This window comes from Bacillus sp. CCB-MMP212, from assembly GCF_022748145.1.
GTDB lineage: Bacteria > Bacillota > Bacilli > Bacillales > Bacillaceae_G > Bacillus_A > Bacillus_A cereus.
In genome coordinates, this window is sequence record NZ_JALDQE010000012.1 from 115,343 (window position 1) to 173,013 (window position 57,671).

Sequence of the window (57,671 nt, forward strand, 5' to 3'; positions counted from 1 at the left end):
CGGAGTTGCCAGTTCAGTCTTCTTACTTTCAGGCAGAAGTAGAAATAGACGGAAAACAATATCCGATGAAGTGGGACGATAAGAGGCATGTGTTTTATTACGAAACTAAGCTTGGTAAAGGGTTAGTACGCGGGAAAGTTCATATGAATATAAAGGGGTTTTATAGACAGACGAAAGAATTTAAAATTGAAACAGCTGAGAAACCAAAATTATCACTTCAAACTGTTACAAAAGATTATGAAGAAAAAGTGACAAATTTAGAGAATAGTAAACCATTTGTTTTGCAGCCACAGTTAGATGGTAAGCCGATGACAGAAGAAGCTGTAAAAAAACTATTAAAATCTACTGGTATCACATCTAAACAATCAATCAATTATGAAATAAAGCAACATGGAAATCAGATCTATGTTTATCCTCGTCCCTATTACTCCGACACATTTAATTTTACAGATACCGGCACCGTAGAAGCTACCATCGTAATGCAGGATTCAAAATTACAAGAAGTAAAGAAAAACATAACATTCCATATTCAAGATGCTCCGTTTTATGAAAAATATGCGCTTATTTTTAAGTTTGTCATTCCTATCACTTTATTACTACTAGTAGTAGGAATCATTGTTTTAGGATGGATTGTTCGGCCAAGATTTCACCGGAAAGCACTACTGTATTATGAATGGGATCAAGAGGTAGCGAAAGATTGGCTATATCAATCTGAACCAGAATTACTTCGAAATAAATGGTGGAACCATTATTTTGGTATCCCATTTAGAGCAGAAAGAAAAACAGTGCAATCCGTTACGTTTATAGCGAAGAAAGGTTCGAAATCTGTCTTTGTAGCGAAAGAATCACAAGTAGTTGGAATGATTATTGATGGGATGTTTATAACAGAGGATGAAGTAGGAATGGAACATAAGACACTATATCCAAATGAACTTTTACTAATTGATAGAGGATATGGTAAGGAGATTTACAAGTACGAATGTGAATAGTAGATAGGGAAAAGAAGGGGATGGAGTATTGATTCTCTTTCCCTTTTTTCAAACAAGCAAGAATAGGAAGGTGGTTCACATGACATTACAAGTTCCAACAATATTAATTGGTTTAGGTGGAATCGGTAGTACTGTGACGCATCAAATATATGAAAAATTGCCTGAAGAGCGCCGGAAAAAGGTAGCAATGCACGTATTTGATACAGATGTGAATACATTAAGTAAATTTGATCATATTCGAAAGTTTAAGACACAAACAAGTTCTAGTAAAACGCCTAGGGAGTATATTGCGGGAGATCCAACGATCCCAGAGTGGTTTCCGATGGATCCGACTATACTTGATAAGCCATTAACAGAAGGAGCAGGACAGTTACGCGTCATTTCACGTTTAGCGTTACGTGCTGCGATGAAAGAAGATAAATTAACGTCCTTTTGGCAAGAAATTGAGAAAATTTTTCCGGTTACAAGTGATCAAACGGAATATGGTGTGCGTGTCATTATAGTAACATCACTAGCAGGCGGAACAGGTTCGGGGATGTTTCTGCAAATTGCATTATATTTACGTGAAATGCTTCGGAAGAAATTGCAGCATCATAACATTTTAATACGCGGTGCGTTTTTAATGCCGGATGTTTTAGTAAAGACGAGAACAGTTAGTGCGAAAGAGTTTGAAACGGTGCAAGCGAACGGCTATGCATCGTTAAAAGAATTACATGCTATTACACTCGGTTCTACTGGAGAATTATCAAAACGCGGCGGTGTAACAATTGAATTAGAGTATCGCCCTGATCAAGTAGATGAAGACGGAAGAACAAATCATACAATTAAACAACATCATTTACCGTACAATTATTGTTTCTTATACGATTATGAAAACCTACATGGACACCATTTACACAATTTATCAGATTATATGGAACAGATGGCAAATACAATTTATTTACAGTTATTTAGCCCGATGTCCACAAGTCATTTTGCACAAGAAGACAATCAAATTCAGCAATTAGCAGAATCAAGCGGAAAAGGACGATATTGCGGGGCAGGAACGGCAAAACTCATTTATCCGTATGAGCATGTGTTAAAATATTGTGCTTTAAAATGGGCTGTGCAAGGTTTAGATGAATCGTGGCTTCATTTAGATCAACTGTTTCAAGAGAAGAAGCAAAGATATGACCAAGATGTAAAACGTGGGATGCAGCGCGAAAAGCCGGAGAGAGGTAAAAGTTATTTAGAGGACTTGGAACATCTTGCTACCCGTCCAGAGCAAGCTCATATTTTCTATAGACAAATGTACAATGAAACACGTGAAGGAGCAGAGGGTGGTAAGCTCGGAGTTGCGAAATCAAAACTGTTTTTAGAAGCTGTAGAAAGTTATGTACAACGCACGGTGCAAAAAGATGAGGAATTAAATCGTCTGCAACATGAGTGTAAAATTTCAGCTGCGAAACTGAAAATGATGGAACAAATGAAAGGTGAAGTAGCAAGAGTGGATCACGCGGTTCGCTTATATGCATATGCGATTCCGAGCCGTGTACATGAACATGTAACGACACTTTTATATGACATGATTGAATCAGACCGCTTTTCACCAAGTGGTTCTGAAGGGCAGTCCTATCAATTAAATACATGGTTTTTAAAGAAAACAGATCCAGTTCACCCAGTAGCAGCACGTTTTATGTTATATGAAATTCGAAAACAGTTAGTAGAAAAAATGAATCGACTACATGAAAATAATGAACAAAAGCGTAATGTAATTCAAAACTACGATAAAAAATTTAATGTAGGTAATATCGATGGCACGGTAACGGCTGTACGCCGAGTAGAAATTGCTCAACAACAAGGCTGGTTCGGAAAAATGATTAATAATCAGCAACGTTTATTCAAAAGAGAATTTGAAGACATCGTAACGCAATATGTACACAAATTAAATGAATATCGAAAAGAAATGCTATTAGAACTTGTGTATCAATCGCTATATCAGGCAGTTAATAAAATGATTCAATATTGGGAAAGATTTTTTGATAATTTACATGAAACACGTGAAAATTTATTGTTTGAAATCCAAAAGCGCAGTAAGGAATTTGAAGGGAAAACAAACCCGACGAATGTTTATGTATTAGCAGAGGAACAGCTGCAAGAAAAGATATGGCAAGATATGCAGCAACATTTAAATTTAGGTGTACTACCGAAAGATATATCAGCGGAAATTTATATGAGTTTGTATGGGGAATATTGTCGTGATGCGAAAACAGAAGAGATTCAGTCGAAAAAGGTAGAGGATTTCTATCGCGAACATATACTGAGCTATTGTTATGACGAACTGCAAGTACGCTATCGTGATAAATTAGAATTGAATATTATTGAAGCGTTGCGAAAAGAAGCAGATTATAAGAAACGTGATCGCGATGAATACGTGCGTGAAAAAATTGAAGACCTGTTCCATTTAGCAAGTCCATTCATTCCGAAAGTTGCTCATCATAGGGAATTACAATATTGGGGTATACATCCTTCTTTAAAGAAAGAGCTACAAGAGGAATTGATTCAAGAAATGTTTAAAGAAAAAGATACAGTACACGAAGCCTTTTCGCCATTTGAAGTGATCTGTTATCGAGCACATTATGGCTTATCGCTGCAAGATTTTCCTAAATTATCATCAGGACATATTTCAAACGGATTTATGAATGATAAAGGGGACTATTTCCAATCGTATTATCGCCGTGTAAACAAATTAAATAGTAAAAAATCTAGTTTAACGCCGCATTTAGATAAGTATTGGCACTTACCAGCCTTTATGCCAGATTTGAATGCGACTCAAACAAAATTAGATTATGATAAATGTAATCGTGCCTTACTATACGCATATATGTATCGCTGGATTAGTTTAGTTGCTGTTGATGGACAGTTTGTGTATCAATATAACGGTGTGGGACGTAGCTTTTTAATTCAGTCGATGGGGAAAAATATTTCAAGCGAAAGTTATAAATTACACAGAGCATTGCTTCATAATCCGTTTATTTATGAAAACATCTTGTCACGATTTGAAGAAGAGCAAGAAAAGGCGATGATACAAGGTGGACATTTATATACACATCCGTTCGTATTAGGAGCCCAAGATGTAAGATGGCTTAGAAAAGAACATGTCCACAATCTTTTAGACATGATTTTAATGTATGACCGTGAAGCGAAGTATGATCCGACGTTAGAAGAAACATCAGATGAATTATTAAGACTATTCCTTGATGAAATCGAGTTGTATTTCCAGAACTATTACGGTACAGGTGCTGATATGGTTGCAAAGAAAGAGAAAGAAATGTTTATTAAACAATTGTGGGATCGCTCGCATGCGAAAGGATATGTAGATCCAAATAGCGCTCCGTATAAAAAATGGCAAAATTTATTAAGTATTCAAGATGAAGAAGAAACGCCAAAAACGAATGTATAATGAATGAAAAGGGAATCCTTAAAAGTGGCAATACAACTTTAGAAAAGAGGGATTCTGATGCCGTTTTTAGGAAGTGTATATCAAATATTTGGGTTATATCCGGAACTTTATTATGGGATGATTTCAGCAGAGTTGCAAGAGGAAGCTCAGAAGGAGCATCTTGAAAATAGTAGTGCAGAAGCTGAAGTGGAAGAATAAAAAAAGTGCAGATGAAAATCTGCACTTTTTTGTTAGTATTAAAATGGTGAAATAACCTCAAATGAATTATTATTTTTAAATAATAATTCATTTTCATTACATACAATTTTCATTACATTGTATGTAATGAAAATTGTATGAAAATCAATGTAATAAAATACATATGAATATTAAGGTGGAAAACAACAATGTTTTTAAGAAAATAATTATGTATAAAAATAACATTTGATACATAATCAACCGATTATTTTTGAGTGATTTATTATTGACAATATAATTAATTGTATGATAAATTCAATCAGCATTCTTAATGGTTTTTTGGTATGATTAATATTTTGAAAATTCAATACGGTATAAGGAGATTGAATTTTCTGTTTTTATGAGTTGGGTTACTAAGTCTATAGGGGAAGTGAACTATGTATATTTTTATTTTTAAAATAGAACAGTAATAAAGAATGTAACAAGTAAGAGATAAACTTGAAAAAGAGGTTTCAAAGAATGAGTCTTTTCATAAAGAAAGCAATGGATGAAGAAAAGAAAAAAGTATTGAATCAAACTTTAGGAGCGATTGATTTAACTCTTTTAGGTATTGGAGCAATTATTGGTACAGGTATTTTCGTATTAACTGGTATTGTAGCAGCGAAACATGCTGGTCCAGCGATTGTATTATCTTTTGTATTAGCGGCAATTATATGTGCATGTGTAGCTTTCTGTTATGCTGAATTTGCATCTACAGTTCCAGTTTCGGGAAGTGTATATTCATATACATATATGACACTAGGTGAGATTTTTGCATTTATAGTTGGCTGGTGTGTTATGCTGGAGTATTTATTAGCGACTTCTGCGGTTGCAGCAGGCTGGTCAGCATATTTTCAGTCATTGCTACTAGGTTTTAATATTCACATTCCTACGGTTTTTGCTTCGGCACCAGGAATGGGGAAGGGTGGAATCATTGATTTACCAGCAGTTCTTATTATTTTAGTTGTTACATTTTTATTAAGCCGTGGTGCAAAAGAAAGTGCACGAATTAATAATATAATGGTTATTATTAAACTGGCTGTTATTGTAGGATTTATTGTTGTAGGGACACAATATGTAAGACCAGAGAATTGGCAACCATTTCTACCGTTTGGTTTTCACGGTGTGGTAGGGGGCGCTGCTACTGTATTTTTTGCTTTTTTAGGATTTGATGCAGTTGCAACAGCCGCAGAGGAAGTGAAGCGTCCACAACGTAACGTGCCAATTGGGCTACTTGTTTCCTTGTTCATTTGTACCGTTCTATATGTAGGTGTTTCATTCGTGCTAACTGGAATGGTTCCGTTTACGGAATTAAATGTTGCTGATCCGGTTGCATATGCGTTGCGCACTGTAGGAGAAGATAGAATTGCTGGGTTGTTATCGGTGGGAGCGATAGCGGGGCTAACAACAGTTCTGTTAGTAGCTATGTTTGCATTTGTTCGTGTATCTTACTCGATGAGTCGAGATGGACTGTTACCAAAAAGACTTTCAAGTGTCCATAAACGTTTACAAACTCCATTTTTTAATACGTGGATTACAGGTATACTAGCAGCTTTATTAGCGGGATTAGTGGATTTGAATTTATTAGCTAATTTAGTGAATATGGGAACGATAACAGCATTTGTGTTTGTATCTATAGCTGTCATTGTATTAAGAAAGACGCATCCTGATATGAAGAGGCCATTCCGTGCCCCTCTAGTACCTTTTTTACCTATCGTTTCAATAGTAAGTTGTATATATTTGGCTTTGAACCTTTCTAAGCTTACTTTAATTAGTTTTGTGGCATGGATTATAATAGGCGTTTTCATATATTTTGTATATGCTAAAAAACATAGTAATGTTAGAAATGGAAATAGAGTATAGTCCATTGAAATAATACTTGTAATGGAAATGAAAACACGCTACTTATTCATATAAGAACAAGTAGCGTGTTTTTTCTATTTAATAATCCCATTTTCTAAAATTTTAATAGTTGGTGCCACTTTCACATTAGCTTTTGAAAAGGCACTTGGCCAATCATCTTCAACTTGTTTCCATTCTTTATATTGAAACGCTCTCGCATAATCACCAAATCCGAATGGATCAAGTTGCTGTTTTTGAATTTTGTGGATTAAATCGTTTAAATCATTGTTTAGTTGTTTTGTAATAAGAGAAGTTAATTTTTTTCTATCATTTTCTATATCCATGTTGAATGTAAGTTCAGATACGGCAATTTTTAAATCCATTTTAATATTAAATTTGAAGCGGTTATCGCTATAGTCTGTACCGATATCATGATTCATACTAAGAACATTTATTGTTATAAAATCGTCGCCTTTTGTATCTTTTAGATGGCTATTACTTTCAACTAAATTAGAGGGGATTTTCATTGTAAGTGAAACGGGGATATTAGCTTTCTTTTGCACCATAAGAAGAAGGGCACTTTCGTAGCGATTTAAAGACATCTTATAAGTTCCACGAGAGGTTAATAGTGCCGAACCGGTAACAATAACATCTTTCTTCCCTTTTTTTATTTCTGAAATAGCAGGAGTTACGCCTTTATTAAAAGTTTGTCTATGAAATTCATGGAATGTCGTAAACACGGTCCGATTGTATAGTTTGTTCGTATTAATTAAATCTGTTAAATATTCAGGAAGAGCAGGCTTATCTTTGAAATTATTATATATAACAGAAGAAATGGGGCCATCTACTGCAACCATGCGCATATTCCCTGTATTTTTAGGGTCGCGATACCAAACATCCAGATAAGGCATAGCTCCTTCTTGTTTTAAAAAATTCGTGCTAAACAATATAAGCTGTAACTTTTCTGTGGACACTAAACCGCTGCTTGAACTGTTAAACGTATCTTTTGCTTCTCGGGGTGTATGTACTTTCGCTTCATGAATTTCGTACTTTTTCTCTACATCTTCATTGAAAATAGGATTTACGTGATACACAATTAATTTTCCTTTTGCTTTTGCGTCAAAACCGTAAATTAATGAGATGGATTGTTTTTCTAAATCAAGCCGATCTTCACAACCTGCTAAAAAAATTATGAGAAAACAAAATATAATAAAATGAATAAAGCGCCTCATTTAAACTTTTCTCCTTTTCCAATGCTGATAAAGTGTCATGTATAAGAGAAATACAACTGGGAATAGAAAAACGATAAAATAACTAGCAGTTCCCCAAAATTCCCGCAACGAACTTATCTGATAAGAAGAAGGGATATAAAAGAATAAGATGAAAATACACCCGAATAATAAAAAATAAATAGGTAATGAACTGCCTTTTTTGTTAAGTAATTGATTAATACCATCTGAAGCAGTAAAAATATAAGGAATACAGGAATCAAAAATAATAAAGAGATAAAATGACAAAAAGATAATTTCAAATCGCTCAAGAAATGAGAAGTGAAACGGTGTAACAAGAGAAAGAGTCGGCCATAAAAACTTTGTTATACCATCTGGACTAAAATAAATAAAAGAAACGAACGTGATTTGAAGATAAATAAATAACGTAATCAAATTTGCAATAACAATTCCTTTTTTTGCAGATGCTTTGTTAGTTAAATAAGGATAAAGGACAAACGCAAACTCGAATCCGAGAAACGCAATGATAGTTGATTTTACGGTGTTTATAATTGGTAGCCATCCTTCCTTGATAAGAGGAAGAAGATATATATAATGCCCATCTTTAAGAGGAATAAATAATAATAATGGCATCCAAAGTGTAAAGATGACAGTGAAAACAGCAAAACGACTAATAATAAGTGCTCCTTTACATGCAAGCATAAGCATTGGAATAGATAGCAAAATCATAATTAAAGACATAGGAGATCTAGGTAAAATCCAAATATGAATAACGTATAAGAGGGAAAAAATTAAGGAAACAGCTGCGAGTACAGCATATAAAATCCAAAAAATCATTACTACTCTTCCTAGCCATTTTCCAAGATAGCGTATCAGCACATCAAGTAAAGTATATCCTGGATGTTTTTCCATGATTTTTACAATACATAGACTGACTAAAGTAGTAATGACACATCCGATAATAATAGACATCCAGCCATCTGTATTCGCTCCTTGTGCAACTTCACGCGGAAGTGTAAGTACGCCGAATCCGACTTGAACACCACTAATCGTTAAAATGTATTGAAATAAAGTGATCTCCCTCTTTGCACGTTTTGTCACTAATTCTCCTCCTTTTCTTCAACATCTCTTTGCCGGTTATCTTGTTTTAATTGTAGAGATAGTGGCCGTTTCTTCATAATTTTCCATGGGAAACGTATAAGGGTATCTTTTAAATCCGAAGCATATGACGGAGAAAAAGGACTACCATATGGTACACCAAGTGATTCCATAGAAAGAATATGGATGATAATGATTGCCATTCCAACCATAATTCCAATGACGCCAAATAAAGAGGCGGCTATCATCATTGGGAATCGAAGAAGCCGAATTCCTGCTGACATTTCTAAGTTAGGAATAATGAAGGAGGCAACCGCAGTAATTGATACGACGATAACCATAACGTTACTCACAATCCCAGCTTGAACCGCAGCTTGTCCAATTACAATTCCTCCTACGACGCCGATTGTTTGTCCAACAGGCCCAGGAAGCCGAATCGCTGCTTCTCGGAGCATTTCGAGAACTAATTCCATTAATAAAGCTTCTAATATGGGAGGAAAAGGAATTTTGGCTCGAGATTCTCCAATCGTTAACAACAATTTGAGCGGAATCACTTCATAATGGAAGGAAATCATAGCAATATAAAGAGCAGGAGCGAATATTGCAATAAATAGCCCAGTGAAACGAAGGAGTCGTATAAAAGATGGAATCATAGGTCTGAAGCTGTAATCATCTATCGTCTGAAAGAAGGATGAAAAGGTCATAGGTCCTATTAATACGCCTGGTGAGCGATCTACAACAACAGCAATTCGCCCATTTAAAATATGATGTGCCGTTGTGTCAGGACGTTCAGTGATAGACAATTGTGGGAAGAGAGTATAGGAATTATCTTCAACAAATCCTTCTAATTCACCGGTAGTAAGAATAGCATCTACTTTGATTGATTCAATGCGGCATGCCATATCTTGTACAACATCTTCGTTTGTAACATCTGCAAGATAAAGTAAAAAAACTTTAGAGGTTGCTCGTTCGCCAACAGTGAATTCTTTCACTTTTAATTCGCGATTTGGAATATAGCGACGAATAAGTGCGATACTATCACTTGCCACTTCATTAAATCCTTCGTGTGAGCTTTTTATGGAAGTCTCTGTTGTAGGTTCTTCAATACTCCTTTTTGGCGCCGCTTGCGTATCTAGTTCTAAAGCTGATAATTGCCCGTTTATAAATAAAATACTTTTGCCATGTAAGAGAGATTGCTCAATGTCTATCCACTTCTGAACTTTTTTAATATTCCCTATAGAAACAGAAGATTCCCAAAAATCATCTTCATTCCATTCTTTAAATAAGAGAGGACGAAGAATATCTACATTAATAACAGTTTTATCTACAAGTCCTTCCATATATATAAGAGCAGCTTCTTTTCCGTTTTTTAACGGGAAAGTGCGTGTAATTAATTCTGGAATACCACTAAATAATTTGGATAAGTGTTTAAGATTAAGCGGCATGGAGGAAGAAATTTCTTTATTTAATACAGTTTCAGATTGCTCATGTGTAGAGAAAGATTTTTCGCCCCTTATCCATTTTCGAAAAGATCCCATATATTCACCTTATTCCTCGTTGAACTTTATATGGGTTATTATGGATATTTACATACAGACATATGCGCAGTTTAAAATTTATATTGTATATTTGTACATTTAACGCTATAATTATAGTGTTAAAGATGGAATCGTGATATGACCTGTTATGAATCTATCGTTTTATTTATGAATAAATGGATTGGTATTTTAGCAAGATGTGCTAATAAACTACTCCACCATGATGATAGCGTGCCCAAAATGTGGTGCGTATATTTTCGTGGTGGAGTTTTTTTATTCTCAAAAAGGGGGAAAGACCATGAATGACAACATGGTTCATATTACAATTGACGGAAAAAAGTATACAGCGGAGCCTGGTTCAACGATATTGGGTGTTATTAATGAGAACGGGATTGAACATCCGCAAATTTGTTACGTGCCAGAAGTAGATCCTATTCAAACATGTGACACTTGTATTGTAGAAGTTGACGGAAAGTTAATGCGTTCTTGTTCGACGATAGCAACGGAAGGTATGGACATTGAACGTGCCTCTGTTCGTGCAAAAGAAGCACAAACAGAGGCGATGGATCGGTTACTAGAAAATCATTTATTATACTGTACAGTATGTGACAACAACAATGGGAACTGTAAACTGCATAATACAGCAGAATTAATGGAAATTGAACATCAAAAATATCCTTATGAACCGAAAGTAGATGTAAGTGAAGTTGATATGACGCATCCGTTTTATCGCTATGACCCTAATCAATGTATTGCGTGCGGTCAATGCGTTGAGGTGTGTCAAAACTTACAAGTAAATGAAACGTTATCGATAGACTGGGAAGCGGAACGCCCACGAGTTATTTGGGATGAAGGAGTAAATATTAATGATTCTTCATGCGTTAGCTGTGGTCAATGTGTAACGATTTGCCCTTGTAACGCTTTAATGGAGAAAACGATGCTCGGTGAAGCTGGATTTATGACGGGATTAAAACCAGATATTCTTGAACCGATGGTAGATTTAATTAAAGAAGTTGAGCCTGGATATAGCGGTATTTTTGCGGTATCAGAAGTGGAAGCGGCCATGCGTGATACTCGTACGAAGAAAACGAAAACAGTATGTACATTTTGTGGTGTAGGTTGTTCGTTTGAAGTGTGGACGAAGGGGCGTAAAATCCTTAAAGTACAGCCATCTTCAGATGCACCAGTTAACGCAATTTCCACTTGTGTAAAAGGGAAATTTGGTTGGGATTTCGTAAATTCTAAAGAACGAATTACAAAACCTTTAATTCGTAAAAATGGAACGTTTGTTGAATCTACATGGGAAGAAGCACTGAATGTAGTTGCAAATAAATTAGGTACTATTAAAGAAGAGTACGGTAAAGGTTCTATCGGATTTATTTCTTCCTCTAAAATTACAAATGAAGATAATTATGTAATTCAAAAATTAGCTCGACAAGTATTTGGAACGAATAATATTGATAACTGCTCACGTTATTGCCAATCACCAGCAACGGATGGTTTGTTCCGTACAATTGGTATGGGCGGTGATGCAGGAACGATTAAAGATATTGCGCAATCTGGTCTTGTTATTATTGTAGGATGTAATCCGACAGAAGGTCATCCTGTTTTAGCTACACGTATTAAACGTGCACATAAATTACACGGACAAAAGTTAATTGTAGCTGATCTTCGTAAAACAGAAATGGCAGAGCGATCAGATGTCTTTATTAGTCCAAAACAAGGAACAGATCAAGTTTGGTTAATGGCTGTTACTAAATATATGATCGATCAAGGTTGGCATGATCAAGAATTTATTAATGAGAATGTAAACTTCTTTGAAGATTTCAAAGAAAGTCTAGAAGAATATACACTTGCATATGCAGAAGAAGTAACAGGTATTTCAAAAGAAACACTTATTCAAATGGCTGAAATGATTCGTGATGCAGATGGTACGTGTATCCTTTGGGGTATGGGGGTAACGCAAAATACAGGTGGTTCTGATACTTCCGCTGCAATTTCAAACTTACTTCTTGCAACAGGGAACTATCGTCGTCCAGGAGCAGGTGCATACCCACTTCGAGGTCACAATAACGTACAAGGTGCTTGTGATATGGGTACTTTACCAGGATGGCTTCCAGGATATCAGCACGTTACTAACGAAATGGAACGTGCGAAATTTGAAACTGCTTACGGAGTGAAAATTGATAGTGAACCAGGTCTTAATAATATTGAAATGCTTCACGCAATTGACGAAGGAAAAATGAAAGCAATGTATCTTGTCGGAGAAGATATGGCTCTTGTAGATTCTAATGCAAATCATGTACATGAAGTGTTGTCGAGCCTTGATTTCTTCGTTGTGCAAGATGTTTTCCTTTCTAAAACTGCTCAATATGCAGATGTTGTATTACCAGCAGCGCCATCTCTTGAGAAAGAAGGTACTTTCACAAATACAGAGCGCCGTGTCCAAAGATTATATCAAGTTCTTCCTACGTTAGGAGATGCGAAACCAGACTGGTGGATCGTCCAGGAGGTTGCGAATAAACTAGGGGCAAACTGGAATTATAGCCACCCAAGTGAAATCTTTGCTGAAATGGCAAGTTTATCACCATTATTCTCGCAAGCGAACTATGAAGTGCTTGAAGGATGGAACAGTTTCCATTGGGGAAGTTTTGATGGAACCAATACACCACTTCTGTTCCAAGATGGATTTAACTTCCCAGATAAAAAAGCTCGTTTTGCGATTGCTGACTGGGTACGTCCAGCTGAATTTCCAGCTGAGTTCGACCTTCACATTAACAACGGTCGTATGCTTGAGCATTTCCATGAAGGGAATATGACAAATAAATCAACAGGTATTCAAACGAAAGTACCTGGTGTTTTCGTTGAAGTCTCTCCAGACCTTGCAAAAGAACGTGGCGTAAAAACAGGTTCGTTAGTTCGTCTTGTCTCTCCTTTTGGAGCATTAAAATTACGTGCACTCGTTACAGATCGTGTAAAAGCGAATGAGTTATATTTACCGATGAACTCTACAGATAACGAAACGGCAATTAATTTCTTAACAGGTCCTGCTGTGGATGTACGTACGAATACACCTGCGTATAAACAAACGAAAGTGCGTATGGAAGTGTTAGAAGTTGATGGCGAAAATCCGATGCCAAAAGCGAACCCACGCAATAAAAAACGTCACCCTCAAGCTGGAATTGAGGTACATCGTAAGTGGGCACGTCCAGGGTATGTGCATTTAACGGATAAGTAGGAGGAGAAAACTATGGCTGCACCTATAAAAATGATTCAAAAACAAGAATTAACTGAGGAAGAAATAAAACAGCAAAAATTAGATGATTTAAAGGAGCTTTTAACAAATAATGAAGAAGCTCTAAATCAGATGTTTAATATAGTAGGGGAATTAAATGACATTGGAATGCTAGAAGCTGCAAATTCTATGCTGAAAGCGAAAGAACCAATTGCAAAGATTGTTCTAGGTCAAGTAACTCGTGAGCCTGTTACAAATTTAATTAATAATATGATGGGTGCTGCAGGTGCGTTAACTGAACTTGACCCAGAACTTACGAAAAAGCTTATAGGTAGTTTATTAGTCGGGCTAGAAGAAGGTAATGAACATCTAGAAAGTAATAAAAAAGTAGGGGTATTCGATCTTATGAAAGTATTGAAAGACCCAGATATTAACCGTGCTATCGGGTTTGGGCTTCATTTCTTAAAAGGAATGGGGAAAGGGTTAAAAGACGAATAAACTTCATGAAGTGAACCTTTCCGCCCAAATATTTGTACGAAATAGTTTGGGCGGAAAGCTCATTTTGGTAAAATATATAATAAAGTAAAATGAAGCTTTTGGGAGGTATAATTGTATGTCAAAAAAAGTACATGAATTTAATGATATGATACGAAAACTTCGAAAGGAACTTTTCGGAAAAGGACCAGAACGAATTCATACTGTTTTTGCGGAAAATATGGCTATAGCGACTCTTTACGGAAACTTAACACCTACTGAAAAATTTATTTCAAGTACGATGGACGGTGCGGAAATGGTTCATATGGCTAGAACGAAAATGATTCAAGAAGTGTATGCTGCGAATTCCCGTGAACATTTGGAGGAACTTGTTGGAGCGAAATTAGTGAATTTGTTTTCAGATATGAAAGTAGAAGAAGATATTGCAGTTTCTGTATTTGTTTTTGATAAAAATATAACGTGAGAGAAGGATACTGATCGTGAAACCGATACAGGTAGAAAGAGAAATCTTTCGTTATGAACAAGGAGCATTTAAGCATATAGAGGACAGCATTGTAACAGAGTTTCCTGTCACCATTAAAATGAACGGACAGGAGTTTGTTACAATGGTTAGTACTCCAGAATATATAGAAGATATGGTAATAGGCTTCTTAGCGTCTGAAGGAATCATTCGGAAGTATGAAGATATTGATAGTGTATGGGTGCAGGAGAAAGAAGGCTTTGTGCATGTAACAACGACAAAAGTAAATCCGTATTATGAACAAATGCAAAATAAACGCTATATTACGTCTTGTTGTGGTATGAGTAGGCAAGGGTTTGTTTTTGCTAATGATGCACTAAGTGCAAAAAAAATGAAGGGTGTCCATGTACAGGTTGCGGCAGAGGATTGTTTTCGGTTAATGAAAGAAATGCAGCAATCTGCGGATACGTTTCATCATACTGGCGGGGTTCATAATGCAGCTTTATGTGATGTGAATGGTATTATTTTAAGCCGAATGGATATTGGTAGGCATAATGCACTAGACAAAATTTACGGTTATTGTTTAAGAAACGATATTTCTATAAAAGATAAAATCATTGTTTTTAGTGGTCGTATTTCTTCGGAAATATTATTGAAAGTTGCAAAAATCGGTTGTGAAATTATACTATCAAAATCAGCTCCAACTGAGTTAGCTTTGCAACTAGCGGAAGATTTAGGTATTACGACAATAGGGTTTATTCGTAATCACTCCTTAAATGTATATACCCATCCAGAACGTGTTTTAAATATAAAATAAAAGTGAGGCAATGAAGATGAAATCAGTTACATTAGACAAGTTGCAACGTCCGTTAAAGGATTTACGTATTTCAGTTACTGATCGCTGTAATTTTCGCTGCCGATATTGTATGCCAGAAGAAATATTTGGTCCTGATTACTCGTTTTTGTCTAATGATAAAATTTTATCTTTTGATGAAATTGAAAGGATAACACGTATTTTCGTTTCTTTAGGTGTGAGAAAATTACGGATTACAGGCGGAGAACCGTTACTTCGAAGAGGGCTTCCAAAGCTTATTGAGCGCCTTAATAAAATTGATGGTGTAGAAGATATCGGTTTAACAACCAATGGATCGTTACTTAAAAAGTTTGCTCCTGATTTATATAAGGCGGGACTATCACGTGTAACAGTTAGCTTAGATTCCTTAGAAGAAGAGCGGTTTTTCTATTTAAATGGTAATAGGAGCAAAGTGCAAAGGGTTCTGGAAGGAATACAGGCTGCAGCTGAAGTTGGAATGAAAATTAAAATAAACATGGTCGTTCAAAAGGGAAAAAACGAACAGGACATTTTGCAGATGGCGCAATATTTTAAGGAAAATAAGCATATTCTTCGTTTTATTGAGTATATGGATGTTGGAAATTATAATGGTTGGGATTTAAAAGAGGTCGTCTCTAAACAAGAAATAGTAGATACGATTCATCAAGTTATGCCGTTAGAACGGATAGAAGCAAATTATTCTGGTGAAGTGGCTACTAGGTATCGTTATATAGGAAGCGATGAGGAAATAGGTATTATTTCATCAGTAACAGATTCTTTTTGCTCATCATGTACGAGAGCTCGTATTTCTGCAGAAGGAAAATTATATACTTGCTTATTTGCTTCTAAAGGAAATGATTTAAGAGAATTGCTTCGTTCTGAACATACAGATGAGGACATTACAGATGTAGTACGCGATATATGGAATAATAGGGAAGATCGTTATTCAGATGAACGCTTAAATCATACAAATAAGAAAGCAATACCTAAAATTGAAATGTCACATATCGGTGGTTAATATATAAAGCTAGCTTCATAGTGAAAAATGGAAAATTTACAAGAGTTGTGGATTTTCTATTTTATAGTAAAAGTGATGATTGATATCTCTGTAAAAGATGTGCAGAGAAATTAAGCAGCATTCAAAAACCTTTATTTGAGGAGGTTTTTTGAAGCTGCTTTTTTATTTGGAGAAAATGGAGGAATGGGTAATGGCATTTCATAAGCCGGAACAAATTGCTGAACTTGTCATTGAGGCCGGTGTTCAAAAAGTAAGACAGACATTGCCAGCGATGCTTATTCTCGGTTTTTTAGGAGGAGCGTTTATTGCGATAGGTTTTTTACTTAACATTCGAGTTTTAGGGAATTTACCTGAGCGCTGGGGAAGTCTAGTGAATGTTTTAGGAGGAGCAGTATTTCCTGTTGGACTCATGCTCGTAGTATTAGCAGGAGGAGAATTAATTACGGGAAATATGATGTCACTGTCTATGGCGCTTTATGCAAAGAAAATTACATTGATAAGTGTACTGAATAACTGGGTTTGGATTACTCTCATGAATTTTATTGGGGCAATTTTCGTTGCGTATTGCTTTGGGCATCTTGGCGGATTAACAGAGGGAGAGTATTTAAATAAAACGGTAGCGATAGCGGAAGGGAAGTTACATGAATCATTTGGGAGAACTTTAATTTTAGCAATTGGTTGTAATTGGCTCGTTTGTCTTGCTCTTTGGCTCGCTTACGGGACGAGTGATTTTGTCGGAAAAATCATCGGAATTTGGATTCCAATTATGGCATTTGTAGTGATTGGATTTCAGCAAGTAGTAGCAAATATGTTTGTCATTTCCGCTGTTATTTTTGCTGGTCATCTAACGTGGATGGATTTGGCTAAAAATTTTGTTCCTGTTTTTATCGGAAATGTAATTGGAGGAGCTGGGTTTGTTGGTTTTGCTTACTTTGCTTGTTATCAGAAACAACATTCTAATATGAAATAGAGTACTTGAGAGGAAGGGTATGTAATGGCTGATCGGTATTCACGACAACAGTTGTTCAAACCAATTGGGAGTAAAGGACAAGAAAAAATTCGAAATAAACATGTGTTAATTGTAGGGGCAGGCGCATTAGGAAGTGCAAGTGCCGAAAGTTTCGTACGTGCAGGTGTTGGCAAGTTGACGATTATTGATCGTGACTACGTTGAATGGAGTAATTTACAAAGGCAACAATTGTACTCTGAACAAGATGCGAGAGAGAAAATGCCGAAAGCAATTGCTGCAAAAAATCGGTTAGAACAAATTAATTCGGAAGTACAAATACATGCTTTCGTAATGGATGCAACTTCAGAAAATATGGAAGGTCTATTAAAAAATGTAGATGTAATCATTGATGCAACAGATAATTTTGATATTCGATTTGTAATAAATGATTTATCACAAAAACATAATATTCCTTGGGTATATGGTTCTTGCGTTGGATCGTATGGTATGAGTTATACAATTATTCCGCAAGAGACACCGTGTTTACATTGTATGCTGAAAAATATTCCTGTTACAGGTGTGACATGTGATACCGCTGGAATTATTAGCCCGACTGTTCAAATCGTCGCAGCATATCAAGTGGCAGAAGCACTCAAAATTTTAGTGGAAGATTTCTCAGCAATTAGAAAAACATTTTTCATGTTTGATATATGGAGTAATCAAAATCATTTTATAAAATTAGGGAAAATAAAAACAGACACTTGTCTCTCATGCGGTTTGAATCGAACTTATCCTTATTTATCATACGAAAATCAAACGAAAGCAGCTGTTTTATGCGGAAGAAATACAGTTCAAATTAGAACAGTAGACAATAGGAAATACAATTTTGATGATATAGAAAAAGTATTACAAAAACTGGGGAAAGTAGATCGGAATCCGTATTTACTATCTTGCCAATTCGATGATTACCGCGTGGTTGTTTTTCGAGATGGTCGTGTTTTTATTCAGGGTACAAATGATATTTCGAAAGCGAAACAACTATATTATCGCGTATTCGGTTAATAGAGAGGGTGTCAACAATGGAAAGAAGAGTGCCAATTACGGTTGAAGAAGCTGTTCGTAAAGTGATGGGATTTGCTGATAAAGGCTTAAAGGAGCTATTACCAATTGAATTAGCTTATGGACGTATATTAGCAGAGGATTTAGTAGCTGACCATGATGTACCGTCATTTAATCGTTCGCCGTATGACGGATTTGCTATTCGAGCAGAAGATACTAATTTAGCAAGTTATGAAACGCCAATTGTATTTGAAGTAGTGGGTGAAATTGGTGCAGGATCGCTATTCCATGAGAAAGTAGGTCCGTTTCAAGCAGTTCGAATTATGACGGGAGCACAAATTCCGAATGGGTGTGATGCGGTTGTTATGTTAGAGCTGACTCGTCAATATGAGAAGAATGGCAACAATTATATGGAAGTGAAGCGATCATTCAAAAAGGGCGACAATATTTCTTTTCAAGGTGAAGATGCTCGTAAAGGAACGGTTCTTGCAAAGAAAGGATCGTACATTAATCCAGGTATTTCAGCTCTTCTTGCTACATTCGGTTATAGTGAAGTGCCAGTTGCGAGAAAGCCTGTAATTGGACTGTTAGCGACTGGGAGTGAATTGCTTGATGTCGATGATTCATTACAGCCAGGGAAAATCCGAAACAGTAATACGTATATGATATTGTCTCAAATTCGAAGAGCGGGCGGAAGAGTAAAATATTTTGGGAAGTTTAGTGATGATTTTAATACGTGTTTTACAGCTGTGAAAGAAGCGCTTGGCCAAGTAGATATGTTAATTACAACGGGCGGTGTATCTGTAGGAGATTATGATTATTTACCAGCTATTTACGAAAAGTTAGGTGCATCTGTTCTTTTTAATAAAGTTGCAATGCGACCAGGAAGTGTTACGACTGTAGCACAATTAAATGGCAAGTTATTATTTGGTTTATCAGGAAATCCATCCGCTTGTTACGTAGGGTTTGAATTATTCGTAAGACCGTGTATTCGGACGTATATGTTTAGTGAAAAAGTACATTTAAAAAGAGAAAAAGCGTTATTAGGAGAAGATTTTCTAAAACCGAATCCATTTACAAGATTTGTACGAGCAAAATTGCAATATAATGAGGGGAAATTAATCGCTTATCCATCAGGGTTTGATAAATCTAGCTCAGTTTCTTCATTGGCAGAATCAAATGCGTTTATCGTATTGCCGGGCGGGACAAGAGGATATAAAAAAGATATGTTTGTTGATGTTCTTTTATTAGAAGATAACGAAGGTAGTGAATGGCCTTGGACATTTCATAAAGTGAGAGGTGGTTCTAATGAGACAAGCGCTATTTGAAATTGTAGATAATCCGATTTTAGTTGAAGAAGTAACGAATAAAGTCGCAAGAAGGGAAGCAGGTGCGATTACAACATTTATTGGTACGGTGAGAGAATTAACAAAAGGAAAACGAACGCTACATTTAGAGTATGAAGCATATAAACCGATGGCAGTAAAACAACTTATGAGAATTGGTGAAGAGATTAGTGAAAGATGGCCGGATGCAAAAGTAGCAATTACGCACCGTGTAGGGCGGCTAGAAATAATGGATATTGCGGTAGTCATTGCAGTTTCATCACCGCATCGTAAAGTAGCTTATGAAGCGAATGAGTACGCGATTGAACGTATAAAACGAATTGTTCCAATTTGGAAAAAAGAATTTTGGGAAGATGGAACGATGTGGATTGGAGATCAACTTGAAAACACACCATATCCAGAAGGAAAACCAAAGAAGGAAGAATGAGAAAATGATTACAATTTTATTATTTGCAAATCTGCGTGAGGAAGTTGGATCGGATCGATTAGTAATTTCAGAAAAGCAAGAAATGACAGTGCAGCAATTAAAAAAATGGCTCAAAGTCAGCTATTGTTTACAATCGCTGGATAAAGTGATGGTGGCTGTTAATGAGGAGTTTGTAATGAATGAAGAGATGATAAAGGCTGGAGATATAGTCGCATTAATCCCGCCCGTTAGCGGCGGGTAATAAGCTTTTTCACCAGATGAAGCGCCAAGAAGATGTTGTATATAAATTAGAATAAGAGAAGGGATGAGTTCCATGCTTACTCAAGAACAAATAATGAATGCATTAAAACATGTAGAGGATCCAGAGTTACACAAAAGTGTTGTAGAATTAAATATGGTTAGAAATGTACAAATGAACGGAACAGAGGTTAACCTTGAAGTAGTACTAACAATTCAAGGTTGTCCGTTAAAAGCAAAAATTCAACAAGATATTGAAGAATCACTTCACGCAATTGGTGCTTCTAAAGTGGATGTAACATTTGGTTCTATGACACAAGAAGAACGTGCAGCTTTAACAGAGAAGTTAAAGAAAAATACTAGAACAGAAACTGGTATGCCGAGCATGCTTCGCCCGGATTCAGGAGTACGTTTTATTACTGTAACGAGTGGAAAAGGCGGAGTTGGAAAATCAACGGTGACAATTAATCTTGCAACTGCACTAGCTCGTATGGGCAAGAAAGTGGGGATATTAGATGCAGATATATATGGTTTTAGTATTCCAGCTATGATGGAAACGAATACGAAACCAACGATGATTGATCAAACGGCAATTCCAGTCATTAGTCACGGTGTTAAAATCATGTCGATGGGATTTTTTACAGAAGGAAATAACCCAGTTATGTGGCGCGGACCGATGCTAAATAAATGGATTCAAAATTTCCTTGCGAATACGCACTGGGGAGAATTAGATTATTTATTACTTGATTTACCACCAGGTACAGGAGATGTTGCGATTGATGTTGCAGCGATGATTCCGCAAGCGAAAGAAATAATTGTTACAACTCCGCACAATGTAGCTTCATTCGTTGCTTCAAGAGTCGGTGTAATGGCAAAACATACGAAACACGAGATTTTAGGTATTGTGGAAAACATGGCTTATTATGAAGAACAAGATGGATCGAAAAATTATCTGTTCGGAAAAGGCGGCGGCGAAATGTTAGCAGAACAATTGCAAACAGAAGTGATTGCGCAAATACCTTTTGCAAAACGAGAAGAAAATAACGGTTCATCTGTATATGATGAAGACTCTCTTGTAGGAGAAGTGTTTACATCGTTAGCGGAGGATATTATTTATAAAGGATAGAGGGGGGAGTTTAGTATGGCGTGTAATATAGATCATTCTATTGAAGATGTAATGAATAAGCTCGAAAGTCAAAAGAATTCTTTACCTGAAGGGATCTTTAAAGAGTTAAAGAGTTTTTTACAAGGTAATCATTCGCAGAAATTATTAAATGATATTTTTCACCTTCTAAAAAAGTATGATTTAGTCAGTGAGGAAGAACGAGAGACGAGAAACGCACAATTATTGCACATTTTGAATTAAGTACTCTTTGGCTTTAGAATTTTTTCAGAAGGGGTGAATGTGATGGATATGAAAAAGATGATTGAAACGATAGAAGTAACTAGAGTGACTGAAGAGGAATTATCGATTTCGAATTTACATCCAAAGCTTGTGAAGTTGTATAGTCAAAAAGATAGTACAGAGTATACGAAGCTATTAAAATATATTTTATCATTATCCGTGCAGTTGAAGCTGAATCTCGTATTGAAATATTTTGGTGTGCGTCCGATTGTTGCTGCAGACGAGCGTATGCAATTTCAAGAGATATTTAAATGCTTAGCTAAGAAAGATGAGAATGGGGAATGGTTTCTAAATTTGGTTTCTTTATATGTAGGGCTAATTGTAGTTCTTCATTTTGAGGAGAAAGTGATTGAGAGCAGTTTTTTTGATGATATGGTAGTGGGTGAATGTAATGAAATATAAGATTCTGCTCATAACATTTTTCTATTTAAATGCTTTAATTGCCATTTTAGTTGGTTTTGTAAATATGAAGGTAACTAATTAAGAAAAAGGAATGAAACTAGTTTGATAAAAAGAGTTCTTCAGTTGTTTCCGGCGTTTTTTCGTGTTACCATTAAGCGAATTTTTCATAAGGAGAGAAAGCGATGAAATGGATTTATTTTCTTATTATTAACGTTATAGCTTTTAGCCTTATGGGGCTTGATAAACGAAAAGCAAAGAAGAAACAGTGGAGAACGCCAGAAAGTACGCTGTTTTTATCAGCGGCAGCTGGGGGAGCAGTTGGAGCTTGGATTGGTATGTATATGTTTCATCATAAAACTCATAAAAAGAAATTTGTTTTCGGCATACCGTTACTTGTTGTAATAACGGTATGTTTATTATTCGTTGTATGAGAAATGTCGAAAGAAATGCAGATTGATTATTGGTAAAGTGAGCATGTGAGACCGTATAATGGAGAAAAAATGAGAAGAGGAGAAAAAGGAAGATGGGGAGTCAATCAGCAGAGCAAAAAAAAGGGATACTATATGCGGCTGGTGCTTATACGATGTGGGGAATTCTACCGATTTATTGGAAATGGGTTGAGGAAGTTCCGGCAGATGAAATATTAGCACACCGCATCGTTTGGGCGTTTGTTTTTATGTTACTTGTATTAGGTGTTACGAAGAGGTTTCGCCAGTTTATTGGGGAATTTGTGAATCTTTTTAAACGACCTAAATTATTAATGTCATTAACAATAGCTTCAGTCTTGATTAGCGGAAACTGGTTTGTTTACATATGGGCCGTTAATCATAATCATGTTATTGAAGCGAGTCTTGGTTATTATATTAATCCGCTTATTAGTATTTTACTTGGTACAGTCGTTTTAAAGGAAAAGTTAAACTTTTGGCAATATGTTGCAGTTGGTTTAGCAGGAGTAGGGGTTGTCATTTTAACAGTACGTTTCGGATCTATTCCGTGGGTTTCTCTTTCACTTGCCTTTTCATTTGGATTATACGGATTAACGAAAAAACTATTAAATTATGATGCTACAATTGGACTTACGATGGAAACCATGTTAGTGACGCCGTTTGCGATCATTTATCTTGTTATGACAGGAGCACATGGTTTCGGCTCATTTGGATCTATTTCAATGTTATCAACGTTACTTTTAATAGGAGCAGGTATTGTAACAGCATTACCACTATTTTATTTTGCAAAAGGAGCACAACTTATTCCGCTTTATATGGTGGGATTTTTACAATATATTGCGCCAACAATTAGCTTAATTTTAGGTGTATTTGTATTTGGTGAACATTTCACATCTACACATATGATTGCATTTTTCTGTATATGGGTTGCTTTATTTGTATTCTCGGTAGCGAAGACAAAGTTTTTAGTGCAGAAACAGCCGAAATTTATAAAAAATAAATCAGCAAAAGTATCATAATGCGTAGTATTTTCTACGCATTTTTCTTTATACTGATACTATATAGGATTTCCATCATAGCTAGTAGGGAGCTGAGAACGTGGAAACAATTTTACATAATGATCCGCTTATGGCCGCTGTAATTTCATGGTTTTTAGCACAATTAACGAAAGTAGTCTTTAAATTAGTCAAAACGGGTGAATTTGATTTTGCAAAGTTTTTCGCTTCAGGTGGGATGCCGAGTTCTCATGCTTCAACTGTTACAGCACTTGCTACAGGAGTTGGGGTAGTAGAAGGTGTGGAAAGCTCGATGTTTGCGGTTGCTACTATTTTTGCCATTATTGTTATGTATGATGCTTCAGGAGTAAGGCTTGCAGTAAGTAAACAAGCAAAAATATTGAATGAGTTTTTTCACGGTAGACAAACAGAATATAAGAAGTTAAATGAACTTGTTGGGCATACACCGTATGAAGTAGTAGTTGGTGCTTTATTAGGGATTATTGTCGGAGTAGGATATTGTTTATGAGCGGAACATTTTATATGTTCTGCTTTTCTTTGTTTTTATACATATTCAGCTACCTTTTTGAATATCGTTATACGGATTTCGAAAGGGTGGGTGAGTAACTTGTTATTATATGAAAAAGTGCATGAAGAAATAGCGAGAAGAACAACTGCACTTCAAACAATGCAACGGCAAGATGGTACGTGGCAGTTTTGTTTTGAAGGAGCGCCACTAACAGATTGTCATATGATTTTTTTATTAAAATTATTAGGTAGAGATAAAGAGATAGAACCTTTTGTAAAAAGATTAGCATCACTTCAAACAAATGAAGGAACATGGAAATTGTATGAAGATGAAATGGGTGGTAATTTATCTGCTACAATTCAATCTTATGCTGCCTTACTTGCATCGGAAAAATATACAAAAGAAGATGCGAATATGAAGCGAGCGGAAAATTTTATTAAGGAACGCGGAGGCGTGGCGCGTGCTCATTTTATGACGAAGTTTTTATTAGCGATTCATGGAGAATATGAATATCCTTCACTCTTCCATTTACCAACACCAATCATGTTTCTACAGAATGATTCCCCCCTCAGTATATTTGAATTGAGTAGCTCAGCACGTATTCATTTAATTCCGATGATGTTGTGCTTAAATAAAAGGTTTCGAGTAGGGAAAAAGTTATTGCCAAATTTAAATCACATTGCAGGCGGGGGCGGAGAATGGTTTCGAGAGGATCGGTCTCCAGTTTTTCAAACGTTAGCAAGTGACGTGAAGAAAATTATAACGTATCCACTTTCTTTGCATCATAAAGGATATGAGGAAGTAGAACGTTTTATGAAAGAGCGTATTGATGAAAATGGAACATTATATAGTTACGCAACTGCTTCGTTTTATATGATTTATGCTTTACTTGCATTAGGACATTCTATTCAATCACCAATTATTGAGAAGGCTATAATGGGAATTACATCTTATATATGGAAGATGGAAAGAGGGAGCCATTTGCAAAACTCTCCGTCAACTATATGGGATACAGCTTTACTCAGTTATGCTTTGCAAGAAGCTCAAGTTCCGAAAGCAAGTAAAGTGATTCAAAATGCATCAGCGTATTTACTAAGAAAACAGCAAACAAAGAAAGTAGATTGGAGTGTACATGCACCGGATCTCTTCCCAGGTGGTTGGGGCTTTTCGGATGTGAATACGACGATTCCAGATATTGATGATACAACTGCTGTGTTAAGAGCATTGGCGCGAAGTAGAGGGAACGAAAATGTAGACAATGCTTGGAAGCGAGCGGTTAATTGGGTTAAAGGATTGCAAAATAATGATGGTGGTTGGGGAGCTTTTGAAAAAGGGGTAACGAGCCGTATATTAGCAAATTTACCAATCGAAAATGCGAGTGATATGATTACAGATCCTTCTACACCAGATATTACAGGAAGAGTGCTAGAGTTTTTCGGGACGTATGGACAAAACGAATTGCCTGAGAAACAAAAACAAAGTGCGATAAATTGGTTAACGAATGCACAAGAGGAAAATGGATCATGGTATGGGAAATGGGGGATTTGTTATATATATGGTACGTGGGCAGTGTTGACGGGTTTACGGTCACTCGGAATACCATCTAGCGATCCATCATTGAAACGAGCAGCTTTATGGCTTGAACATATACAGCATGAAGATGGTGGCTGGGGAGAATCTTGCCACAGTAGTGTGGAGAAAAGGTTCGTTACTTTACCATTTAGTACACCATCCCAAACAGCATGGGCGTTAGATGCCCTCATTTCTTACTATGATAAAGAAACGCCAGTCATTCGAAAAGGTATTTCATATTTGCTCTCCAACCCTTATATAAATGAAAAATATCCTACTGGAACAGGTTTACCAGGTGGGTTTTATATTTGTTATCATAGTTATGCTCATATATATCCGTTGCTTACTTTGGCTCATTATGCAAAAAAATATAGAAAATAAACCGAGAGATGTCTCTCGGTTTATTTTGTTGGGTAGTAGGTCCCTTTTGAAAAGAATAAGGTTGTGATGTACCTTATTTTTCGGTTGATTGGCGTTTTTGACGTGCATCAGCGGCATTTGCACGTGCGTTTGCTTCTAAGTCATTGTGGTCAGCGAGTTCGCGAGAGAACTCAACATCAATGCCATCAGTTGCTTTGCTTTGTTTGAAATTCTTTTTGTTCATTCGACATAATCTCCTTGCACTTTATGCGACGTTGCAAAGTTAGTTTGACACAAATAGACTTTTTTATACAAAGAGGAATTGGAAAGTAAAAAGCCGAAATATACAGTATAAGTAATAGAAATGGGGGATAGGAATGGAGTTTTTATATGGGAAAACAGCTGTTGTAACAGGAGCTGCACAGGGAATTGGAAAAGAGATTGCAAGGGTTTATGCAAAGCTGGGGGCGAAAGTATTAATTAGCGATGTAAATGAAGAGAAGCTACAAAAAACGACACGTGAATTATCGGACGAAGGATATGAAGTATGCTCATATCGATGTGATGTGAGTAATCAAAATGAAGCGAAGTCGTTAATTGAATATGCGGTTCAAAAATTCGGTACATTACATATTTTGGTGAATAACGCCGGGATTACAAGAGATGCAATGTTACATAAAATGGAGAAGTCTGCTTGGGAACAAGTATTACAAGTGAACTTAACTGGTGTTTTTTATTGTATGCAACCAGCGCTTCTTTACATGAGACAACAAGGGTATGGACGCATTATTAATATATCTTCAATTAGTAGAGAAGGAAACATAGGTCAAGCAAATTATGCGGCTACGAAGGCAGGCGTTGTAGGTTTAACGAAAACGGCAGCGAAAGAAGTTGGAAGTTTCGGTATTACGTGTAATGCGATTTGTCCAGGGTTTATGGATACAGATATGACAAAAACGATACCAGATAAAGTGAAAGAAAAGATGGTTGGCGCGATTCCAGTTGGTAGAATTGGAACGCCAGAAGATATTGCAAACGCAGCAGCTTTTTTAGCATCAGAATACGCATCCTATATTACAGGAGAAGTATTAAATGTGAGCGGAGGACTGCAAGTTTAAAGGAATACATAATGAAAAGAACCTGACCGGATAGGTCAGGTTCTTTCTCATTAATTTAAGTTAAGCCAAACGCTCTTCACTTCTGTATAGTTATTTAATGCATAAGATCCCATTTCACGACCAAGACCGGATTGTTTAAATCCTCCAAATGGAGATGCTGCATCAAAGACGTTATAACAGTTTACCCATACTGTACCAGCACGTACTTTACTTGCAACATAGTGTGCTGTTTTAACACTTTCTGTCCACACACCAGCTGCTAAGCCGAATTGTGATTTATTTGCACGTTCAATTACTTCATCAATATCGTTAAATGGTATTGCAGAAATAACTGGACCGAAAATTTCTTCTTTTGCGATCGTCATTTCATCATTTACGTCAGCGAATACTGTAGGAGAAACGAAGTAGCCTTGATCGAATGGATTACTACCTCCGCAAAGTACTTCAGCGCCTTCTTCAATCCCTTTTTCGATGTAGCCCATTACACGTTTTTGTTGTTCTTCAGAAACGAGAGGACCAATTGTTGTTTCAGGGTTAAGACCGACACCTTGATTTAGTTTTTTAGAATAGAGGACGAGATCAGCCATGACATTATCATACATTTTCTTCGGAACAAATAAGCGTGACCCAGCAGAGCATACTTGTCCTTGGTTAAACATAACACCAGAAAGTGCACCAGGAATCGCGCGAGATAAATCAGCATCTGGCAAGATGATATTTGGTGATTTACCGCCTAATTCAAGTGTAACGCGTTTTAATGATTCGGATGCTTGTCGCATAATTTGTTTACCGACAGGAGTAGAACCGGTAAATGCAATTTTATCAACGAGTGGATGATTAACGAGAGCTTGTCCAGCTGATTCACCGAATCCAGGTACGATATTAATAACACCTTTCGGGAATCCAGCTTCTTCAATTAATTCAGCTAAGTATAGAGCAGATAGTGGAGTTTGTTCTGCAGGTTTTAAAACGATTGTACATCCTGTAGCAAGCGCTGCTCCCATTTTCCACATTGCCATAAGAAGCGGGAAGTTCCAAGGGATAATTTGACCAACGACACCAACAGCTTCATGGCGTGTATAGTTAAAGTAATCACCGGAAACAGGAATTGTTTGACCAACGATTTTCGTAGCCCATCCAGCGTAATAGCGCATATGCTCAATTGCAAGTGGTATGTCTGCTGCCATTGTTTCACGGATTGGTTTTCCGTTATCTAATGTTTCGAGCTGTGCAAGCTCTTCTTTATGTTCTTCCATTAGATCAGCTAACTTGTACATGAGACGGCTTCGCTCAGCAGTGCTCATACGAGACCAAGGACCTTCGTCAAAAGCCATACGAGCTGCGACTACAGCTTTATGAATATCTTCGCGACCAGCTTCAGAAACGACGGCAAGTGTTTCACCAGTTGCTGGGTTAGGTGTTTTAAATGTTTTGCCGGAAGCGCTTTCAATGAAAGATCCATTCACATATAACTTTTTTGTACCTTGAAGAAACTTTTCTACCTTTTCATGAAGATTTACAGCTAGTTGACTCATTGTATAACCCCCTTGAAAATATAATGTAAACGCAGTACGAGACGGCGCTTATTCCGAAATCAAGGATGTGGAAACTAGATGGAAAGCCTCTAATTAAAATCATAATTAATAAATACTGAAAATTCAAATTTCATTTGTGTTACAATTGTAAAAAATATGTAATGTAAGAGAAGCTTCTATATGATTATAAAAAATCCTGCTTGTTTTTGCTTTCTAGTAGGAAAAACTAGAAGAACAATGGTACAATAATACATCGTGAGAGGAGGGGGAAAAATGAAAGATTATCATGATGATCCACGCTTTCGAATAGCCCATAGAGAAGCGTTAATTGGTCTTGGACTTGCTATTATTAATTTTATAATATGGTACGGATTTGCTTATGGGCTTGGTAGTAAAGATCCGAGTGAATATACATATGTATTAGGTTTTCCCGCATGGTTTTTTTATAGCTGTATCGTTGGATTTATCGTTATGGTTATTTTACTTAGTTTAGTTGTTCGTTTTGTATTTCAAGATATTTCACTCGATGAGGAAGAAAAAAGTGAGGAATAATAGATGAATTGGTATGTAATCATTCCAATGATAATTTCGTTTATCGTTGTATTTTTAATTGGTGTATATGCTTCAAGACGCGTGCAAGCAACAGCACATAATAAATTTTTACAAGAATATTTTCTTGGTGGGCGTGAGTTAGGCGGTTTATTATTAGCGATGACAATGATTGCTACGTACGGTAGTGCAAGTAGCTTTATTGGTGGTCCCGGTATTGCTTACAATATGGGGCTTGGATGGGTACTATTATCTGCGATTCAAGTTGTAACAGGATATATCGTTTTAACGGTTATCGGTAAAAAGTTTGCAATTATTGCTAGGAAGATGGAAGCAATTACTCTTATCGATTATTTAAAAGGGAGATACAATAATAAAGCAGTTGTTATACTCTCTGCGTTATGTATTATTATCTTTTTATTTTCAGCGACAGTAGCCCAGTGGGTCGGCGGTGGACGATTAATCGAGTCACTAACGGGTCTATCGTATACAACAGCACTATTTTTATTTACTTTTTCTGTACTTGTGTACGTATTAATTGGTGGATTTCGTGCAGTCGCGCTATCAGATACATTATTAGGAATCATTATGTTAGTTGGAACGACAATCATTTTAATTGCTACTGTCATTGCTGGTGGTGGAATTGAAAAGATTATGCAGGAACTTGTTCAAATTAATCCAAATTTAATTACACCATTCGGAGCAGATGGCAGTTTAACGAAATCATATGTTACATCATTTTGGATTTTAATTGGAATTGGCGTTGTAGGTTTACCGCAAATTAGTGTGCGTGCCATGTCTTATAAAAATTCAAAAGCTATGCACCAAGCTTTAATAATTGGAACAGTTGTCGTTGGTACAATTATGATTGGTATGCATTTAACAGGTGTATTTGCAAGAGTAGTACTTCCAGGTATAACGGTACCAGATAAAGTAATGCCGCTACTCGCGATGGAAGTGTTGCCACCTTGGTTAGCTGGAGTTTTCTTAGCTGCACCAATGGCGGCGATTATGTCTACAGTAAACTCTTTATTATTACTTGTAAGCTCGTCAATTATTAAAGATATATACGTAAATTACATAAATAAAGATGCAGCAGACAGTACGATAAAAAAAGGAAGTTTGTGGATTACTGGTATTGTAGGGCTACTCGTTTATGCAGCGGCGATTAAACCACCAGATTTTTTAATATGGCTAAATTTATTTTCTTTCGGTGGATTAGAAGCAGCATTCATTTGGCCAATCGTATTAGGGTTATATTGGAGAAAAGGAAATGCTACAGGAGCGCTTGCTTCCATTTTCGTTGGAGTAGGTTCATATATGTGTATTCATCTTTTCTATCCAAATCCGTTCGGTATACATACAGTTGTCTTCCCAATTTGTTTTGCGTTTATCGCTTATGTTATTGGAAGTATGAGTGCTGTAAAAAAAACAGTATAGGTTAGCTGAAGAACGTAGTCCTTATAAGACTGCGTTTTTTCGTATGAATTTGTTCTTTTTTATTCTGTATATCCACGTTTATTCATAAATTAATAACAACTGAGGGGATGGAGTTGAGGTCGATGAAAAAAGTGTTATTTTTAGGAGACCCAGGCATTGATGACTCTTTAGCAATTATGTATGGATTGTTGCATCCTGATATTGATATTGTTGGAGTAGTAACGGGATATGGAAATGTAACACAAGAAAAGGCGACAAGTAATGCCGCATATTTATTGCAAATGGCAGGACGGGAAGATATACCTGTTATTAATGGTGCGAAAATTCCTTTATCCGGAGATGTTACAACGTATTATCCAGAAATTCATGGGGCAGACGGTTTAGGGCCAATTAAACCTCCAAAAACTTTTTCGCCAAATATAAAGCCTTTTTGTGCATTTTTTGATCTTCTTGAAAAATATAAAGGGGAATTAATAATAGTCGATGCTGGTAGATCAACAACACTAGCGACGGCATTTATTTTAGAAAAGCCGATGATGAAGTATGTGAAAGAATATTATATAATGGGCGGTGCTTTCTTAATGCCTGGCAATGTAACACCAGTCGCAGAGGCGAATTTTCATGGTGATCCGATTGCGTCGCAATTAGTTATGCAAAATGCTAAAAATGTGACATTAGTACCACTTAACGTTACATCTGAAGCAATTATTACGCCGGAAATGGTAAAATATATTACGAAACACTCTAAAACGAGTTTTAATAAGTTAATCGAGCCGATATTTACGTATTATTATAAAGCTTATAGAAAGTTAAATCCGAAAATAAAAGGAAGCCCAGTACATGACGTCGTTACAATGATGGTTGCGGCAAATCCATCTCTTTTAGACTATGTATATCGTCGTGTCGATGTAGATACAGCTGGAATTGCAAAAGGAGAGAGTATTGCTGATTTTCGGCCTCAACCTGATGCAAAAGCATTAAAAAATTGGGTGCGAATTGGTTGGTCGTTACATTATAAAAAGTTTCTTGAGGATTTTGTGAAATTTATGACGTAGACATAATAGGAGCATACAAGTTAAAATAATGGAGATGGTTATGTAAATGACCATCTCCATTATTTTGTTTTTTAAATGATAAATAGAGAAGAGTTACACAATAGGAGAGGAATTTTACTTGAAAAAAACTATAGTATGCGCAGTAATTGTGGGTATTTTTGTTTTGCTAATATCGGGTAACTTTTTAGTGAAAAAAGTGTGGAGTTCAAATAATGATGATGCACAGTATATTGCATCTTTTATTGAAGAACATAAAGATGAAAAAAATAGTGCGCTTCTAGTAAAGAGAAATGATAAAGTTGTTTATTCTGTAAACCCAAATGTTGTATTGCCAGTTGCAAGTACGATGAAATTAATTGTGGCGCTTGAATATACGAAACAAGTTACTGAAGGGAAAATTGATTCGTCTAGTTTTGTGTCGATTAACGATGTGAATCGCTATTATGTGCCGAATACAGATGGTGGTGCACAAGATAGATGGCAAAAGTATTTGGAGAAGACGGGCAAGATAACTGAAGGAGCGGTTTCTTTAGAAGAAGTGGCAAAAGGAATGGTTAAGTTTAGTTCGAATGCAAATGCTGAATACTTAATGGAATTGTTAGGATTAGACAACATCAATCGAAATTTACAAAGTTTATCACTTCCTGCACATCAACCACTATTTCCAATCGTTTCATCTTTGTATATCCCGGGATATTTGCATAAAGAATTACATGTTCCAAAATATAAAATAGAGAAAAAGTTAAAAGAAATGTCTCAAGAGCAATATCGTGAATATTCGATGATTATTCATGAACGCTTAAAGAAGAAGGGACCATTATTACAGAAGGAAATTCCGCTTTATTTAGAGGAACGTTACGACAAAATTTGGTCAGATAGATTACCAGCAGCTTCTGCAAATGATTATATGGTATTACTTCAAAAGGCAAACCATAAAGGTGGCTTGACAGAAGCTGAAGAAAAAGTGTGGGCAAATATCGTTGAAACAGACATGAGTGCTAAGAAATATCGTAAAACATTTAGACATGCTGGGCAAAAGAATGGTTACACACCATGGACGGTTACAAAAGCGGTTTACGCTATGGATAAACGTGGAAACTGTACAGAAATTGTGTTTTTGGCGAACAATTTAAATGAAGACGATAGTGCAGAAATACGGAAACATTTAGCAAACTTACATTTCCAAGTGTTGCAAAGTGATAAGTATGATGCGACTTTTATTAAATAAACTCGGTGCAGAGAGCACCGAGTTTATTTTTATGTACAGGCACTTTTTTTCTATCAATGGGTATGATGGGTAGTAATACTTAGGTGAGAGGGGAAAAGGTGATGAAACAGAGTAAGGAAGAGTTTATAAAGAGTGAAGGCGCTGATTTCCCTGGAAAAACATATGTGGATTGTGTATTACAACATGTATTTGATTTTCAACGAAATTACTTATTGAAAGATATGTTTCAAGTGCATAAAGCACATATTACGATGCTGACTGAAGAAAGTTTAATGAAAATAGAAGAAGCTAAAGTTATATTAAACGCACTTAGAAAAGTAGAGCGAATACCAAAAGATAAATTGGTATATACAGAGCAGCATGAAGACCTCTTTTTTTTAATCGAACATTTAATTTCTCAAGAAGCGAAATGCGATTTTGTAAGTAATATGCATATTGGTAGAAGTAGAAATGATATGGGTGTAACGATGTATCGCATGAGCTTAAGGCGGTATATATTACGATTAATGGAACATTATTTGCTATTGCAAGAAAGTGTACTGCAACTTGCTGATGATCATAAGGAAACGATCATGCCAGCTTATACACATACACAACCGGCACAGCCAACAACATTTGGTCATTATACTTTAGCAATTTATGATACGATGCAAAGAGATTTAGAACGAATGAAAAAAACGTACCAGCTTTTAAATCAGTCTCCAATGGGGGCGGCTGCACTCTCTACAACAAGTTTCCCGATTAAACGAGAACGAGTTGCTCATCTACTTGGATTTACAACTGTAATTGAGAACTCATATGATGCTGTTGCCGGAGCGGATTATTTATTAGAAGTTAGCTCGCTACTTATGGTAATGATGACGAATACGAGTAGATGGATTCATGACTTTTTGTTGTTAGCAACGAAAGAATATGACGGTATTACTGTTGCAAAGCCATATGTACAAATTAGTAGTATTATGCCGCAAAAACGAAATCCGGTTTCAATTGAACACGCTCGTGCAATTACGAGTAGTGCTTTAGGAGAAGCATTTACAGTATTTCAAATGATTCATAATACACCATTTGGTGATATTGTCGATACGGAAGATGACTTGCAGCCATATTTATATAAAGGGATTGAAAAGGCGATTCGTGTTTTTTGTATGATGAATGCAGTGATCCTAACGATGAAAGTAGAAGAAGAAACGTTAAAAAGTCGTTCCTATAAACATGCAATAACGATAACGGATTTCGCTGATGTTTTAACGAAAAATTATGAAATTCCATTTCGGCATGCTCATCATGCAGCAAGTGCTATTGCAAATATGTCATTGGAGCAGAAAAAAGAACTACATGAATTACACTTCAAAGATGTAAATATGTATTTGCAAGAACATTTTAAAATAAATTTATTAGAAAAAGAGTGGAAAGAAATTATATCGCCAGAAGCTTTTATTCAAAAAAGAAATGTATACGGTGGACCGAGTAAAAAAGAAATGAAGCGTATGATTAAAAATCGAAAAGAGTCCTTTCGAAAAGAAGAAGATGTATTTGAAAAGGAAAAACAGAGAATTTTACAAGCTGAAAATGCCTTGAATACATTAGCTTTGAATATTATTGAATCGTAAAAGAGGGATTTAATGAATTAATCGCCAATACTTAATTAAAATATAAATAGAGAGAAGAGATTGTCGATGATTCAATTACATGTATATGAAGAGATTTTTCATTTTAAAGAAGATGTTACACCATTTCTAGAAAAGAATGAGCAGGAAAACAATCTCATATTAGGTGTATTACAAATGGTTCAAGAACCGATATTTATGGGGATAGCGAAACAAGGAGAAGACATTGCGGTTGTATTTCTGCAAACAGAAGAGAAGAAACAAATCATTGTTGCAACTTCTGAAATTTCGGGAGTAGCTATTGAGGAACTTGCAAAAGAGTTAACGAAAGTATATCCAGATATTCCTGGATTGATCGGTAATAAGAAAATTGTACAGAAATTAGCGGAAGAGATTGCTGTATTAGAAAATAAGAAAATGAATGTTGCAATGGAGCAAGGTGTGTATGAGCTGAACAGAGTAAAGAAGAAGTGTAATGCGAACGGACTTTTCCGGGCGGTAAATAATGATGAATTACCATTAATAGAACAGTGGATATATCAATTTTGTGAAGACGTAAAGCTTCCTACTACGAAAGAAGAAGCAAAACAAACTGCGCATACATTAATAACTACAAATCGACTGTTTGGTTTGGAAGTAGATAGGAAACTTGTTTCTGTAGCTGCAAAAACGAGACCAACTAAAAATAATATAACAGTTAATTTCGTATACACGCCGAAAGAAGCAAGGAAAAAGGGATACGCATCTAATTGTGTAGCGGCACTTAGTCAACGTATGTTAGATGAAGGGTACAAGACGACTACGTTATATACTGATTTAGCGAATCCGATATCGAATAAAATTTATCAAGAAATTGGTTATGAGCAAATTGCGGAGTCTGTGCTTATATTTTTAGAGAAGTAAAACAAAAAGGTGTGCAATTTTAGCACACCTTTTTGTTATTCATCAATTCTAATAATCTCGCCTTGAGGGAAGTCCTCAGTTTCTAGTAAGTTACGAATAGCTTTCGCAACATATTCAGGTGATAATAGTTTTCCTTCTTCTTTTAATGCAATGAAGCGGTCCAAATTTATGAAATCTTCTTTATTTGTTTCACGAATTTGTGATTGCATATTAGTATCAACAACACCAGGTGCAAAAGCGACGATTTTTACTGGATATTCTTTTTCTACTTCTTCAGTTGCTACGCACTGTGTAAACATATTTACACCAGCTTTCGTTGTACAATAAGCGCCCCAGCCAAAGTAAGGGTTTTTTCCTGCACCAGATGAAATGTTAATAACGCGTTTATCTACTTTCCAGTCTTTCGTATGTTTCATAAATGTAGATGTAAGAATCATAGGTGCAAGTAAATTAATGTGAACGTTCGTAATGAATTGTTCACTTTCAGCTTTTTCAATTGGCTTCATAGGTGCAACTGTACCCGCATTATTAATTAAATGAATAGAGGATACATTGCCTTTTTTAATAGATGAAATGATCTCTTTAAAGTTAGTTTCTAAGTTATGTACATCTTGAAGATCTAGGGAATGAAAAATGCAATTGCTGTTATATTGCTCTGCAAGTTTTGTAAGCTCTTTATTTTCTCTTCTAGAAATAGAGATGACAGTTGTATTTTTTTCTAATAATTGCGTAGCGATTGCCTCACCTAAACCTTGTGAAGTTCCTGTTATGATAACGTAGCGCATAGTTTTATAAACCCCTCTCATATGTGCGGAATTTTGTTGGACAACGTACATTGTATAGTTTGTCTACATTTTATAGTATAGAGCACTTTTTACTATAATTGAAATGAGATGATTGTGTGCCTTTTATAAATAGGTTTACGACAACAGTACCTGGTGCCGTCACGTTTACTGGGAATACGCTGGGACTTAGCCCTACATCACCTGCACCAGGTAATATTTTTGGTACACTTGCTGTGTTTACGACAGTAAATACAGCATTGCAAGTACCAGGGTTCCCAGCAGGGACAACAGATGAGTGGCAATTGAATTCTTCAAGTGCAATTTTAAATCTTCCAGCGGGGAGCAGTGTGTTATATGCAGAATTAGTTTGGGCTGGTACTTTCCGGACTGATACGGAAGATGTTTTACCATTTTTAAATGATAACATTACATTTACAACGCCAGCAGGGACGTTTTCTGTTACGCCAGATCCTGCTACCGCGCAGCAAGGTTCAGTAGGAAATCAGTTTTATTATGCTCGCTCTGCCAATGTAACAAATCTTGTTAGTGCAGGTGGAGCAGGCACATATACAACGGGTGCTGTGCCAGCTGCAAGAACTTCAGCCGACCCAACAATCAGTCGTTCAGCTGGATGGACGCTTGAGGTTGTGTATCAAAATGCAAGTTTACCACTTCGAAATTTGTCAGTATATGCAGGTCAAGAAATTATCGATGCTTCATCCCCGCCAGTTGATGCTATAATTTCAGGTTTTGCTACGCCGGCAACAGGAGCTGTTACAGGAAGAGTGCTCGTAACTGCTCAAGAAGGTGATTCTAACATTGTTGGAGATCAACTTCGCTTTGGGCCGAATGCAAATGCTACAGTTGCATTATTCGGACCGAGAAATCCTGCGAATAATTTCTTTCAGTCACAAATTTGTAATGATAGTGGAAATTTAGATACGAGCGGCACGTTTGGAGATTTGAATCAGCCGTTAGGGGTAGCTTTGGCCGTCCGAAGACAAGGTTGGGATATTACGAATGTAGATGCCTCCTCATCTTTAGTAAACAGTCAAACATCAGCAACGGTTCGATTTGTTACAAATGGAGATGGATACGCAGCAGCTGGTTTTGGTGTTCAAATTGATGCAACAGGTCCAATTATTAATCCTGTTAAATCAGTTAATAGAACAGTCGCGGGGGTAGGGGATACTCTCACTTATACAATTACGGTCCCAAATACAGGAACAGGAAGTGCAGAAAACGTTGTATTACGTGATAGTATTCCGAACGGAACGATGTTTGTTGCAGGTAGTGTTACGGTAGGGGGAGTAACACAGCCGAATGCAAACCCTGCTAATGGAATTAATTTAGGTACAATCCCAAATAACACGCAAAGAATTGTTACATTTCAAGTTCGAATAACATCATTCCCGAATCCCAATCCTATTTTAAATCGTGCAATGGTGTCATATCAATTCCGTCCCTTCGTTGGTAGTCCTCCTATTACAAGTACGTCTTCTTCAAACACAGTACAAACGACAGTGAACCAAGCAACTATTAGTATGCAAAAATCTGTAGATTTACAGACGGCAACACTTAATGATGTATTAACGTACACAGTTAATGTCACAAATAATGGAAACGTCACTGCGAACAATGTTATTTTTGTTGATAGTATCCCTGCTGGAACAACATTTGTCGCTAATAGCGTTACGGTAAATGGAGTAGCGCGTCCAGGAGCGAATCCAGCAAGTAGTATTAATCTTGGAAGTATTAATGCATCGCAAACGACTGTAGTGCGCTTTCAAGTTCGAGTAACATCGAACCCTCTTGTCAATCCAATTCCAAACCGTGCGAGTGTAACATTTAACTTTACTCCAGTGCCTGGTCAACAACCAGTTTCAGGGCAAGCGACAAGTAATACTGTAGTTACGACAATTAATATAGCTGATATAACAACGAGAAAAACAGTGGATAAAGCTTTTGCAACGGTTAACGACGTTCTTACGTACACGGTAACAATTCAAAATACAGGAAATGTACTTGCAACGAACGTTATTTTTCAAGATCCAATCCCAATTGGAACGACATTTATCGCAAATAGTGTGACTGTGGATGGGGTTTCACAACCTGGGGTAAATCCAGCGACTGGGTTTACAGTAGCTAATATATCTCCTGGCGGAAGTAGGACTGTTACATTTCAAGTACGAGTAACATCTACACCATCGGGAGGTACGATTGCGAATCGCGGAAATGTATCTGCTAATTTCGTCGTTATTCCGAATCAGCCACCGATAACAATTAATAGACAAACGAATACAGTTGTGACACAAGTTAATACAGGCGGTTTAAATGTAATAAAAGAAGTAAATACAACGCAAGCGGCGGTAGGGGATACTTTAACGTACACAATTGCCGTCCAAAATACAGGGAACGTTCCGTTAACAAATGTATTTTTCCAAGACCCTATTTCTTCTGCTGTTTCATTTGTTGCAAATTCTGTAACAATTAATGGAGTACAGCAAAGTGGACTAAATCCGAATACAGGATTCTCTCTTCCGAATATTCCTGCGGCTCAAACGGTTGTAGTCACATTTGACTTAGTAATTGTACAGAATCCAGAAAATGAAGATATTTTAAATCAAGCAAATGTAACAGCAAGCTTTCAAGTGAATCCGAATGAACCACCAGTAACAATCAATGTACCGAGTAATGTTGTGAATACGACAGTACAATCAGGAAACTTTGAAGTTGTGAAAGCAGTCAATACGGATGTTGCAACAGTAGGGGATATTTTAGTATATACAATAGAAGTCATAAATGCAGGTAGTGTACCAGCTACGAATGTATTTTTCCAAGATTCAATTCCCCAAGGGACATTATTTATTGAAAATAGTGTAGTTGTGAATGGTGTTTTACAAGAAGGGGCAGATCCAGAACTTGGATTCCCATTAAATAATTTGCCTACTGGCGCCAGTGTTATTGTTACATTTGAAGTATTAATTGATGAAATTCCCCAAGGAAATAATGTTGTAAATAATGCGAATGTAACTGGAGATTTCCTTGTAAATCCAACAGAGCCGCCGATTACTGTAACAGTACCAAGTAATACTGTTATGACGATCGTGAATTCTTCAGGGTTAAATGTAATGAAAAGTGTAAGTGCTACTGAAGCCGGTGTAGGAGATACGTTAACGTATACAGTTCGTATACAAAATAGTGGAACGGTGACAGCGACAAATGTATCATTCCTTGATCCGATTCCAGTTGGAACCACTTTTGTAGCGAATAGTGTAACAATAAACGGGACACCTCAACCAGGTTTAAACCCGACAACTGGATTTCCACTTGCTAATATTCCAGTAGGAGGAATGGTGACGGTCACTTTTCAAGTGACAATCACGAGTGTACCACCAAATAGAGTTCTTCCGAATAATGCGAATGTCACTGCTGATTTCCAAGTAAGTCCTCTCCAGCCACCAATTACAATTGTAACGATTAGTAATATTGTTGTGACGCGAGTGAATGTAGGATCACTTAATGTAATGAAGAGTGTAAATACACTACAAGCCGGTGTAGGAGATACGTTAACGTATACGATTCTTATTCAAAATACAGGAACTGTTCCTGCAACGAATATTGTTTTTCAAGATCCGATTCCGTCTGGTACTGCCTTTGTAGCAAATAGTGTGACGATAAATGGAGTCGTACAGCAAGGCGCGGATCCTATGCTAGGTTTCCCGGTACCAAATATTCCGGTCGGGCAAACGGCTACGATTACGTTTCAAGTTACAGTGACGAGTGTTCCGAGCGGTGGAAATATAAGAAACCAATCGAACGTTACTGCAAGTTTTCTTATAAATCCAGCAAACCCTCCAATAACGACTGTTACAAATAGTAATTTTGTAGTGACGCAAGTAAACACAGCACAGTTAAATATACAAAAATCTTCATCTGTACAACAAGCAGCACTTGGAGAAACTTACACGTATTCTGTTGTCATTCGAAATAACGGTACAGTAACAGCAACGAATGTCTCTTTCCTTGATCCAATTGCTTTAGAAACAACTTTTGTAGCAAATAGTGTAACGATAAATGGAACGCCACAACCTGGATTTGACCCAAATGTTGGTTTCCCGCTTCCTAATATTGCAGCTGGAACATCATTGACAGTAACGTTCCAAGTTACGGTAGTTGCACCGTCTACACGTGGAGCAGTATTAAATACAGCATCTGCTACAGCCACTTTCTTATTAAATCCTTTACAGCCACCTGTAACAACAACGAATTCAAGTAATACAACGGTAGTTACAATACCGTTACCTCCTCCTGGTGAAGTAACTGCAACAAAAACAGTTGATGTTGCAACTGGGGCCGTTGGGGATGTATTAACGTATACTGTGCTCATTTCAAACGTAGGAATTATCCCTGTTACAGATGTGTTCTTCCAAGATGTCATACCAGAAGGAACGACGTTTGTTGACAATAGTGTAACGATAGGTGGAGTGCAGCAACTTGGTTTAAATCCAGAAATAGGATTTACAGTTACTCCATTATTAATCGCTGGTGGAAGTATTGAGGTCACATTCCAAGTGACGATTACAGAAATTCCAGATAATGAAGTCATATTAAATGATGCAGATGTTACATTTACTTCACAACCAAATCCGCAGGAACCACCGATTACGGAAACGATATTAACAAATTTAGTCGTTACGACAATTAATATAGCGTTTATTTTTCCATTGAAACTAGTAGATAAAGAAGTAGCGACGGTAGGAGAAATATTAAGGTATGATGTATTGATTTTTAATTTCGGAACAGTGCCAGCGACGAATGTTCAATTTATCGATACTACTTCCGCGGGTGTAGCATTTGTACCAGGAAGTGTGAGCATAAACGGGGTACCAGCACCAGGACTAGATCCTTTCATTGGTTTTACAGTTCCAGATATACCTGTCGATGATTTTGTACTTGTCACATATCAGGAAGTGGTTACAAGCATACCAGAAGGTGGAACGATTGTTAATTTTGTAGACGTTACAGCTACATTTGCTGTAAGTGAAACAGAACCCCCTATTACGGAAACAACGACAAGTAATACGACATTAACAGAAATCAATGAGCCTGGTTTGAATGTTTTAAAATCAGTGAGTCAGCCGGTTGTTGCAGTAGGCGATACAATCACATATACAACAGTAGTTCAAAATACAGGAACAGTGCCAGCAACGAATGTTCAATATAGTGATGTATTACCTTCCTCTATAGCATTCGTGCCGAACAGTGTAACGATAGATGGTGTGTTACAACCTGGATTCAATCCGAATAACGGATTCCCGCTTCCAGATATAAATCCAGGTGAAAGTGTAGAAGTCATCTTCCAAGTAACCGTTGTTAGTGCGCCATCAAACGGAACAATTGCCAATACGGCAAATGTAACTGGAAGTTTTGTATTAGTACCAGGAGAACCACCAGTTATAGTAACAGAGCCGAGCAATACAACACTTACAACTGTAAATAGAGGGCAATTTAATGTTATTAAACAAGTAAATAGGGTTGCTACTCTCGTTGGAGATATATTAACGTATACGGTTCAAATAACAAATACAGGAACAGTAACAGCTAATGCTGTTCAGTTTGTTGATACCATTTCAGCAGGAGCGTCATTTGTACCAAATAGTGTAACGATAAATGGAGCCCCGCAACCAAACTTAAATCCGATTACTGGATTTGGAGTTGGAGATATCCCAGTTGGTGAAACAGTTATAGTGACGTTTCAAGCGACAGTTACAAACATCCCGTCATCAGGAACAATTACGAACGTTGCAAATATAACAGGAAGCTTTACTTTAGTGCCAGGAGAACCACCAGTTGTAGTAACAGAGCCGAGTAATACGACGATAACTAGAGTGAATAGAGGACGATTCAGCGTTATAAAATCTGTAAATAAAGAAGCGACACGATTAGGAGATACGTTAACGTATAGTGTGCAAGTTACAAATACGGGAACGGTAACAGCAACGAATGTTCAGTTTATCGATGTTCCATCACCTAGTTTAGAATTCGTTCCTGGAAGTGTACAAATAAATGGGATTCCGCAAGTAGGTTTAGATCCATTTGTAGGCTTTGCATTGCCTGATCTTGCAGTAGGGGATAGTGTATTAATTACATTTGAAGTAAATGTAATCGCAGTTCCGCCTTCTAGTAGCATTATGAATACAGCAAGAGTAACGGGTGATTTCGAATTGATTCCAGGAGAACCTCCGTCTACAATTACAAATTCAAGTAATACGACGGTTACGCCGGTAAATAGAGGCAGCTTAGATATGCTAAAAGAAGTAGACCATTCAGTTGTTGGTGTAGGAGAAACGGTAACGTATACTGTTCGTATATTAAATACTGGTACTGCTGATGCAATGAATGTTCAATTTATCGATGTGCTATCTCAGGAAGCTGATTTCGTTCCAAATAGTGTAACGATAAATGGGGTTCCGCAACCGGGGTTAAATCCGCAGATTGGATTTACGATACCTGATATACCAGTTGGTGAGACGGCACTTGTAACATATGAAGCTACGATTACAAGTTTTCCGGATGGTGGTACAGTAGTGAACGTTGCTGGGGCGTTAGCAGAATATATTTTAGTACCAGGGGAGCCGCCGGTTACAGTGATGGATACAAGCAATACAGTTATAGTGACGGTAAATACTGCAATCTTATTTGTTGCAAAAGGAGCAAACTTTGAAGTAGCAATGATAGGGGATGTTGTCACTTACGGAATCGCTGTTATAAATGATAGTACAGTTCCTGTGACCAATATTGTGTTAACAGATATCATTGATCCGAATACGCTGTTTATAAATGGTACGGTAACGGTAAATGATGTACCTCTTCCATTTGCTAATCCGAATACTGGTATTCCGTTAGGTGATTTTCAGCCAAATGATGCAGCAATTATTAATTTCCAAGTTGTAATAATAGGAGGGCAAGTAAATAATTTAGTTACAAATACTGCTACAGCGAATGGGCTTGCAACTGTAAATCCGAATGAGCCGCCAGTAGTAGTTGAAGGTGATAGTAATACAGTTGTTATCCCGTTTATTCCTCAAAATGTCTCAACGACAGTCGTAAAAACGGCAGATTTACAGGTAGCAACAATTGGAGATGTCATTACGTTTACGACAGTCATCACAAATACGGGTGATACTGTAATGCAAAATATTCGTTTTCAAGATATGTTAGATAGTAGTGTTCGATTTGTTCCTGGAAGTGTAACGGTTGATAATACGCCAGTGCCGAATGTAAGCCCGGCAGTAGGGTTTCTTATCGGAAGTTTAAATCCTGGTGAAGCAAGGACAGTTTCGTTCCAAGTAGCAGTACAGAGCGCGCCAAATGGTTCAGGAAATTATATAAATCAAGCGAGTATTCGTTTTGAACATCAAGTAGGCACAGTATTGCCACCTGTTACACAAATAGTAGAAAGTAACATAGTTGTCATTCCATTTGTTCCAACGATTGAACAAATTTGCGAAACAAACTTTAATTGCTTAGATAAGATTCCATTTCAATGTTCTCCGTGTAATCATTTGCATGGACATAAAAAATAAAAACAGAAAGAGCATCCTGAAAAATAATTGGATGCTCTTTTTGTTTTAATCATATAGATTCATTTTCGGGCGAGGTGAAAAATTCGTCGATTTTGTCGGAGAGTAGTAATGGAATGGCTCCTTTTATAACAGAAATGTCCCAGTCCCACCATGCGAGATTCTCTAGTTTGTCAATCGTTTCTTGTGGGAAACGATATCGAACAAATTTTGCAGGATTACCAGCTACAATTGCATACGGGGGTACGTCTTTTGTAACAACGCTCCTGGCGCCGATAATGGCCCCGTTACCAATTGTAACGCCAGATAAAATACAGGATTGATAACCAATCCATACATCATTGCCGACTACGATATCACCTTTTGAAGAAGGGTGACCAGTAATATGTGCTCCTTCATCAAAAAGTGCATTAAATGGATAAGTCGTTATCCAGTCTGCGCGATGTTCACCGCCAAGTATGAAAACGACTTCTTCTGCTAATGAACAAAACTTACCTATTTTTAATTTTGTTTCATCGTTCCAAGAAAAAATGGTTGGCCCTACTTTACTATAAGTATAATCACCAATATCATATTTATTATATTCAGGTTTTTGATTTAAATATAACATGCTTCTTCAGCCTCCTTTCTCAATTAAGCGATACGTATGGAATATTATATGCAAGATGTAGTAATGTGAACTGTATTAATAGGTGAAATGAACAAAAGGGAGTGGGATGTATGCGATACGAAATGGGTTTATATAATAAACCGTTTCAGTCAATTCAATCAGGGAAAAAAGTATATGAAGTACGCCTATACGATAAAAAACGTCAACTAATAAACAAAGACGATGAAATCGTATTTACGAATCTTACGACAACAGAAATGATGACGGTAAAAGTAACGGAAATAAAGCGATACGAGAGCTTTAAATCTATGTATGAACAAATTGATAAAAAATTATTGGATTGTGAAAATGATAGTTTAGAGGAAATGTTAGAAAGTACATACAAAATATATACGAAAGAACAAGAAAAAGAGTGGGGAACAGTTGCGATTCGTATTGAGGTAATAAAATGATAAGAAATCGCGGGGCGGCTATTATTGTACAGGAAGGGAAAATCGCTCTTATAAAACGTATTCGAGAAGAGGAAATATATTATGTTTTTCCTGGCGGAGGGATTGAGGAAGGTGAAACGCCTGAAGAGGCAACGAAAAGAGAGGTATACGAAGAATTAGGGCTACATATAAAAGTGAAGCACCTTATTGCAAAGGTAAAATATAAAGGAAATGAATATTATTATGGTGCCTATATTACAGGTGGAGTGTTCGGAAGTGGAACAGCTGAGGAATTTCAGCGGGAAGGTAAAGGAAGTTATATTCCGTTATGGCTACCGATAAACGAGTTGGAAAAAGTGAATATAAAACCTTATGAAGTGGTCGGAAATATATTTAATCATTATAAAATATAACGTCTGACAACATACAAAAAAAACCATTGACATAGGCTTCTGATTTAAGTATTGTATTCGAGTATGTTTATAATCAGGAGGTTTATATGAGCAATCAAACTACTACACATCATGTGAAAATGACAACAGCGGATCCATCTGGAATTGGTCTATTTGGATTAGCGATGGTAACACTTGTAGCATCATCTCAAAAGTTAGGCTTAACAGATGGCGTTTCACTTGTATTACCATGGGCAATCTTTTTAGGAGGATTTGCACAAATCTTTGCTTGCATTCACGATGCAAAGCATAACAATACATTCGGTACGACAGCATTTGGTGCGTACGGCCTATTTTGGTTAGGTGTTGGAATGACTTGGTTAATTCAACTTGGAGTATTTGGCGAAAAATTAGCACAAGTTGCAGATTCAAAACAGCTTGGTGTAGCCTTTATCGGATATTTGATTTTCACAATCTTTATGACGATTGGTGCAATGGAAACACATAAAGTATTATTTATGATCTTCGTCCTTATTGATTTCTTATTTATTGGTCTTTCATTAAGTACTTTAGGTGTTATGCCGCACGCAATGCATAATTTAGCAGCATATTCTGAACTTCTTATTTCATTATTATCTTTCTATGGTTCAGCAGCAGCAGTGTTAAACACACACTTCGGAAAAGTTGTTTTACCAGTAGGGAAGCCTTTTGGTATTTTTAAAAAGTAATAAAAAAGCACAGATGATTGTATAGTCATCTGTGCTTTTTTTTATTTATTCCTCTATTTGTGGGCTGTCTGAAAAATCCTGATTGGTGAGGGCTCATTAAAGTTTCACTTTATTTGAAATAAGTAATGTGAAATGTAAATAAAAGTAGAAAAAAATCAATTGAAATTGATTCTCATTATTAATATAATGAGAATGAGAATCATTTATTGTTAGAGGGGGATGCCAAAGTGGCAAAAATTTTAATAGCTTATGCAAGTATGTCAGGAAATACAGAGAGTATTGCTGATTTAATTAAAGTTAGTTTAGATGCTTTTGATCATGAAGTAGTATTGCAAGAGATGGAAGGCATGGATGCTGAAGAATTATTAGCTTATGATGGAATCATTTTAGGATCTTATACGTGGGGCGATGGTGAATTACCATTTGAAGCGGAAGATTTTCATGAGGACTTAGAAAATATAGATTTAGCTGGGAAAAAGGTAGCGGTATTCGGATCAGGTGATACGGCGTATGAACTGTTTTGTGAAGCGGTAACGATATTTGAAGAACGCCTTGTAGAACGAGGTGCAGAGCTTGTACAAGAAGGGCTGAAAATTGAATTAGCTCCAGAAGATCAAGAGGATGTTGAAAAATGCAGTAATTTTGCAATTGCATTTGCTGAGAAGTTCTAAGAATGGGAGTGTCAACTTGGAGACGATGTTAAGTGCAACTGCTATTACAAAGTTAAGAGATGGAAAACTGTTGTTAGCTACTACATATAATGGCTTATTTGTTGAACAAGACGGAGAATGGAAACGAATTTTAAATGGTTTTCAAAAACGAATTAGGGATTTACATAGCGAAGATAATGTAGTTTATGGTGTAGGTGACGAAGGGATTTTTATTCGTAGTATGGATGGTGGAGAGAACTGGACAATTCAGCGTTTTCCAACAAAAGCAACAAGTTGGAATGTATGTAGCAATGTACAAGGAACTGTTGTTGCTCATGGAGAAAAAACGCTGTATCTTTCTAATAATTTCGGTTCGACATGGGAGACTATTCATCCGTTTCTTGAGTATGGCAGTGCGGCGCCGTCTATTCGATCATTATTTTTATATAAACATTACTTATTTATTGGTACGAAAATACATGCTAAGTATGGTGGTGTTTGGCTCTTTGATTTGAAGACACGTAAATTAAAGAGGATTAAAATTACGATGAATCAAATGATTTCTGCGTTGACTTTACACAATTCTTATTTAGTAGCGGCAAGTGGATCGTGCAAGGGAGTTAGCGGGAATATTTCTTATTGTAAAATAGATGACAGTATTGCGAGTGAAAAAATATATTGGCATACATGTCAAAGTGAGCAGAAAGCAAGTAGTTATTTAGACTTAAGTGTAGACCAACATGTCTTATATACAACTTCAACACAAAATAAGGCGGGTATTAGTAGTGTGTGCCGTGTACTTCTTGACGAAGGTATTGTTACAGTATGTGATTCAGTTAAAGGGCACGGATGGCGCATTGTTAATCAAAAAGATGGTTATGTAGTAGCTGGATCAGGTGAATTAAAAGCAATGCAGTGGGAACAAAAAATAATTTAAGAAAAAACTTTACTTTTATTATATTGATATGATATAGTATGTTTAAACCATTTTACTTTTAATAATATAGAGATTTAAATGAGCTGTAACTTCCGAGGAGGATAGCAATGTTAAATCTCCTCAGGGGTTGCAGTTTTTTAATATCTGGCTTATTATTGTAAGGTGGTTGAAAATGAATATGTACATATAGGTACATTGTAGGAGGATTTTTTTCATGCAAAACGGTAAAGTAAAATGGTTTAACTCAGAAAAAGGTTTCGGTTTCATCGAAGTTGAAGGCGGAGAAGACGTATTCGTTCATTTCTCAGCTATCCAAGGCGAAGGCTTCAAAACTTTAGAAGAAGGTCAAGAAGTTACTTTCGAAGTAGAACAAGGTAACCGTGGACCTCAAGCTACTAACGTAAACAAGAAGTAATTTTTGAAAAAAGAAGGGCTCGCCCTTCTTTTTTTTTGCATTTTTATAGATATCCTCCTACTTACATATCATAACAAGACTGAATTTTCATTTATTTATTCGTAGTATTTTTGTATAAAGTACATGAATAAATAAATACTGAAAATAAAGTGTTTGTGTGAAAAGGAATTTAGAAAGAGGTAAATAAATTGAAAAACGCTACACATTTCATTGTGTTTGATATTGAGAGGAATTTCAGACCGTATAAATCAGAAGATCCGTCAGAAATAGTTGATATCGGAGCTGTAAAAATAGAAATAGGTACAATGAAGATAATTGAAGAATTTTCGGAGTTAGTAAAACCAAGTGCACGATTAACTCGTCATACAACAAAATTAACCGGTATTACGAAGAAAGATTTAATGGATGTAGAAAAATTCCCTCAAATTATAGAGAAATTTATTCAGTTCATCGGAGAAGATTCTATATTTGTTTCATGGGGAAAAGAAGATTATCGCTTTCTATCTCATGATTGTACATTACATGGTGTTAAATGCCCCATTATAGAAAAAGAAAGTAGAATTGATTTGCAAAAATTTGTTTTCCAAGCATATGAGGAATTGTTTGAACATACGCCAAGTTTACAATTTGCGGTAGAACAGCTCGCTTTAACGTGGGAAGGGAAACAGCACCGTGCTTTAGCAGATGCCGAAAATACAGCAAATATACTTCTTAAAGTGTATAGCGAGAGAGATATTAATAAGCGATACAAAAGACATGGTGAACTTGAACTTGTAAAGAACGGGAAACTAACGGAAAAAGCGAAAAAAAAGATGCGAAAATGGGTGTTTAAAGAACTAAAGAAAAATACAGAACGCCCTTTTGAATGGAGTACATTTGAAAGTAGTGACACGTGGGAAAGTATAACGGAAAGATATTATATAAGTGAAAATACAGTAGAACTCCTGAAAAAACATTTTCGTACGGCAGTGAGAAAAGCGGAACGACAGATTAGGTATTTGGCTGAGATGGAGGAGAATGTAGAGGTTAAATGATATTCTCCTCTATTTCTAGCTACATAAATTTAACATCATTATACTGATGAATGAATAAAGTATTCATATTAAATAGGAATTGATTTGTTGTGATTGGGCCATTATAATTGCTTTGAAAATTAAGGGGTGGTAAGAATTTTTAAATACATTCATAAAATTAGAGCCCATAGAAATGAAAGAGGATAGAGTTAAATGGAAGCAATCTTTAACATTGTAACAGTTGTAGTTTTGGGGATAATATTTACCACGCTATCAGCAGTAATTATACTTCCTTTCATAGCAAAGAAGAAGAATTGGAAAAAGCTTAATATATCTTTAAAGCGTGGTGTATTAAAGATTAAAATTGAAGAGTAAAATATGAGTTTTATACAAGGGAGGTGTGATAGTGATAGACTTGGATATTAAAGACGTCACCGTACAGATGGAATTAAACGGTGTCTTTTGGAATGAGGATGGGGTTGCTGAAATGACGGTGACTACAAAAGCTGAGCATTCTCTTCTTCTTCGTTTAGTAGTTGACTTAAAAAGTAAAACTATTAGGGCGACAAGTGCCGACATAGTAAATGGATTCTGCCCTCTGTGCAAACAGAAAAAGGACAAATGTAGTGAACTTAATGACCTACAAAACAAAATAGAAATTTTAGAAGAAGCCTACGATTGGGTGAGAGAGCATCCGGAATATCGTTTTCAATTATCTTTTTACGAGTATAATAAATTTGAGGTAGTGAAGTGAAGTTTTCATTTTACCAACATACATAGTGACTACTCTAATGGAAATACGCTTGTACAACAAGGAAGGAATTTACTGGATTCTGCAACAAGTGTTATCTTGGATTGAAAATAAATATTTTTGTTATAAAGCAGAAAAACTGATTCTTAGTAGAATCGGTTTTTTATATAACTATAAAATATGTCCACAATAAAAGAGCGCTTATTAAAAGCGCTCGGTAAAAATAGTTATATGGAAGGATTTATTCAATCCCGTTCGGATCATAAGAATACTGCTGCTTATTCTCAATCCGCTCAATCACATCCTGCAGCTCATCTGGCTTCAGAAACTCAATCGGAGAGAAGCCCTTCTCAAATGTAAGTGTATCAGCCTCAATCATTAATACGTATCGATCATTTACCTTTGCAATATGTATTTGATCCCCGAAATCAGCAAGCAAAGCCTTCACAGAGATATGATCTGCTTTTAGTTTTAATTCCACTTCAGGAGCATGCTCGACGATTTGGGCAGTTGCTTCCATTACTTCTTCGGTTGAAAATTGTTCCATAATTTCGCGTTTCGGACTGGCAGCCCATACTTCCATCGCTTGGTCGAATTGTTCGCGTTCTTCCGTACCTTCTTCAAATACATCTTCAATTTGGTCGTATACCATGTCCATTACTTGTGTTTTCATAATTTCAGGCATAGAGCGTTCATATTCGACGAATTTTAAGAAGTCTTCAAAGTAGCGGGCATGTGATGCTTGGTGTATTTTTAGTTCGCCTACTTCAACCATACCTTCTTCAGGCATGTATGGGTATTGGATAGATTTCATATTCTTTGTTGTGATGGCCATTTCAACGTTACGAATCAGTGTTGATTCATCAGAAATAGAAGCAACCTTTGGTTCGAAGTCGCATTTCATTACGAATACAAATGGATCATCAAAGTATTTGCGTAGTTTTGCCTGAGCAATTAAAAATACACCACCGCGTACAGCGCTTGTGTCAAGATATGTATAAACGAGTGGTTCGCTCATATCTTTAAAGTTGTCCTTTGTTTCTGCAAAGCGAATACGATTAAAAAGGTTGTAATGAGGGTTTGAATCAAGTTCGTGCCCTTCCTCTACAATAAAGCGACCAATTTTTGTTGGGGCTTGTTCTGTTTTTGCATGACGTTCTACTTTTCGCTTCGATATTTTTAATAACTCACCATTCAAAAATTCTTTTAAGGAGCTATCTTCATATTCTTCAGCGTCTAAAGTTTGAAAATGTTTGTAGCGTTTATCAACTGCTTCACCTTTTCCTTCTACTTGTACAACATAAAAGGAAAGATAATTTATTTCAAAATCCATATTTATCACCTTGTTTCATTTCATTAACTCTTATCAGTATAGAGATGGAAAAAACTTTCGTCAATTTATATAAGGAAGGGGGAGCCCCTTCCTTATATAATTTTTATTTTCTCGATTAAAATCCGTCTTCTAATGCTGCGAATGGAATGTTTAGTCTGTTTTCTACTGTACGTAAACGTTGGTTTAAGCGGTTTAGTCTACGTGTATGGCGCTCAACTGTATTTTCTAGTTGACGTACTCTTTGTTCAAGCTCATTTACGCGTCTTTCTAATTGACGATTTCCAGTGCCAGGAAAAGAGATTGGAAGTTGGAATTGTCTATTTTGGTCATATGGATTCGTTTGCTCTGCTTGATCTATATAAGATTGATATTGTGCTTGTAAGTCATACTGTGGTTGTTGGTACGCATATTGATTATATGGATCATATGGATTGTAGGGATACATAATAACATCCTCCATTTCTTTAAAATAGGTTGAATTCACCATAATGTATGTGCAAAAGCGGAGCGGTGGCACGGCAAATACCTATTTATGTTGACGGGATTTTTCTTTATCCCGCATTAACGGGCAGTAAGACCCCACTGATTAAAGTTTCACTTTATAAAAAATAGCTTGAGGGTTTTTGATTTGTATTTCTTTTGCTTGATGGTATATACTGGATAAAAGAGAGAGTTTACATAAAAGTTACAATTCTATCAAACTCAAACTTTTATGTAAATATGTATAGACATTTATAAAAGAAAAGAGTAATTTATATAGAGTGAAAAATAACTTGTAACATTTTATAAACATATTGTAAAATGATTGTAACAAAACATACATAAAAATGAAATAAATACATAATAGTGATGTTGGGGAAAGGGAGAGAGTATATTGTTCCGTAAAGTAAAGGGTATATTAGTTGGGGTGTTATGTGTAGCTGTAGTGAGTGGCTGTGGTGCAAAAGTAAGTGATGTTGCATTGGTAAGTGATATTGGTGGGCACACTGTAGAGGCTAAAGCAGAAGTGCAAGATACTATTAGTTTAGTTGATGGTCGAACTGGTACTGAAGTGAAAAAATTAGATTTATCTGGTTTAGGCTATTTTGAAGATGAAGCGAAATTTAAAAAGTCTGTAACAAAGGTTGTTGGTGAGGTTGGAAAAAGCGTCGACAAAAAAATGGTTCCTTCACGTATAGCACCTGATGGAAGTTGGCAAGAAGGAAAACCTTCTTATGAATTAATGGAAAAAGAATTAGTAGATAAATTGTTAAACGTTGGTATGTGGGATGCTACGTATCAGTTGCCGATTGTGGAGAAAAAACCAGTCGCAACATTAAGTGATGCGCAAGGAAATGGTACGGTAATTGGTAGATATGAAACGAACTTAGGTGGTTCAACAGGTGGCCGTATTGAGAATATTCGTTTGTCAGCAGCGAGCATAAATGGAGTTGTGTTAGCAAAAGGAGATCGTTTCTCTTTTAATTCATTAATCGGTGATACGACACCAGATAAAGGATATCAATTAGGGAAAGAAATAGTTGATGGTAAATTAGTAGATGGATATGGCGGTGGTGTTTGTCAAACATCTTCAACTTTATACAATGCAGCAGATCAAGCTGGCCTGAAAATGGTGGAGAGAACTACACATTCTAAAACGGTAGGTTATGTTCCACAAGGAAGAGATGCTACAATTGCATATCCATATTTAGATTTAGTATTTGAAAATACGAATGATGCACCTGTGAAGCTTTATATGGGCATTCAGGGTGGAAAGCTAGTTGCTGAAGTACATAAAATGAGATAAGAGTTAAAAAGCCACCTTTTCTAAAAGTTAGAAAAGGTGGCTTTTTATTATGAAAATAAAAATGCATGTAAATTCTGACTTTTCTTATTTACATAGAATGATTTTAGTTGTATCCTTCATAGTAACGGTTATATGTAATGGGAAAATATAGGGATAAGGAGATGAAGTTATTCATGGTACAAATTCATCCGAAAACACGTATTGGTCATGTTGAATTTAAAGTGAAAGATTTAGAGCGTCAAATTGCTTTTTATGAAAATGTTGTAGGCTTAGAGGTAATTAAGCAAGAGGGAAATAAAGCATATTTATCTGGAAAAGGTGGAAAGAACGCGTTACTTGTTCTTGAAAAGTTAGAGGACGGGGTACTGCAAGAACCGCGTACGACTGGTATATATCATGTAGCCTTTTTAGTTCCGACTCGTGAAGCTTTTGCTTCTGCGCTATTTGGGGTTCTTCGTAATAAGAATGTAATTGACAGCCCGGCTGAGCAAGAAGGGCGTTATACATATTCAAATGAAATTTTACCAATTTCAAGGTTTAATAGTGCAAGTGATCATACATATAGCGAAGCTTTTTATTTGCAAGATTTAGAGGGGAATGGTATTGAAATTTATGCAGACCGTCCGCGCGATCGATGGGGAGAAGGGCCAGGAGGAAGTACACCACTTGATTTAAAAGAATTGGCAACATTCGTTGATTATGAGTTTGATGGTTTGCCTGCTAATACTGTCGTTGGGCACGTACATTTAAGAATAGCTGATGTAGAGAAATCACATGAATTTTATGTGAAAACAGTAGGTTTTGAAGTACAACAGCGTGAAGAGGATTGCTTATTTATTTCAGCGGGGGGATATCATCACCATATTGGTGCAAATACGTGGAACGGAGTAAACAATCCACACCCGCCAGTACATGCAACTGGACTAAAGGTATATGCGATTGTACTACCGCATAAAGAAGCGTTAGATGAAGTGAAAGAAAGATTAATAGAAAAACAACATGAAATAAATGAAACTACAAATGGGTTTGCGGTAGTAGATCCAAGTGGTATTACAGTGCAGTTTGAAATAGAAGCAGTGTAAAATAAGCGAGAAAGTGTATAATCACTTTCTCGCTTATTTTTGATACGTAATCCAAGTAGCACAAGGGTTAAAAGGGAAGGATTTTAATAGTTCCATTGCATATATACTAGTTGAATCGAATTCACCTTGAATGAAAGAATAGCCGTGTTTGTTTGCATACATAATTTGTTCGAAAACGAGAATTTTTAGTAATGGTAAATTGTCTGTAGTGTGAGTTCCGCACCATCCTAGTTCTAACGTATCATCCTTTTCCAATGTATGGAGGAAAGAGTACCCAATAATTTCGTTCTCTTCACTTATAATTAGAAAGCTCCCATCTAGTAACACGTCATCAGCTAAGATCTTTTCTTTCCAAGTTTCGAGAGGATATAGAGCAACGGGATTTGCTAAGTGGGTTTGCTCGTAAATGCCTTTTACTAAGTAGGCTAGTTTTTCTAGTAAGTTATTATTAGATAAGATGTTTGATAAAGTTTGTAAATGATAATTTGAATTAGGAACTATATCGATAGGAACTATTTTTTGTAAGTCTAATATTGGCATATATGTTCTTCGGATTTCAATAAACTTATTTTGTTCATAATAAGTTTTTAAATGAGCTGACGTTTCCCATATAGAAGTTTGGAATGGTAAATTAAATTGTTCTCGTTTTTGAATCTCAGTAAATAAGAATTGTTCAATACGTAGCTCTGAATAGAAAGGGGTCGTGTATATTCGAAAGTATGTGCAGTATGGATGGAAGCTACTGTTCCAGGTGAGAAAGATGCCTACTACATCTTTTTTATAGCAGGCAACATACGCACATTTTGTTTTACTATCTCGTAATAAGTTAAATAGATAAGAGTCTTCATTATATAAATCAATAAGTTGTTTTACTTTTAGCTCGTTACTTCTACTATATTTCTCTATAATAAGATTATTTTCATTAGATGGCTTCTTCATAGCTCAATCCAAAATCTTCTTACTACATTTCCATCTTCCTCAGTGAAATCATCATCACGAAGTCCACCGTTATGTAAAATCGTTTTTTCAGAAGCGGTATTCACTGCGTCGCAAACGACAAGTACTTTCTCGATGTTTAATTCCTTCGTTTTTTCTAGCGATAATTTTAATAACTTTGTAGCATAACCTTTTCTTCTTTCAGAAGGGCGAATGCCATAACCAATATGACCGCCAGCGTTAAATAAATGTTCGGTTAAACTATGACGTATATTAACAGCTCCCACAATTTTATTTTCATCTGTAACAAGCCAATATGTAGAATCTGGTACCCAAGTTTCAGGGATATTTATTCCGTTATGCGCATCGAGAAGTTCTTGAACCATAGCTGGGAAGTTGGCAGGATTTTTTGTGATAACCCACGGGATCATTGTTTCACCGCTATCTTTCCATTCGTTATAGAAATCTAAGTATTCTTCTTGTAAATCAGTAGTAGGTGTAAGTAATGAGAGGTTCATTGTTAGTAAGCTCCTTTAGTTATGTAGTTTTTATAAAAAATTATGAAACAAAGTGAAAGCGTTTTCTAAAATTTCTCAACCTAATTTCATGCAATCCACCTTTGTTTTTTTAGAAAATTAGTGGAGGTTTAAAATTAGAAGTTGTTTATTTTATGTTAATATTTAAAATATTAACATAAAACGGTCGGAGTATTAAGTTTATTTTAGTGGTATTCTTTCATGTTGATAAATGGATGTTTGTGATAATTTTTGTTTTATCTATCTATAATGAATGAAAGGGGGAAGTGCCCGTGAGTGTAGATTTTGATTTTATTATACGAATCGGTGTTGCTGGCTTGTTAGGAGCAATGATTGGTATTGAAAGAGAAATTCGATCGAAAGAAGCTGGATTAAAGACTCATTTCCTCGTAGCGGTAGGAAGTGCGTTAATAATGGTTGTTTCGAAATATGCCTTTTCAGATATTGTGTATGAAGAGCATATGTCTCTAGACCCAAGTCGGATTGCAGCACAAGTCGTTAGTGGAGTTGGCTTTTTAGGTGCAGGCACAATTATTATTCAAAAACAGGCGGTGAAAGGATTAACGACCGCGGCTGGTTTATGGGCTACTGCCGGCATAGGATTAGCAATTGGAGCGGGAATGTATGTAGTAGGCATTGGAGCGACGATTCTCGTTTTAATTGGTTTAGAAATTGTAAGTCGTATTTTTAAGGTGCAATTTTTATTTCCACAAAATATAACAGTGCAAATGTTTGTAAATAAACATGAAGCGATACAACAAATATTAGAAACACTACAAGTGAAAGGCATCCCAATACTCTCATATGAGGTGGAAGCTTCACAGCAAGGTACAGAAACTGTTTATAAGGTAGGGATGCAACTGAAAAATATATCGTCAGAAGAAAAGAATGAGTTTATTCAGCATATGCAAACATTACCGGAAGTTACGTTTATAAAGTTAAAATCATAGTGTTGAAAACGAGGATAGATGTAGCAGGAATTTTGCTATTATCTATCTTTTTTGATATAAAATGCACGGAAAGTCAAGCGTTAACTTTACATGAAATGAATATATGTGTGAACGTTACCTTATTTTTTCTCAATACAGGACAAAAAGTAAAAATAGTAAAATAATGGAGCGGGACACTAAAAATGTAAGGTAGGGGAGAGTATGAAAGGCTATTCAAAGAAAATGTTAGTAGGGGTAAGTTTTGCTAGTTTAATGTTAGGGAGTTTTCAAGGGGGCAGTTTGGCAGAAGATACTAAGGGAGAGCAAGTTTCTTATCGAAATGTGCTCAAAATGGAGCCAGTCGGTGTACAACTACCAGTACAAGAATTAGCTCATTCATCGAAAGTGCTCGAAAGTAAGTCTTTTGAGAAAAGGCTACAATTTGCCGATTTATCACAAAGACCACCTGAGGTGAAAAAAGAAAATAAGCAATTAGCTGTAGCGAAAACTTATACAATTGCTGAATTAAATCAATTAAGCAATCAGCAGTTAGTAGATTTACTTGTAACAATTGATTGGGAGCAAATTACGGGGCTATTTCAGTTTAATACAGACAGTCTAGCATTCTATCAAAATGATAGTAGGATGCAGGCGATTATTGATAAATTGAAGCAGCAAGGACAAGCCTATACGAAGGATGATTCAAAAGGGATTGAGACATTAGTAGAGGTATTACGTTCAGGATTTTATTTAGGATTTTATAATTCGGAACTTAGTAAATTAAATGAACGGAGTTATCATGATAAATGCTTACCTGCATTAAAAACGATAGCTAACAATTCAAATTTCAAGCTGGGTACATTAGAGCAAAATAGAGTGGTATCATCATACGGAAAGTTAATAGGAAACGCTTCGAGTGATGTGGAAACGATAACATCAGCTGCAAAAATTTTTAAACAATATAATGATAATTTTTCTACATTAGTAGATAATCTTTCAGCTGGAAATGCTATTTACGATATTATGCAAGGTGTTGATTACGACATTCAATCGTATTTGTACGATACGAGGAAAGCACCGAAAGATACAGTATGGTATCAGAAAATAGATAGTTATATTAATGAACTAAGTCGTTTTGCATTAATGGGAACGATTACAGCAAAAAACGGTTGGCTTATTAATAATGGCATTTATTATACAGGTAGACTCGGTACG

Annotated in this window: 53 protein-coding genes (2 of these 53 running past the window's edge); 42 read left to right on the forward strand and 11 right to left on the reverse strand. The window is 36.2% G+C overall.

What is annotated here, in order from left to right; translation table 11 throughout:
• From MRP26_RS25675 to MRP26_RS25690, 4 genes are all read left to right on the forward strand, one after another.
• Window positions 1–989 carry the end of a vWA domain-containing protein gene (locus MRP26_RS25675; RefSeq protein ID WP_071731383.1) on the forward strand. The gene continues 1,108 nt to the left of window position 1, outside the view, so the window shows 989 of its 2,097 coding nt (coding positions 1,109–2,097); its start codon lies off the left edge, out of view; it ends in the stop codon at window positions 987–989.
• A gap of 79 nt (window positions 990–1,068) precedes the next feature.
• Entirely contained in the window at window positions 1,069–4,431 is a 3,363-nt protein-coding gene (locus MRP26_RS25680) for a tubulin-like doman-containing protein (protein WP_000175110.1), read from the forward strand.
• Window positions 4,432–4,488: 57 nt separating this feature from the next.
• Entirely contained in the window at window positions 4,489–4,629 is a 141-nt protein-coding gene (locus MRP26_RS25685) for a hypothetical protein (protein WP_001116193.1), read from the forward strand.
• A gap of 498 nt (window positions 4,630–5,127) precedes the next feature.
• The gene (locus tag MRP26_RS25690) at window positions 5,128–6,510 is read left to right on the forward strand and encodes an APC family permease (RefSeq protein ID WP_000051662.1); all 1,383 of its coding nucleotides are present in this window, start codon (window positions 5,128–5,130) and stop codon (window positions 6,508–6,510) included.
• Window positions 6,511–6,584: 74 nt separating this feature from the next.
• Here the strand turns inward: MRP26_RS25690 and MRP26_RS25695 are convergent, their stop codons facing one another.
• Genes MRP26_RS25695 through MRP26_RS25705 form a run of 3 tightly spaced genes read right to left on the reverse strand, consistent with a single transcriptional unit; the run spans window position 6,585 to window position 10,354 of the window.
• Window positions 6,585–7,721, reverse strand: a complete 1,137-nt coding sequence (locus MRP26_RS25695; RefSeq protein WP_053563841.1) for a Ger(x)C family spore germination protein — start codon at window positions 7,719–7,721, stop codon at window positions 6,585–6,587.
• Window positions 7,722–8,819, reverse strand: coding sequence for an endospore germination permease (locus MRP26_RS25700; protein WP_197241266.1), 1,098 nt, complete (start codon window positions 8,817–8,819; stop codon window positions 7,722–7,724).
• Window positions 8,819–10,354, reverse strand: coding sequence for a spore germination protein (locus MRP26_RS25705; protein ID WP_000534548.1), 1,536 nt, complete (start codon window positions 10,352–10,354; stop codon window positions 8,819–8,821). The genes MRP26_RS25700 and MRP26_RS25705 overlap by 1 nt, the downstream gene beginning before the upstream one ends.
• A 298-nt stretch (window positions 10,355–10,652) precedes the next feature.
• Between MRP26_RS25705 and fdhF the strand changes: the two genes are divergently transcribed.
• From fdhF to MRP26_RS25790, 17 genes are all read left to right on the forward strand, one after another.
• A complete protein-coding gene (fdhF, locus tag MRP26_RS25710; protein ID WP_242807056.1) occupies window positions 10,653–13,592 on the forward strand; it encodes a formate dehydrogenase subunit alpha in 2,940 nt (979 codons plus the stop codon).
• 12 nt (window positions 13,593–13,604) lie between these two features.
• Window positions 13,605–14,087, forward strand: a complete 483-nt coding sequence (locus tag MRP26_RS25715; RefSeq protein ID WP_000729897.1) for a helical membrane plugin domain-containing protein — start codon at window positions 13,605–13,607, stop codon at window positions 14,085–14,087.
• A 115-nt stretch (window positions 14,088–14,202) separates the two neighbouring features.
• Window positions 14,203–14,547, forward strand: a complete 345-nt coding sequence (locus MRP26_RS25720; RefSeq protein ID WP_000039582.1) for a Na-translocating system protein MpsC family protein — start codon at window positions 14,203–14,205, stop codon at window positions 14,545–14,547.
• A 16-nt stretch (window positions 14,548–14,563) separates the two neighbouring features.
• The gene (gene fdhD / locus MRP26_RS25725; RefSeq protein WP_000802689.1) at window positions 14,564–15,361 is read left to right on the forward strand and encodes a formate dehydrogenase accessory sulfurtransferase FdhD; all 798 of its coding nucleotides are present in this window, start codon (window positions 14,564–14,566) and stop codon (window positions 15,359–15,361) included.
• 16 nt (window positions 15,362–15,377) lie between these two features.
• The gene (gene moaA / locus MRP26_RS25730) at window positions 15,378–16,394 is read left to right on the forward strand and encodes a GTP 3',8-cyclase MoaA (RefSeq protein ID WP_197241272.1); all 1,017 of its coding nucleotides are present in this window, start codon (window positions 15,378–15,380) and stop codon (window positions 16,392–16,394) included.
• A 190-nt stretch (window positions 16,395–16,584) separates the two neighbouring features.
• On the forward strand, window positions 16,585–17,364 hold the full coding sequence (locus MRP26_RS25735) for a formate channel (protein ID WP_000863998.1): 780 nt from the start codon (window positions 16,585–16,587) through the stop codon (window positions 17,362–17,364).
• A gap of 24 nt (window positions 17,365–17,388) precedes the next feature.
• The gene (locus MRP26_RS25740; RefSeq protein WP_197241273.1) at window positions 17,389–18,405 is read left to right on the forward strand and encodes a molybdopterin-synthase adenylyltransferase MoeB; all 1,017 of its coding nucleotides are present in this window, start codon (window positions 17,389–17,391) and stop codon (window positions 18,403–18,405) included.
• Window positions 18,406–18,422: 17 nt separating this feature from the next.
• Entirely contained in the window at window positions 18,423–19,730 is a 1,308-nt protein-coding gene (locus tag MRP26_RS25745) for a molybdopterin molybdotransferase MoeA (RefSeq protein WP_075717797.1), read from the forward strand.
• Window positions 19,711–20,175, forward strand: coding sequence for a molybdopterin synthase catalytic subunit MoaE (gene moaE, locus MRP26_RS25750; protein WP_001248111.1), 465 nt, complete (start codon window positions 19,711–19,713; stop codon window positions 20,173–20,175). The genes MRP26_RS25745 and moaE overlap by 20 nt, the downstream gene beginning before the upstream one ends.
• 4 nt (window positions 20,176–20,179) lie before the next feature.
• Window positions 20,180–20,416 carry a molybdopterin converting factor subunit 1 gene (moaD, locus tag MRP26_RS25755; protein WP_075717795.1) on the forward strand — a complete coding sequence of 79 codons (237 nt, stop codon included), beginning with the start codon at window positions 20,180–20,182 and terminating at the stop codon, window positions 20,414–20,416.
• A gap of 72 nt (window positions 20,417–20,488) precedes the next feature.
• Window positions 20,489–21,538, forward strand: a complete 1,050-nt coding sequence (locus tag MRP26_RS25760; RefSeq protein ID WP_242807058.1) for a P-loop NTPase — start codon at window positions 20,489–20,491, stop codon at window positions 21,536–21,538.
• A gap of 15 nt (window positions 21,539–21,553) precedes the next feature.
• A complete protein-coding gene (locus MRP26_RS25765; RefSeq protein WP_000752378.1) occupies window positions 21,554–21,778 on the forward strand; it encodes a hypothetical protein in 225 nt (74 codons plus the stop codon).
• A 42-nt stretch (window positions 21,779–21,820) separates the two neighbouring features.
• Window positions 21,821–22,219 carry a hypothetical protein gene (locus MRP26_RS25770; RefSeq protein ID WP_075717791.1) on the forward strand — a complete coding sequence of 133 codons (399 nt, stop codon included), beginning with the start codon at window positions 21,821–21,823 and terminating at the stop codon, window positions 22,217–22,219.
• 182 nt (window positions 22,220–22,401) lie between these two features.
• Window positions 22,402–22,650, forward strand: a complete 249-nt coding sequence (locus MRP26_RS25775; protein WP_000871349.1) for a DUF1294 domain-containing protein — start codon at window positions 22,402–22,404, stop codon at window positions 22,648–22,650.
• 92 nt (window positions 22,651–22,742) lie between these two features.
• The gene (rarD, locus tag MRP26_RS25780; protein ID WP_000535541.1) at window positions 22,743–23,684 is read left to right on the forward strand and encodes an EamA family transporter RarD; all 942 of its coding nucleotides are present in this window, start codon (window positions 22,743–22,745) and stop codon (window positions 23,682–23,684) included.
• 79 nt (window positions 23,685–23,763) lie between these two features.
• Window positions 23,764–24,189: a divergent PAP2 family protein gene (locus MRP26_RS25785; RefSeq protein WP_000447822.1), complete on the forward strand. Its 426-nt coding sequence runs from the start codon at window positions 23,764–23,766 to the stop codon at window positions 24,187–24,189.
• A gap of 99 nt (window positions 24,190–24,288) precedes the next feature.
• Entirely contained in the window at window positions 24,289–26,142 is a 1,854-nt protein-coding gene (locus MRP26_RS25790) for a terpene cyclase/mutase family protein (RefSeq protein WP_000928139.1), read from the forward strand.
• A gap of 73 nt (window positions 26,143–26,215) precedes the next feature.
• On the opposite strand, the gene MRP26_RS25795 is transcribed toward MRP26_RS25790, so the two are convergent.
• Complete coding sequence (locus MRP26_RS25795) at window positions 26,216–26,365, reverse strand: YfhD family protein (RefSeq protein WP_001035815.1); 150 nt, start codon at window positions 26,363–26,365, stop codon at window positions 26,216–26,218.
• A gap of 133 nt (window positions 26,366–26,498) precedes the next feature.
• Here MRP26_RS25795 and fabG point away from each other — a divergent pair, with 133 nt between their 5' ends.
• Window positions 26,499–27,239: a 3-oxoacyl-ACP reductase FabG gene (gene fabG / locus MRP26_RS25800; RefSeq protein WP_000395352.1), complete on the forward strand. Its 741-nt coding sequence runs from the start codon at window positions 26,499–26,501 to the stop codon at window positions 27,237–27,239.
• A 50-nt stretch (window positions 27,240–27,289) separates the two neighbouring features.
• Here fabG and dhaS read toward each other — a convergent pair whose 3' ends face one another.
• Window positions 27,290–28,774 (reverse strand): aldehyde dehydrogenase DhaS, encoded by a 1,485-nt coding sequence (gene dhaS / locus MRP26_RS25805; protein WP_000080280.1) that lies wholly within the window; start codon window positions 28,772–28,774, stop codon window positions 27,290–27,292.
• Between the two features lie 273 nt (window positions 28,775–29,047).
• On the opposite strand from dhaS, the gene MRP26_RS25810 reads away from it, so the two are divergent.
• The 6 genes from MRP26_RS25810 (at window position 29,048) to MRP26_RS25835 (ending at window position 35,556) form a co-directional block, all read left to right on the forward strand.
• A complete protein-coding gene (locus MRP26_RS25810; RefSeq protein ID WP_000656237.1) occupies window positions 29,048–29,326 on the forward strand; it encodes a YhdT family protein in 279 nt (92 codons plus the stop codon).
• 3 nt (window positions 29,327–29,329) lie between these two features.
• A complete protein-coding gene (gene panF / locus MRP26_RS25815; RefSeq protein ID WP_001104824.1) occupies window positions 29,330–30,763 on the forward strand; it encodes a sodium/pantothenate symporter in 1,434 nt (477 codons plus the stop codon).
• A 122-nt stretch (window positions 30,764–30,885) separates the two neighbouring features.
• Window positions 30,886–31,818, forward strand: coding sequence for a nucleoside hydrolase (locus MRP26_RS25820; RefSeq protein ID WP_000756465.1), 933 nt, complete (start codon window positions 30,886–30,888; stop codon window positions 31,816–31,818).
• A 118-nt stretch (window positions 31,819–31,936) separates the two neighbouring features.
• Window positions 31,937–33,046, forward strand: a complete 1,110-nt coding sequence (locus MRP26_RS25825) for a serine hydrolase (protein ID WP_000751368.1) — start codon at window positions 31,937–31,939, stop codon at window positions 33,044–33,046.
• Window positions 33,047–33,147: 101 nt separating this feature from the next.
• Window positions 33,148–34,656: an argininosuccinate lyase gene (argH, locus tag MRP26_RS25830; protein ID WP_053563853.1), complete on the forward strand. Its 1,509-nt coding sequence runs from the start codon at window positions 33,148–33,150 to the stop codon at window positions 34,654–34,656.
• Window positions 34,657–34,722: 66 nt separating this feature from the next.
• Window positions 34,723–35,556, forward strand: a complete 834-nt coding sequence (locus tag MRP26_RS25835; protein WP_000615371.1) for a GNAT family N-acetyltransferase — start codon at window positions 34,723–34,725, stop codon at window positions 35,554–35,556.
• 35 nt (window positions 35,557–35,591) lie between these two features.
• On the opposite strand, the gene MRP26_RS25840 is transcribed toward MRP26_RS25835, so the two are convergent.
• Window positions 35,592–36,341 carry a (S)-benzoin forming benzil reductase gene (locus tag MRP26_RS25840; protein WP_197241278.1) on the reverse strand — a complete coding sequence of 250 codons (750 nt, stop codon included), beginning with the start codon at window positions 36,339–36,341 and terminating at the stop codon, window positions 35,592–35,594.
• A 116-nt stretch (window positions 36,342–36,457) separates the two neighbouring features.
• On the opposite strand from MRP26_RS25840, the gene MRP26_RS25845 reads away from it, so the two are divergent.
• Window positions 36,458–43,930 carry a DUF11 domain-containing protein gene (locus tag MRP26_RS25845; RefSeq protein ID WP_242807059.1) on the forward strand — a complete coding sequence of 2,491 codons (7,473 nt, stop codon included), beginning with the start codon at window positions 36,458–36,460 and terminating at the stop codon, window positions 43,928–43,930.
• 49 nt (window positions 43,931–43,979) lie between these two features.
• On the opposite strand, the gene MRP26_RS25850 is transcribed toward MRP26_RS25845, so the two are convergent.
• Complete coding sequence (locus MRP26_RS25850; RefSeq protein ID WP_000966308.1) at window positions 43,980–44,537, reverse strand: CatB-related O-acetyltransferase; 558 nt, start codon at window positions 44,535–44,537, stop codon at window positions 43,980–43,982.
• Between the two features lie 110 nt (window positions 44,538–44,647).
• On the opposite strand from MRP26_RS25850, the gene MRP26_RS25855 reads away from it, so the two are divergent.
• The 9 genes from MRP26_RS25855 (at window position 44,648) to MRP26_RS25895 (ending at window position 49,857) form a co-directional block, all read left to right on the forward strand.
• Window positions 44,648–44,989: an ASCH domain-containing protein gene (locus tag MRP26_RS25855; protein WP_001268359.1), complete on the forward strand. Its 342-nt coding sequence runs from the start codon at window positions 44,648–44,650 to the stop codon at window positions 44,987–44,989.
• On the forward strand, window positions 44,986–45,381 hold the full coding sequence (locus MRP26_RS25860; RefSeq protein ID WP_000620821.1) for an NUDIX hydrolase: 396 nt from the start codon (window positions 44,986–44,988) through the stop codon (window positions 45,379–45,381). The genes MRP26_RS25855 and MRP26_RS25860 overlap by 4 nt, the downstream gene beginning before the upstream one ends.
• A gap of 86 nt (window positions 45,382–45,467) precedes the next feature.
• Window positions 45,468–46,088 carry an acetate uptake transporter gene (locus MRP26_RS25865; RefSeq protein WP_000070945.1) on the forward strand — a complete coding sequence of 207 codons (621 nt, stop codon included), beginning with the start codon at window positions 45,468–45,470 and terminating at the stop codon, window positions 46,086–46,088.
• Window positions 46,089–46,315: 227 nt separating this feature from the next.
• On the forward strand, window positions 46,316–46,759 hold the full coding sequence (locus MRP26_RS25870) for a flavodoxin (RefSeq protein WP_001062759.1): 444 nt from the start codon (window positions 46,316–46,318) through the stop codon (window positions 46,757–46,759).
• A 16-nt stretch (window positions 46,760–46,775) separates the two neighbouring features.
• On the forward strand, window positions 46,776–47,675 hold the full coding sequence (locus tag MRP26_RS25875) for a sialidase family protein (RefSeq protein WP_197241280.1): 900 nt from the start codon (window positions 46,776–46,778) through the stop codon (window positions 47,673–47,675).
• Window positions 47,676–47,889: 214 nt separating this feature from the next.
• Complete coding sequence (cspB, locus tag MRP26_RS25880) at window positions 47,890–48,090, forward strand: cold shock-like protein CspB (protein WP_001179150.1); 201 nt, start codon at window positions 47,890–47,892, stop codon at window positions 48,088–48,090.
• A gap of 188 nt (window positions 48,091–48,278) precedes the next feature.
• Window positions 48,279–49,124: an exonuclease gene (locus tag MRP26_RS25885; protein WP_197241282.1), complete on the forward strand. Its 846-nt coding sequence runs from the start codon at window positions 48,279–48,281 to the stop codon at window positions 49,122–49,124.
• 192 nt (window positions 49,125–49,316) lie between these two features.
• Window positions 49,317–49,478, forward strand: a complete 162-nt coding sequence (locus tag MRP26_RS25890) for a hypothetical protein (RefSeq protein WP_000387294.1) — start codon at window positions 49,317–49,319, stop codon at window positions 49,476–49,478.
• Window positions 49,479–49,509: 31 nt separating this feature from the next.
• Window positions 49,510–49,857, forward strand: coding sequence for a hypothetical protein (locus MRP26_RS25895; protein ID WP_053563857.1), 348 nt, complete (start codon window positions 49,510–49,512; stop codon window positions 49,855–49,857).
• A 238-nt stretch (window positions 49,858–50,095) separates the two neighbouring features.
• On the opposite strand, the gene MRP26_RS25900 is transcribed toward MRP26_RS25895, so the two are convergent.
• Together MRP26_RS25900 and MRP26_RS25905 are read right to left on the reverse strand one after the other, a co-directional pair.
• The gene (locus MRP26_RS25900; RefSeq protein WP_000345035.1) at window positions 50,096–51,187 is read right to left on the reverse strand and encodes a DUF3900 domain-containing protein; all 1,092 of its coding nucleotides are present in this window, start codon (window positions 51,185–51,187) and stop codon (window positions 50,096–50,098) included.
• A gap of 115 nt (window positions 51,188–51,302) precedes the next feature.
• Window positions 51,303–51,632, reverse strand: a complete 330-nt coding sequence (locus MRP26_RS25905; protein ID WP_000283711.1) for a hypothetical protein — start codon at window positions 51,630–51,632, stop codon at window positions 51,303–51,305.
• 429 nt (window positions 51,633–52,061) lie between these two features.
• Between MRP26_RS25905 and MRP26_RS25910 the strand changes: the two genes are divergently transcribed.
• Together MRP26_RS25910 and MRP26_RS25915 are read left to right on the forward strand one after the other, a co-directional pair.
• Window positions 52,062–52,973, forward strand: coding sequence for a VanW family protein (locus tag MRP26_RS25910; protein WP_000488980.1), 912 nt, complete (start codon window positions 52,062–52,064; stop codon window positions 52,971–52,973).
• Between the two features lie 173 nt (window positions 52,974–53,146).
• Window positions 53,147–54,055, forward strand: coding sequence for a VOC family protein (locus tag MRP26_RS25915; protein WP_197241285.1), 909 nt, complete (start codon window positions 53,147–53,149; stop codon window positions 54,053–54,055).
• Between the two features lie 33 nt (window positions 54,056–54,088).
• On the opposite strand, the gene MRP26_RS25920 is transcribed toward MRP26_RS25915, so the two are convergent.
• Window positions 54,089–54,994 (reverse strand): GNAT family acetyltransferase, encoded by a 906-nt coding sequence (locus MRP26_RS25920; protein WP_242807060.1) that lies wholly within the window; start codon window positions 54,992–54,994, stop codon window positions 54,089–54,091.
• A complete protein-coding gene (locus MRP26_RS25925; protein ID WP_001054137.1) occupies window positions 54,991–55,509 on the reverse strand; it encodes a GNAT family N-acetyltransferase in 519 nt (172 codons plus the stop codon). Before MRP26_RS25925 ends, MRP26_RS25920 begins: the two co-directional genes overlap by 4 nt.
• Before the next feature lie 290 nt (window positions 55,510–55,799).
• Here MRP26_RS25925 and MRP26_RS25930 point away from each other — a divergent pair, with 290 nt between their 5' ends.
• Entirely contained in the window at window positions 55,800–56,477 is a 678-nt protein-coding gene (locus MRP26_RS25930) for an MgtC/SapB family protein (RefSeq protein ID WP_000109724.1), read from the forward strand.
• A gap of 201 nt (window positions 56,478–56,678) precedes the next feature.
• Window positions 56,679–57,671: the 5' end (the start) of a collagenase ColA gene (gene colA, locus MRP26_RS25935; protein WP_053563861.1), read on the forward strand. The gene runs 1,923 nt beyond the window's last position; the window shows 993 of its 2,916 coding nt (coding positions 1–993); it begins with the start codon at window positions 56,679–56,681; the stop codon falls past the right edge of the window.

Excerpts from the sequence above, each read along its gene's own strand:
- MRP26_RS25735 (WP_000863998.1), top strand. The coding sequence starts at position 16,585 with ATGGCATTTCATAAGCCGGAACAAATTGCTGAACTTGTCATTGAGGCC.
- MRP26_RS25840 (WP_197241278.1), bottom strand. The coding sequence starts at position 36,341 with ATGCGCTACGTTATCATAACAGGAACTTCACAAGGTTTAGGTGAGGCA.
- MRP26_RS25905 (WP_000283711.1), bottom strand. The coding sequence starts at position 51,632 with ATGTATCCCTACAATCCATATGATCCATATAATCAATATGCGTACCAA.
- rarD (WP_000535541.1), top strand. The coding sequence starts at position 22,743 with ATGGGGAGTCAATCAGCAGAGCAAAAAAAAGGGATACTATATGCGGCT.
- MRP26_RS25810 (WP_000656237.1), top strand. The coding sequence starts at position 29,048 with ATGAAAGATTATCATGATGATCCACGCTTTCGAATAGCCCATAGAGAA.
- MRP26_RS25865 (WP_000070945.1), top strand. The coding sequence starts at position 45,468 with ATGAGCAATCAAACTACTACACATCATGTGAAAATGACAACAGCGGAT.
- fabG (WP_000395352.1), top strand. The coding sequence starts at position 26,499 with ATGGAGTTTTTATATGGGAAAACAGCTGTTGTAACAGGAGCTGCACAG.
- argH (WP_053563853.1), top strand. The coding sequence starts at position 33,148 with ATGAAACAGAGTAAGGAAGAGTTTATAAAGAGTGAAGGCGCTGATTTC.
- MRP26_RS25720 (WP_000039582.1), top strand. The coding sequence starts at position 14,203 with ATGTCAAAAAAAGTACATGAATTTAATGATATGATACGAAAACTTCGA.
- MRP26_RS25690 (WP_000051662.1), top strand. The coding sequence starts at position 5,128 with ATGAGTCTTTTCATAAAGAAAGCAATGGATGAAGAAAAGAAAAAAGTA.
- MRP26_RS25820 (WP_000756465.1), top strand. The coding sequence starts at position 30,886 with ATGAAAAAAGTGTTATTTTTAGGAGACCCAGGCATTGATGACTCTTTA.
- MRP26_RS25925 (WP_001054137.1), bottom strand. The coding sequence starts at position 55,509 with ATGAACCTCTCATTACTTACACCTACTACTGATTTACAAGAAGAATAC.
- MRP26_RS25775 (WP_000871349.1), top strand. The coding sequence starts at position 22,402 with ATGAAATGGATTTATTTTCTTATTATTAACGTTATAGCTTTTAGCCTT.
- MRP26_RS25695 (WP_053563841.1), bottom strand. The coding sequence starts at position 7,721 with ATGAGGCGCTTTATTCATTTTATTATATTTTGTTTTCTCATAATTTTT.
- MRP26_RS25900 (WP_000345035.1), bottom strand. The coding sequence starts at position 51,187 with ATGGATTTTGAAATAAATTATCTTTCCTTTTATGTTGTACAAGTAGAA.
- MRP26_RS25770 (WP_075717791.1), top strand. The coding sequence starts at position 21,821 with ATGGATATGAAAAAGATGATTGAAACGATAGAAGTAACTAGAGTGACT.
- MRP26_RS25765 (WP_000752378.1), top strand. The coding sequence starts at position 21,554 with ATGGCGTGTAATATAGATCATTCTATTGAAGATGTAATGAATAAGCTC.
- MRP26_RS25760 (WP_242807058.1), top strand. The coding sequence starts at position 20,489 with ATGCTTACTCAAGAACAAATAATGAATGCATTAAAACATGTAGAGGAT.
- MRP26_RS25890 (WP_000387294.1), top strand. The coding sequence starts at position 49,317 with ATGGAAGCAATCTTTAACATTGTAACAGTTGTAGTTTTGGGGATAATA.
- moaE (WP_001248111.1), top strand. The coding sequence starts at position 19,711 with ATGAGACAAGCGCTATTTGAAATTGTAGATAATCCGATTTTAGTTGAA.
- moaD (WP_075717795.1), top strand. The coding sequence starts at position 20,180 with ATGATTACAATTTTATTATTTGCAAATCTGCGTGAGGAAGTTGGATCG.
- MRP26_RS25680 (WP_000175110.1), top strand. The coding sequence starts at position 1,069 with ATGACATTACAAGTTCCAACAATATTAATTGGTTTAGGTGGAATCGGT.
- MRP26_RS25705 (WP_000534548.1), bottom strand. The coding sequence starts at position 10,354 with ATGGGATCTTTTCGAAAATGGATAAGGGGCGAAAAATCTTTCTCTACA.
- MRP26_RS25795 (WP_001035815.1), bottom strand. The coding sequence starts at position 26,365 with ATGAACAAAAAGAATTTCAAACAAAGCAAAGCAACTGATGGCATTGAT.
- fdhF (WP_242807056.1), top strand. The coding sequence starts at position 10,653 with ATGAATGACAACATGGTTCATATTACAATTGACGGAAAAAAGTATACA.
- panF (WP_001104824.1), top strand. The coding sequence starts at position 29,330 with ATGAATTGGTATGTAATCATTCCAATGATAATTTCGTTTATCGTTGTA.
- moaA (WP_197241272.1), top strand. The coding sequence starts at position 15,378 with ATGAAATCAGTTACATTAGACAAGTTGCAACGTCCGTTAAAGGATTTA.
- MRP26_RS25715 (WP_000729897.1), top strand. The coding sequence starts at position 13,605 with ATGGCTGCACCTATAAAAATGATTCAAAAACAAGAATTAACTGAGGAA.
- MRP26_RS25860 (WP_000620821.1), top strand. The coding sequence starts at position 44,986 with ATGATAAGAAATCGCGGGGCGGCTATTATTGTACAGGAAGGGAAAATC.
- MRP26_RS25920 (WP_242807060.1), bottom strand. The coding sequence starts at position 54,994 with ATGAAGAAGCCATCTAATGAAAATAATCTTATTATAGAGAAATATAGT.
- dhaS (WP_000080280.1), bottom strand. The coding sequence starts at position 28,774 with ATGAGTCAACTAGCTGTAAATCTTCATGAAAAGGTAGAAAAGTTTCTT.
- cspB (WP_001179150.1), top strand. The coding sequence starts at position 47,890 with ATGCAAAACGGTAAAGTAAAATGGTTTAACTCAGAAAAAGGTTTCGGT.
- MRP26_RS25850 (WP_000966308.1), bottom strand. The coding sequence starts at position 44,537 with ATGTTATATTTAAATCAAAAACCTGAATATAATAAATATGATATTGGT.
- MRP26_RS25915 (WP_197241285.1), top strand. The coding sequence starts at position 53,147 with ATGGTACAAATTCATCCGAAAACACGTATTGGTCATGTTGAATTTAAA.
- MRP26_RS25740 (WP_197241273.1), top strand. The coding sequence starts at position 17,389 with ATGGCTGATCGGTATTCACGACAACAGTTGTTCAAACCAATTGGGAGT.
- MRP26_RS25855 (WP_001268359.1), top strand. The coding sequence starts at position 44,648 with ATGCGATACGAAATGGGTTTATATAATAAACCGTTTCAGTCAATTCAA.
- MRP26_RS25685 (WP_001116193.1), top strand. The coding sequence starts at position 4,489 with ATGCCGTTTTTAGGAAGTGTATATCAAATATTTGGGTTATATCCGGAA.
- MRP26_RS25745 (WP_075717797.1), top strand. The coding sequence starts at position 18,423 with ATGGAAAGAAGAGTGCCAATTACGGTTGAAGAAGCTGTTCGTAAAGTG.
- MRP26_RS25835 (WP_000615371.1), top strand. The coding sequence starts at position 34,723 with ATGATTCAATTACATGTATATGAAGAGATTTTTCATTTTAAAGAAGAT.